General features: G+C 55.0%; 58 protein-coding genes (2 of these 58 cut by a window edge). 40 read left to right on the plus strand and 18 right to left on the minus strand.

Annotation, left to right across the window (positions count from 1 at the left end):
* Both ACOTXI_RS18205 and ACOTXI_RS18210 read right to left on the minus strand, forming a co-directional pair.
* Window positions 1-965, minus strand: partial view of an HlyD family secretion protein gene (locus tag ACOTXI_RS18205; protein ID WP_008502730.1) — the 5' portion only. Its footprint begins 172 nt before the window's first position; only the first 965 of its 1,137 coding nucleotides appear in the window; it begins with the start codon at window positions 963-965; its stop codon lies off the left edge, out of view.
* Between the two features lie 2 nt (window positions 966-967).
* A complete protein-coding gene (locus tag ACOTXI_RS18210; RefSeq protein WP_008502729.1) occupies window positions 968-1,324 on the minus strand; it encodes a DUF3302 domain-containing protein in 357 nt (118 codons plus the stop codon).
* Window positions 1,325-1,982: 658 nt separating this feature from the next.
* Here ACOTXI_RS18210 and ACOTXI_RS18215 point away from each other — a divergent pair.
* From ACOTXI_RS18215 to trmL, 9 genes are all read left to right on the plus strand, one after another.
* Window positions 1,983-3,890: a PTS mannitol transporter subunit IICBA gene (locus ACOTXI_RS18215; protein WP_021242437.1), complete on the plus strand. Its 1,908-nt coding sequence runs from the start codon at window positions 1,983-1,985 to the stop codon at window positions 3,888-3,890.
* An 85-nt stretch (window positions 3,891-3,975) separates the two neighbouring features.
* Window positions 3,976-5,139, plus strand: a complete 1,164-nt coding sequence (mtlD, locus tag ACOTXI_RS18220; protein ID WP_084831969.1) for a mannitol-1-phosphate 5-dehydrogenase — start codon at window positions 3,976-3,978, stop codon at window positions 5,137-5,139.
* A complete protein-coding gene (gene mtlR, locus ACOTXI_RS18225) occupies window positions 5,136-5,726 on the plus strand; it encodes a mannitol operon repressor MtlR (protein WP_045907898.1) in 591 nt (196 codons plus the stop codon). The genes mtlD and mtlR overlap by 4 nt, the downstream gene beginning before the upstream one ends.
* Window positions 5,727-5,784: 58 nt before the next feature.
* A complete protein-coding gene (locus ACOTXI_RS18230) occupies window positions 5,785-6,147 on the plus strand; it encodes a YibL family ribosome-associated protein (protein ID WP_008502724.1) in 363 nt (120 codons plus the stop codon).
* Window positions 6,148-6,418: 271 nt separating this feature from the next.
* Window positions 6,419-8,074 (plus strand): L-lactate permease, encoded by a 1,656-nt coding sequence (gene lldP / locus ACOTXI_RS18235; protein WP_058653900.1) that lies wholly within the window; start codon window positions 6,419-6,421, stop codon window positions 8,072-8,074.
* Window positions 8,071-8,844, plus strand: a complete 774-nt coding sequence (lldR, locus tag ACOTXI_RS18240) for a transcriptional regulator LldR (RefSeq protein ID WP_032654503.1) — start codon at window positions 8,071-8,073, stop codon at window positions 8,842-8,844. The genes lldP and lldR overlap by 4 nt, the downstream gene beginning before the upstream one ends.
* A complete protein-coding gene (lldD, locus tag ACOTXI_RS18245; RefSeq protein ID WP_008502721.1) occupies window positions 8,841-10,028 on the plus strand; it encodes a quinone-dependent L-lactate dehydrogenase in 1,188 nt (395 codons plus the stop codon). Before lldR ends, lldD begins: the two co-directional genes overlap by 4 nt.
* 182 nt (window positions 10,029-10,210) lie before the next feature.
* Window positions 10,211-11,551, plus strand: coding sequence for an MFS transporter (locus tag ACOTXI_RS18250; protein WP_008502720.1), 1,341 nt, complete (start codon window positions 10,211-10,213; stop codon window positions 11,549-11,551).
* Between the two features lie 45 nt (window positions 11,552-11,596).
* Complete coding sequence (gene trmL, locus ACOTXI_RS18255) at window positions 11,597-12,070, plus strand: tRNA (uridine(34)/cytosine(34)/5-carboxymethylaminomethyluridine(34)-2'-O)-methyltransferase TrmL (RefSeq protein WP_008502719.1); 474 nt, start codon at window positions 11,597-11,599, stop codon at window positions 12,068-12,070.
* Here the strand turns inward: trmL and cysE are convergent.
* From cysE to ACOTXI_RS18280, 5 genes are all read right to left on the minus strand, one after another.
* A complete protein-coding gene (gene cysE, locus ACOTXI_RS18260) occupies window positions 12,067-12,888 on the minus strand; it encodes a serine O-acetyltransferase (protein WP_008502718.1) in 822 nt (273 codons plus the stop codon). The two genes, trmL and cysE, sit on opposite strands and share 4 nt — an antisense overlap.
* Before the next feature lie 74 nt (window positions 12,889-12,962).
* Window positions 12,963-13,982, minus strand: a complete 1,020-nt coding sequence (gpsA, locus tag ACOTXI_RS18265) for an NAD(P)H-dependent glycerol-3-phosphate dehydrogenase (RefSeq protein WP_421633951.1) — start codon at window positions 13,980-13,982, stop codon at window positions 12,963-12,965.
* Window positions 13,982-14,449, minus strand: coding sequence for a protein-export chaperone SecB (gene secB / locus ACOTXI_RS18270; protein WP_008502716.1), 468 nt, complete (start codon window positions 14,447-14,449; stop codon window positions 13,982-13,984). The genes gpsA and secB overlap by 1 nt, the downstream gene beginning before the upstream one ends.
* Window positions 14,450-14,481: 32 nt before the next feature.
* A complete protein-coding gene (gene grxC, locus ACOTXI_RS18275) occupies window positions 14,482-14,733 on the minus strand; it encodes a glutaredoxin 3 (protein WP_008502715.1) in 252 nt (83 codons plus the stop codon).
* An 11-nt stretch (window positions 14,734-14,744) separates the two neighbouring features.
* Window positions 14,745-15,176: a rhodanese-like domain-containing protein gene (locus ACOTXI_RS18280; RefSeq protein WP_008502714.1), complete on the minus strand. Its 432-nt coding sequence runs from the start codon at window positions 15,174-15,176 to the stop codon at window positions 14,745-14,747.
* A 247-nt stretch (window positions 15,177-15,423) separates the two neighbouring features.
* Between ACOTXI_RS18280 and gpmM the strand changes: the two genes are divergently transcribed.
* Genes gpmM through ACOTXI_RS18295 form a run of 3 tightly spaced genes read left to right on the plus strand, consistent with a single transcriptional unit; the run spans window position 15,424 to window position 19,197 of the window.
* Window positions 15,424-16,968 carry a 2,3-bisphosphoglycerate-independent phosphoglycerate mutase gene (gene gpmM / locus ACOTXI_RS18285; RefSeq protein ID WP_008502713.1) on the plus strand — a complete coding sequence of 515 codons (1,545 nt, stop codon included), beginning with the start codon at window positions 15,424-15,426 and terminating at the stop codon, window positions 16,966-16,968.
* 33 nt (window positions 16,969-17,001) lie between these two features.
* Window positions 17,002-18,261, plus strand: a complete 1,260-nt coding sequence (envC, locus tag ACOTXI_RS18290; protein WP_025910576.1) for a murein hydrolase activator EnvC — start codon at window positions 17,002-17,004, stop codon at window positions 18,259-18,261.
* 3 nt (window positions 18,262-18,264) lie between these two features.
* Window positions 18,265-19,197 carry a divergent polysaccharide deacetylase family protein gene (locus ACOTXI_RS18295; RefSeq protein WP_008502711.1) on the plus strand — a complete coding sequence of 311 codons (933 nt, stop codon included), beginning with the start codon at window positions 18,265-18,267 and terminating at the stop codon, window positions 19,195-19,197.
* 3 nt (window positions 19,198-19,200) lie between these two features.
* Here the strand turns inward: ACOTXI_RS18295 and ACOTXI_RS18300 are convergent, their stop codons facing one another.
* From ACOTXI_RS18300 to kbl, 3 genes are all read right to left on the minus strand, one after another.
* Window positions 19,201-20,001 carry a glycosyltransferase family 2 protein gene (locus ACOTXI_RS18300; RefSeq protein ID WP_008502710.1) on the minus strand — a complete coding sequence of 267 codons (801 nt, stop codon included), beginning with the start codon at window positions 19,999-20,001 and terminating at the stop codon, window positions 19,201-19,203.
* Window positions 20,002-20,142: 141 nt separating this feature from the next.
* Window positions 20,143-21,168: an L-threonine 3-dehydrogenase gene (tdh, locus tag ACOTXI_RS18305; protein WP_021242426.1), complete on the minus strand. Its 1,026-nt coding sequence runs from the start codon at window positions 21,166-21,168 to the stop codon at window positions 20,143-20,145.
* Between the two features lie 9 nt (window positions 21,169-21,177).
* A complete protein-coding gene (gene kbl / locus ACOTXI_RS18310; RefSeq protein ID WP_008502708.1) occupies window positions 21,178-22,374 on the minus strand; it encodes a glycine C-acetyltransferase in 1,197 nt (398 codons plus the stop codon).
* A gap of 215 nt (window positions 22,375-22,589) precedes the next feature.
* Between kbl and rfaD the strand changes: the two genes are divergently transcribed.
* From rfaD to ACOTXI_RS18335, 5 genes are read left to right on the plus strand one after another with little or no spacing between them, the layout of a single operon-like run.
* Window positions 22,590-23,522, plus strand: coding sequence for an ADP-glyceromanno-heptose 6-epimerase (rfaD, locus tag ACOTXI_RS18315; protein ID WP_058653899.1), 933 nt, complete (start codon window positions 22,590-22,592; stop codon window positions 23,520-23,522).
* 2 nt (window positions 23,523-23,524) lie between these two features.
* Window positions 23,525-24,571, plus strand: a complete 1,047-nt coding sequence (gene rfaF, locus ACOTXI_RS18320) for an ADP-heptose--LPS heptosyltransferase RfaF (RefSeq protein WP_058653898.1) — start codon at window positions 23,525-23,527, stop codon at window positions 24,569-24,571.
* A 3-nt stretch (window positions 24,572-24,574) separates the two neighbouring features.
* Window positions 24,575-25,561, plus strand: a complete 987-nt coding sequence (rfaC, locus tag ACOTXI_RS18325) for a lipopolysaccharide heptosyltransferase RfaC (RefSeq protein ID WP_058653897.1) — start codon at window positions 24,575-24,577, stop codon at window positions 25,559-25,561.
* Entirely contained in the window at window positions 25,554-26,663 is a 1,110-nt protein-coding gene (gene rfaQ, locus ACOTXI_RS18330) for a putative lipopolysaccharide heptosyltransferase III (RefSeq protein ID WP_058653896.1), read from the plus strand. Before rfaC ends, rfaQ begins: the two co-directional genes overlap by 8 nt.
* On the plus strand, window positions 26,660-27,769 hold the full coding sequence (locus tag ACOTXI_RS18335; RefSeq protein WP_023345200.1) for a glycosyltransferase family 4 protein: 1,110 nt from the start codon (window positions 26,660-26,662) through the stop codon (window positions 27,767-27,769). Before rfaQ ends, ACOTXI_RS18335 begins: the two co-directional genes overlap by 4 nt.
* Here the strand turns inward: ACOTXI_RS18335 and ACOTXI_RS18340 are convergent.
* Window positions 27,748-28,851 (minus strand): glycosyltransferase family 4 protein, encoded by a 1,104-nt coding sequence (locus tag ACOTXI_RS18340; protein ID WP_058653895.1) that lies wholly within the window; start codon window positions 28,849-28,851, stop codon window positions 27,748-27,750. The genes ACOTXI_RS18335 and ACOTXI_RS18340 overlap by 22 nt on opposite strands.
* Before the next feature lie 230 nt (window positions 28,852-29,081).
* On the opposite strand from ACOTXI_RS18340, the gene ACOTXI_RS18345 reads away from it, so the two are divergent.
* The 7 genes from ACOTXI_RS18345 (at window position 29,082) to coaD (ending at window position 36,898) form a co-directional block, all read left to right on the plus strand.
* Window positions 29,082-30,452 carry an O-antigen ligase family protein gene (locus ACOTXI_RS18345; RefSeq protein ID WP_008502701.1) on the plus strand — a complete coding sequence of 457 codons (1,371 nt, stop codon included), beginning with the start codon at window positions 29,082-29,084 and terminating at the stop codon, window positions 30,450-30,452.
* 145 nt (window positions 30,453-30,597) lie between these two features.
* Window positions 30,598-31,581 (plus strand): glycosyltransferase, encoded by a 984-nt coding sequence (locus tag ACOTXI_RS18350; RefSeq protein WP_008502700.1) that lies wholly within the window; start codon window positions 30,598-30,600, stop codon window positions 31,579-31,581.
* 8 nt (window positions 31,582-31,589) lie between these two features.
* Window positions 31,590-32,561, plus strand: coding sequence for a hypothetical protein (locus ACOTXI_RS18355; RefSeq protein WP_008502699.1), 972 nt, complete (start codon window positions 31,590-31,592; stop codon window positions 32,559-32,561).
* A gap of 18 nt (window positions 32,562-32,579) precedes the next feature.
* Window positions 32,580-34,214 (plus strand): sulfatase-like hydrolase/transferase, encoded by a 1,635-nt coding sequence (locus ACOTXI_RS18360; protein ID WP_058653894.1) that lies wholly within the window; start codon window positions 32,580-32,582, stop codon window positions 34,212-34,214.
* Window positions 34,215-34,370: 156 nt separating this feature from the next.
* Window positions 34,371-35,645, plus strand: a complete 1,275-nt coding sequence (gene waaA, locus ACOTXI_RS18365) for a lipid IV(A) 3-deoxy-D-manno-octulosonic acid transferase (RefSeq protein WP_058653893.1) — start codon at window positions 34,371-34,373, stop codon at window positions 35,643-35,645.
* The gene (locus ACOTXI_RS18370; RefSeq protein WP_008502696.1) at window positions 35,645-36,415 is read left to right on the plus strand and encodes a glycosyltransferase family 2 protein; all 771 of its coding nucleotides are present in this window, start codon (window positions 35,645-35,647) and stop codon (window positions 36,413-36,415) included. Before waaA ends, ACOTXI_RS18370 begins: the two co-directional genes overlap by 1 nt.
* A gap of 3 nt (window positions 36,416-36,418) precedes the next feature.
* Window positions 36,419-36,898 (plus strand): pantetheine-phosphate adenylyltransferase, encoded by a 480-nt coding sequence (gene coaD / locus ACOTXI_RS18375; protein ID WP_008502695.1) that lies wholly within the window; start codon window positions 36,419-36,421, stop codon window positions 36,896-36,898.
* 2 nt (window positions 36,899-36,900) lie between these two features.
* On the opposite strand, the gene mutM is transcribed toward coaD, so the two are convergent.
* From mutM to radC, 4 genes are all read right to left on the minus strand, one after another.
* Window positions 36,901-37,710 (minus strand): bifunctional DNA-formamidopyrimidine glycosylase/DNA-(apurinic or apyrimidinic site) lyase, encoded by an 810-nt coding sequence (gene mutM / locus ACOTXI_RS18380; protein WP_008502694.1) that lies wholly within the window; start codon window positions 37,708-37,710, stop codon window positions 36,901-36,903.
* 72 nt (window positions 37,711-37,782) lie between these two features.
* The gene (gene rpmG / locus ACOTXI_RS18385) at window positions 37,783-37,950 is read right to left on the minus strand and encodes a 50S ribosomal protein L33 (RefSeq protein WP_003024094.1); all 168 of its coding nucleotides are present in this window, start codon (window positions 37,948-37,950) and stop codon (window positions 37,783-37,785) included.
* Between the two features lie 22 nt (window positions 37,951-37,972).
* Complete coding sequence (rpmB, locus tag ACOTXI_RS18390; protein WP_002436699.1) at window positions 37,973-38,209, minus strand: 50S ribosomal protein L28; 237 nt, start codon at window positions 38,207-38,209, stop codon at window positions 37,973-37,975.
* Between the two features lie 218 nt (window positions 38,210-38,427).
* Window positions 38,428-39,096: a RadC family protein gene (radC, locus tag ACOTXI_RS18395; protein WP_008502693.1), complete on the minus strand. Its 669-nt coding sequence runs from the start codon at window positions 39,094-39,096 to the stop codon at window positions 38,428-38,430.
* A gap of 172 nt (window positions 39,097-39,268) precedes the next feature.
* Here radC and coaBC point away from each other — a divergent pair, with 172 nt between their 5' ends.
* From coaBC to slmA, 3 genes are all read left to right on the plus strand, one after another.
* A complete protein-coding gene (coaBC, locus tag ACOTXI_RS18400; protein WP_087855332.1) occupies window positions 39,269-40,480 on the plus strand; it encodes a bifunctional phosphopantothenoylcysteine decarboxylase/phosphopantothenate--cysteine ligase CoaBC in 1,212 nt (403 codons plus the stop codon).
* A complete protein-coding gene (dut, locus tag ACOTXI_RS18405; RefSeq protein ID WP_008502691.1) occupies window positions 40,458-40,916 on the plus strand; it encodes a dUTP diphosphatase in 459 nt (152 codons plus the stop codon). The genes coaBC and dut overlap by 23 nt, the downstream gene beginning before the upstream one ends.
* A 120-nt stretch (window positions 40,917-41,036) precedes the next feature.
* A complete protein-coding gene (gene slmA, locus ACOTXI_RS18410; RefSeq protein WP_008502690.1) occupies window positions 41,037-41,633 on the plus strand; it encodes a nucleoid occlusion factor SlmA in 597 nt (198 codons plus the stop codon).
* An 82-nt stretch (window positions 41,634-41,715) separates the two neighbouring features.
* On the opposite strand, the gene pyrE is transcribed toward slmA, so the two are convergent.
* Window positions 41,716-42,357, minus strand: coding sequence for an orotate phosphoribosyltransferase (gene pyrE / locus ACOTXI_RS18415; protein WP_008502689.1), 642 nt, complete (start codon window positions 42,355-42,357; stop codon window positions 41,716-41,718).
* A gap of 67 nt (window positions 42,358-42,424) precedes the next feature.
* On the minus strand, window positions 42,425-43,141 hold the full coding sequence (gene rph, locus ACOTXI_RS18420; protein WP_008502688.1) for a ribonuclease PH: 717 nt from the start codon (window positions 43,139-43,141) through the stop codon (window positions 42,425-42,427).
* Window positions 43,142-43,266: 125 nt separating this feature from the next.
* On the opposite strand from rph, the gene ACOTXI_RS18425 reads away from it, so the two are divergent.
* The 11 genes from ACOTXI_RS18425 (at window position 43,267) to ACOTXI_RS18475 (ending at window position 53,258) form a co-directional block, all read left to right on the plus strand.
* Entirely contained in the window at window positions 43,267-44,130 is an 864-nt protein-coding gene (locus ACOTXI_RS18425) for a YicC/YloC family endoribonuclease (protein WP_008502687.1), read from the plus strand.
* Window positions 44,131-44,306: 176 nt separating this feature from the next.
* Window positions 44,307-45,566, plus strand: a complete 1,260-nt coding sequence (locus tag ACOTXI_RS18430; protein ID WP_421633952.1) for a tyrosine-type recombinase/integrase — start codon at window positions 44,307-44,309, stop codon at window positions 45,564-45,566.
* Between the two features lie 187 nt (window positions 45,567-45,753).
* Window positions 45,754-46,380: a hypothetical protein gene (locus tag ACOTXI_RS18435; protein WP_241468276.1), complete on the plus strand. Its 627-nt coding sequence runs from the start codon at window positions 45,754-45,756 to the stop codon at window positions 46,378-46,380.
* 79 nt (window positions 46,381-46,459) lie between these two features.
* On the plus strand, window positions 46,460-46,639 hold the full coding sequence (locus tag ACOTXI_RS18440; protein WP_181548974.1) for a helix-turn-helix transcriptional regulator: 180 nt from the start codon (window positions 46,460-46,462) through the stop codon (window positions 46,637-46,639).
* A 15-nt stretch (window positions 46,640-46,654) separates the two neighbouring features.
* Window positions 46,655-47,131, plus strand: a complete 477-nt coding sequence (locus ACOTXI_RS18445; protein ID WP_421633953.1) for a primase-helicase zinc-binding domain-containing protein — start codon at window positions 46,655-46,657, stop codon at window positions 47,129-47,131.
* A gap of 56 nt (window positions 47,132-47,187) precedes the next feature.
* The gene (locus ACOTXI_RS18450; protein WP_421633954.1) at window positions 47,188-48,624 is read left to right on the plus strand and encodes a DNA primase family protein; all 1,437 of its coding nucleotides are present in this window, start codon (window positions 47,188-47,190) and stop codon (window positions 48,622-48,624) included.
* A gap of 789 nt (window positions 48,625-49,413) precedes the next feature.
* Entirely contained in the window at window positions 49,414-49,899 is a 486-nt protein-coding gene (locus ACOTXI_RS18455; RefSeq protein WP_421633955.1) for a hypothetical protein, read from the plus strand.
* Window positions 49,896-50,102, plus strand: a complete 207-nt coding sequence (locus tag ACOTXI_RS18460; protein ID WP_219324932.1) for a hypothetical protein — start codon at window positions 49,896-49,898, stop codon at window positions 50,100-50,102. Before ACOTXI_RS18455 ends, ACOTXI_RS18460 begins: the two co-directional genes overlap by 4 nt.
* Window positions 50,103-50,221: 119 nt before the next feature.
* Complete coding sequence (locus ACOTXI_RS18465; protein ID WP_316442221.1) at window positions 50,222-50,503, plus strand: hypothetical protein; 282 nt, start codon at window positions 50,222-50,224, stop codon at window positions 50,501-50,503.
* A gap of 371 nt (window positions 50,504-50,874) precedes the next feature.
* Window positions 50,875-51,492: a trimeric intracellular cation channel family protein gene (locus ACOTXI_RS18470; protein WP_008502677.1), complete on the plus strand. Its 618-nt coding sequence runs from the start codon at window positions 50,875-50,877 to the stop codon at window positions 51,490-51,492.
* 113 nt (window positions 51,493-51,605) lie between these two features.
* Window positions 51,606-53,258, plus strand: coding sequence for a phosphoethanolamine transferase (locus ACOTXI_RS18475; protein WP_008502676.1), 1,653 nt, complete (start codon window positions 51,606-51,608; stop codon window positions 53,256-53,258).
* On the opposite strand, the gene ligB is transcribed toward ACOTXI_RS18475, so the two are convergent.
* Entirely contained in the window at window positions 53,255-54,925 is a 1,671-nt protein-coding gene (ligB, locus tag ACOTXI_RS18480; protein ID WP_058653891.1) for an NAD-dependent DNA ligase LigB, read from the minus strand. The genes ACOTXI_RS18475 and ligB overlap by 4 nt on opposite strands.
* Window positions 54,926-55,176: 251 nt before the next feature.
* Between ligB and gmk the strand changes: the two genes are divergently transcribed.
* Together gmk and rpoZ are read left to right on the plus strand one after the other, a co-directional pair.
* Window positions 55,177-55,800, plus strand: a complete 624-nt coding sequence (gmk, locus tag ACOTXI_RS18485; RefSeq protein WP_008502674.1) for a guanylate kinase — start codon at window positions 55,177-55,179, stop codon at window positions 55,798-55,800.
* A gap of 54 nt (window positions 55,801-55,854) precedes the next feature.
* Window positions 55,855-56,069, plus strand: partial view of a DNA-directed RNA polymerase subunit omega gene (gene rpoZ, locus ACOTXI_RS18490; protein ID WP_000135058.1) — the 5' portion only. Its footprint extends 61 nt past the window's final position; only the first 215 of its 276 coding nucleotides appear in the window; it begins with the start codon at window positions 55,855-55,857; its stop codon lies off the right edge, out of view.

A 56,069-nucleotide genomic window follows, 5' to 3' on the forward strand; every position in this document is an offset into this window, starting at 1 on the left:
TCCGTGCCCGGCGTGACCGTCAGAGACTGGAGCGCACCCTGCGCCTGATAGGTTCCCCCCGGCACCACCGGCAGAATTGCGGTGAGCTTCCCGGAGAATACCTGGCCCGGCAGGGCGTTAAACACCACTTCCGCTTCATCGCCCGGTTTCAGACGCAGCAGCGAGTTCTGGCGGAACTGGGCCACAATCTGACGCTTCTGTTCAGGAATGAAGACCATCACCGGACGCAGAGGCAGCGCGGCGGCATAGGTCCCCGGACGGATCAGCACCTGGGTGATGTAACCATCGCTCGGCGCACGCACTACGGTCTGGTCCAGGTTATATTTGGCTTCGGCAAGCTGGGCACGTAACGAAGCAATCTGTGACTGCTCGCCGTTCACCATGCTGTCTAACTGGCTTTGGATCTGCACCTGTTCAGCCACGGAGCCTTTCACCAGCGCATCCTGTGCCAGATAGTTCTGCCGCGCGTTGTCGATATCGCTTTCAGAGAACGGATTCACCTTCGCCTGGCTGCCTTTCAGGTAGCGCTGATAATCTTTATAGAGGCGATCGCGTTCAGCGGAGACGCGCGTGGTATTGGCAACGGCTTCCGCCAGCTGCGCCTTCAGATTATCGATATTGTGCGTCGCGGTCACCAGGTCGGCCTGAAGTCTGTCGACCCGCGCCTGATAGCGGCCTGGATCCAGTTTAAATAACACTTCGCCTTTTTTAATTAGCTGGTTATTTTTATCCGTGACTTCACTGACCACACCGGTCACCTGCGGCGTGATTGGAATAGAAATAACCGCTTTTTGCGCCGTAAAGGTATACGGATGGTTATAGTTCATTAACAGAATAAGTCCGGCAACAATAAATACGCCGCCTAATGTTGCGGTGGCAAGCGTCCACTGGTTGACCGGAATACGGAATATTTTAAAAATGGCCCAGGCAAATGCCACGTAGGTCAAAATAATCAACAGATCCATGATTAGCGCTCCAGCGTGTTCTTATCAGCAGTGGGCTGTACTGCAGCCAGCTTTTGTTCGAGTTCCGCCACGCGTTTGGCCAGCGCATCCATGCCCGGAACTTCATCAGGCTTTGTGATGTGGTTCTGCATGCCCCAGCCGCGATCTTCGCGGTACAGCGTGGCCCAAATCCACAGGAATGGCCAGATGGCATGGAGTGTAAACAGGCTAATCCAGCCTGCCGTATGAATGGCATCGGCATGCGGATGGTTACGCTTTTTGGCCATATTATAAGGAATATCATGGATGGCGATGATTCCGTAAAAGAGAACCAGAAATACAAAAATCAATACGCCCAGCGCAAAATAGTTGAGAAACATATTCTCCTCACTTAAACAACGTCAACTCATTAAATTAATAAAACGGTACGCAACCTAATTAATTTTTTTATAAACACGGGGATGTGCTTACTATTTCCGAGCCGGGGAGTATGAGTTTTTATAATATCTCCATGCAAGTTTATAAGCGTGTCAAAATATATCCTGAATAATAATAGACTTAACCTTACAATATGAGCGTAATCCACCTTTTAACTTTTCGCCATACCACACATCAAAAGTGGTTTTTTAGCTTATCGTGTCGTGCCATATCATCCTGGCGCTGAAACGCGAAGCAGAGTTTGCCGCCGATCACAGCCGGAGAAATCTGCATAAAAATATTTTGTGAAATCAGTCACAATCCAGAAACAAACTCGTCATGACAAAACGTGACGGTAATCACACAAAGGGGTGGATTTTGCTTTTTTTCTCGCCATCGTATTTTTTTTGCCCACTTATTTTGTGATTGAGATCACTTCATTGACATCCCTACCCCCTGCCTTTACGTGACACGCATCACATAAATTTTCCCTGTCTGGACAGTTGAACGATTCAGTGCCAGATTTCACAGCATCAGAACAGGGCCCGGCTACCTCTGCCGCCTCATTAACAATAAACCTCGGGCCATAAGCCTAAGCGTAAACAGAAGAAGGGGTGTTTTATGTCATCCGATTTCAAGATCAAAGTTCAAAGCTTTGGTCGTTTCCTCAGCAACATGGTGATGCCAAATATCGGCGCGTTTATCGCGTGGGGTATCATCACTGCATTGTTCATTCCGACAGGGTGGTTGCCTAACGAAACGCTGGCGAAACTTGTTGGCCCAATGATTACCTATCTCCTGCCGCTGCTCATCGGTTTCACCGGGGGTCGTCTGGTGGGCGGTGACCGTGGTGGCGTCGTGGGTGCCATCACAACCATGGGTGTTATCGTCGGTGCGGATATGCCGATGTTCCTCGGTGCGATGATTGCCGGTCCTCTGGGCGGTTGGGCGATTAAGAAATTCGACGTCTGGGTTGATGGTAAGATCAAATCCGGCTTCGAAATGCTGGTGAACAACTTCTCTGCGGGCATCATCGGGATGATCCTCGCCATTCTGGCGTTCCTCGGCATTGGCCCTGCGGTTGAAGTGCTGTCTAAAGTTCTGGCGGCAGGCGTAAACTTCATGGTGGCGCATGAGATGCTGCCGCTGGCGTCGATCTTCGTTGAACCGGCGAAAATCCTGTTCCTTAACAACGCCATCAACCACGGTATCTTCTCGCCGCTGGGTATTCAGCAGTCACACGATCTCGGCAAGTCCATCTTCTTCCTGATTGAAGCCAACCCGGGTCCGGGTATGGGCGTACTGCTGGCGTACATCTTCTTTGGCCGTGGCAGCGCAAAACAGTCTGCTGGCGGTGCGGCGATCATCCACTTCCTGGGCGGTATCCACGAAATTTACTTCCCATACGTGCTGATGAACCCACGTCTGATCCTGGCCGTTATCCTCGGCGGTATGACCGGCGTGTTCACGCTGAGCGTGCTGGGCGGCGGTCTGGTTTCTCCGGCCTCTCCGGGTTCTATCCTGGCGGTACTGGCGATGACGCCAAAAGGCGCTTATTTCGCGAACCTCGCAGCTATCTTTGCGGCAATGGCCGTCTCCTTCGTGGTCTCTTCTATCCTGCTGAAAACCAGCAAGGTGAAAGAAGATGATGACATCGAAGCCGCAACCCGTCGTATGCACGACATGAAAGCCGAATCCAAAGGCGCAACGCCACTGGCAGCAGGTGATGTTTCTAACGACCTGAGCCACGTGCGTAAAATCATCGTTGCCTGTGATGCCGGTATGGGTTCCAGCGCAATGGGTGCAGGCGTGCTGCGTAAGAAAGTGCAGGATGCAGGCCTGACCAACATCTCCGTGACCAACAGCGCCATTAACAGCCTGCCGCCGGATGTTGACCTGGTGATCACGCACCGCGATCTGACCGAACGCGCCATGCGTCAGGTACCACAGGCACAGCACATTTCGCTGACCAACTTCCTCGACAGCGGCCTGTACACCAGCCTGACCGAACGTCTGGTTGCCGCGCAGCGTCACGAAGACAACGAAGTGAAAGTGCGCTCCAGCCTGCAGGACAGCTTTGACGAGAGCAACGCCCACCTGTTTAAGCTGGGTGCGGAAAACATCTTCCTCGGTCGTACCGCGGCCACCAAAGAAGACGCGATTCGCTTTGCCGGTGAGCAGCTGGTGAAAGGCGGCTACGTTCAGCCTGAATATGTCGACGCGATGCTGGAACGCGAAAAACTGACGCCAACCTATCTGGGCGAATCCATCGCGGTGCCGCACGGTACGGTTGAAGCGAAAGATCGCGTCCTGAAAACCGGCGTCGTATTCTGTCAGTACCCGCAGGGCGTTCGCTTCGGTGAAGAAGAAGATGACATCGCCCGTCTGGTAATTGGTATCGCCGCTCGCAACAACGAGCACATTCAGGTGATTACCAGCCTGACCAACGCGCTGGATGACGAAACGGTTATTGAGCGCCTGGCGAACACCACCAGCGTTGAAGAAGTTCTGGCTCTGCTTAACAAATAACGGTACTCCTCCCTCTCCCCCCGGGGAGAGGGCTAGGGTGAGGGGAAAACGTTCCTCACCCCAGCCCTCTCGGGTAAAAACATTGATGAAGGTTAACACTATGAAAGCATTACATTTTGGCGCAGGTAATATCGGTCGTGGTTTTATCGGTAAACTGCTGGCAGACGCGGGCATTACCCTGACATTCGCCGATGTGAATCAGGTCGTCCTGGATGCCCTGAATGCCCGTCATAGCTATCAGGTCCATGTGGTGGGCGAAAACGAGCAGGTTGAGACAGTATCTGGCGTCAACGCGGTCAGCAGCATCGGCGACGACGTTATTGACCTTATCGCCAGCGTCGATCTGGTCACCACCGCCGTGGGCCCGGTTGTGCTTGAGCGCATCGCCCCTGCGGTCGCGAAAGGCCTGGCAAAACGTAAAGCGCAGGGTATCGACACCCCGCTGAACATCATCGCCTGTGAAAACATGGTGCGCGGCACCACGCAGCTGAAAGGCTACGTTCTCAACGCTGTGGCAGATGAAGACAAAGCCTGGGTGGAAGCGCACGTCGGTTTTGTGGATTCCGCCGTTGACCGTATCGTCCCGCCGTCCGAATCCGCGACCCACGATCCGCTGGAAGTGACCGTAGAAACCTTCAGCGAGTGGATCGTTGATAAAACCCAGTTTAAAGGCGACTTGCCTACTATTCCGGGAATGGAATTAACCGATAACCTGATGGCATTTGTCGAACGCAAACTCTTCACGCTGAACACCGGGCATGCTATAACCGCGTACCTCGGAAAATTGGCCGGTCATCAGACCATTCGTGATGCGATCCTCGATGAGAAGATCCGCGCGGTGGTAAAAGGGGCAATGGAAGAGAGCGGCGCGGTGCTGATCAAACGCTACGGTTTTGATGCTGAGAAACACGCAGCATACATCCAGAAAATCCTCGGTCGCTTTGAAAACCCGTATCTGAAAGATGACGTTGAGCGCGTGGGCCGTCAGCCGCTGCGTAAGCTGAGCGCGGGCGACCGCCTGATTAAGCCGCTGCTGGGCACGCTGGAATACGGTCTGCCGCACGCCAACCTGGTGAAAGGAATTGCCGCCGCGATGCACTACCGCAGCGAGCAGGACCCGCAGGCGCAGGAACTGGCTCAGCTGATTGATACCCAGGGCGCGCAGGCTGCGCTGGCGCAGATTTCCGGTCTGGACGCCAACAGCGACGTGGTTGTGGAGGCGGTTAACGCATACAACGCAACCAAATGATGCACAATGCGGCGCAGGTTAGCCTGCGCCCGGATAACAGATTGTCAGATATGCAGGCAATAATGGAACAAACCCAGGCCTTTGAAAATCGTGTGCTTGAGCGTCTGAATGCTGGCAAAACCGTACGAAGTTTCCTGATTGCCGCCGTCGAGCTGTTAACCGAGGCGGTGAATATCCTGGTGCTTCAGGTGTTTCGCAAAGACGACTACGCGGTAAAATATGCTGTAGAACCGTTACTGGACGGAGACGGACCGCTGGGCGATTTATCCGTGCGTCTGAAGCTGATTTATGGTCTTGGCGTGCTGAACCGACAAGAGTATGAAGATGCGGAGCTGCTAATGGCGCTGCGCGAAGAGCTCAACCATGACGGTAACGAATACACCTTTACCGACGATGAGATCCTGGGGCCGTTCGGCGAGCTGCACTGCGTCACCGCGCTCCCTCCGGCACCGCAGTTTGATAACAGCGACCCGGAGCTCTACGCGATGCAAAAGCTGCGTTATCAACAGGTTGTCCGTTCTACGATGGTCCTTTCCCTGACTGAGCTGATTTCCCGAATCAGCTTAAAAAAAGCGTTTCAGAAGTAAGCCTGCTCACATTGGTGTATCCTTCCCTGTAAATTCCCCGTTTTCAGAGTTATTTGTCATGAAAGAAGTCGAAAAGAACGAAATTAAACGCCTGAGCGACCGCCTGGATCTCATCCGCCATCAGATGGCGGGCCTGTCGCTGGTCGACTCCGCCGAGAAGTACGCAGAGCTTGAGAAAGAGACCGCGAAGCTGGAAGCGGAGATCGAGCGCCTGCGCGAGGTCAAAGGCCAGAAGCTGAGCAAAGAAGCGCAGAAGCTGATGAACATGCCGCACCGCCGTGCGATCACCAAAAAAGAGCAGGCCGACATGGGCAAGCTGAAGAAAAGCGTCCGTGGTCTGGTGGTGGTTCACCCGATGACCGAGCTTGGCCGCGAAATGGGCCTGAAAGAGATGACGGGTTTTTGTAAGACGGCGTTCTGATTTCATGCCGGGTGGCGCTGCGCTTACCCGGCCTACTCTTTTCCCCTTCGCGTAAATTGGTCCAACCAATAGCGCAATCAATCCTCCCCCGGTTCACAATTCCATTATTTCCGCTCACAAAACCATTGCTAACTCATAACATCTGGTTAACCATTCATTGTCATTAACCCTACAACACAACATTGGCAGGACCACTTTTACACAGACTGTGACGCTGAGATGAGCGGAGACTCACCCGCAGCGCAGGCTGTCTGGTCCCCAGGAGACCTGCATGAGCCTCTGGCAACAAAACTACGACCCGGCCGGAAATATCTGGCTATCGAGCCTGATCGCATCGCTGCCGATCCTGTTCTTCTTCTTTGCGCTGATTAAGCTCAAGCTGAAGGGCTACCTTGCCGCGACGTACACCGTCGCCATCGCCCTGATGGTGGCGCTGTTCTTCTACAAGATGCCGGTCGATCGCGCACTGGCCTCCGTCGTCTACGGTTTCTTCTACGGCCTGTGGCCGATTGCGTGGATCATCATCGCGGCGGTCTTCGTCTATAAAATCTCGGTGAAAACCGGGCAGTTCGACATCATCCGCTCGTCGATTCTCTCCATCACGCCGGACCAGCGCCTGCAGATGCTGATTGTCGGCTTCTCCTTCGGGGCGTTTCTGGAAGGCGCGGCAGGCTTTGGCGCACCGGTGGCGATCACCGCCGCGCTGCTGGTGGGGCTGGGCTTTAACCCGCTGTATGCCGCGGGCCTGTGCCTGATTGTGAACACCGCGCCGGTGGCGTTTGGCGCGATGGGTATTCCGATTCTGGTCGCGGGCCAGGTGACCGGTCTGGACAGCTTTGAGATCGGCCAGATGGTTGGCCGCCAGCTGCCGTTCCTGACCATTATCGTCCTCTTCTGGATCATGGCGATTATGGACGGCTGGCGCGGCGTGAAGGAGACCTGGCCTGCGGTGATGGTGGCGGGCGGTTCATTCGCGATTGCCCAGTACCTCAGCTCGAACTTCCTTGGCCCGGAGCTGCCGGACATCATCTCTTCGCTGGTGTCGCTGGTCTGCCTGACGCTGTTCCTGAAACGCTGGCAGCCGATCCGTATTTTCCGCTTCGCCGACATGGGTGCTTCGCAGGTCGATCAAACGCTGGCCCGCACCGGCTACACCGCAGGCCAGGTGATCCGCGCCTGGTCGCCGTTCCTGTTCCTGACCGCCACGGTTACGCTGTGGAGCATCCCGCCGTTTAAAGCTCTGTTCGCCCCGGGCGGCGCGCTGTACGACATGGTCATTAACGTTTCGGTGCCGTTCCTCGACAAGATGGTCGCCCGTATGCCGCCGGTGGTGCACGCCGCCACGCCGTATGCCGCGGTCTATAAATTCGACTGGTTCTCCGCCACCGGGACCGCCATCCTGTTTGCCGCTATTCTTTCCGTGGTGTGGCTGCGCATGAAGCCTGCGGCTGCGGTACAGACCTTTGCGGCGACCGTTAAAGAGCTGATGCTGCCGATCTACTCCATCGGCATGGTGCTGGCGTTCGCGTTTATCTCGAACTACTCCGGCCTGTCATCAACGCTGGCACTGGCGCTGGCCCATACCAGCCACGCCTTCACCTTCTTCTCGCCGTTCCTCGGCTGGCTGGGGGTGTTCCTGACCGGTTCCGATACCTCGTCTAACGCCCTGTTTGCCGCACTGCAGGCAACGGCGGCCCAGCAGATTGGCGTGTCGGACGTCCTGCTGGTGGCCGCGAACACGACGGGCGGCGTGACCGGGAAAATGATCTCCCCGCAGTCCATTGCCATTGCCTGTGCGGCGGTGGGACTGGTCGGTAAAGAGTCGGATCTGTTCCGCTTTACCGTGAAACACAGCCTGATATTCACCTGCATGGTCGGAGTGATCACCACCCTGCAGGCCTATGTCTTAACCTGGATGATCCCATGATAGTGATGCCCAGACGCCTGTCCGACGAGATTGCCTCTCGCGTGCGGGCGCTGATTGAAGAACAACAGCTGGAAGCGGGCATGAAGTTGCCCGCCGAACGCCAGCTCGCCGCCCAGCTTGGCGTGTCGCGCAACTCACTGCGCGAGGCGCTGGCGACGCTGGTCAGCGAAGGGGTGCTGGTAAGCCGTCGCGGCGGCGGCACCTTTGTACGCTGGCAGCATGACGACTGGTCCGAGCAAAACATCGTTCAGCCGCTGAAAACGCTGATGGAGAACGACCCGGACTACAGCTTCGACATCCTTGAAGCGCGTCACGCCATCGAAACCAGTACCGCCTGGCACGCGGCCATGCGGGCAACCGAGGCCGACAAAGAGAAACTCATCGCCTGCTTTGAGGCCACGCAAAGCAGCGACCCGGATATCGCCTCCCAGGCGGACGTGCGCTTTCACCTGGCGATTGCCGAGGCGTCGCACAACGTGGTGCTGCTCCAGACCATGCGCGGGTTCTTCGACCTGCTGCAATCCTCCGTGAAGCAGAGCCGCCAGCGGATGTATCTGGTTCCGCCGGTGTTTGCCCAGCTGACCGAACAACACGAGGCGGTGCTCAACGCCATTCTGGCCGGCGATGCCGAGGCCGCACGCAAAGCGATGATGGCGCATCTCGGTTTCGTGCACACCACGATTAAACGATTCGATGAAGACCAGGCCCGACAGGCGCGTATTACCCGTCTGCCTGGCGACAGTGATATTTCCAGGGAGAACAAAGCATGATTATTTCAGCAGCCAGTGACTATCGCGCCGCGGCGCAGCGCATTTTGCCCCCGTTCCTGTTCCACTACATTGACGGCGGGGCGTATGCCGAATACACCCTGCGCCGCAACGTGGAAGACCTGTCGGAGGTGGCGCTGCGCCAGCGCGTGCTGAAGAATATGTCTGACCTCAGCCTTGAGACGAAACTGTTCAACGAAACGCTCTCCATGCCGGTCGCGCTCGCACCTGTCGGCTTATGCGGCATGTACGCCCGCCGTGGTGAAGTGCAGGCCGCCGCCGCGGCGGATGCCAAAGGCATTCCGTTTACCCTCTCTACCGTCTCGGTCTGCCCGATTGAAGAGGTCGCCCCGACCATCAAGCGCCCGATGTGGTTCCAGCTGTACGTCCTGCGGGATCGCGGCTTTATGCGTAACGCGCTGGAGCGCGCCAAAGCGGCGGGCTGCTCCACGCTGGTCTTTACCGTTGATATGCCGACCCCCGGCGCGCGCTATCGTGACGCCCACTCCGGCATGAGCGGCCCGAACGCTGCGCTCCGTCGTTACTGGCAGGCGGTAACGCATCCACAGTGGGCGTGGGACGTCGGCCTGAACGGTCGTCCACACGATCTGGGGAATATCTCGGCGTATCTGGGTAAACCCACCGGGCTGGAGGATTACATCGGCTGGCTGGCAAACAACTTCGATCCGTCCATCTCCTGGAAAGACCTGGAGTGGATCCGCGAATTCTGGGATGGCCCGATGGTGATCAAGGGGATCCTCGACCCGGAAGATGCCCGCGATGCGGTCCGCTTTGGCGCAGACGGGATTGTGGTTTCTAACCACGGCGGCCGCCAGCTCGACGGGGTGCTCTCCTCCGCCCGCGCCCTGCCGGCCATTGCCGATGCGGTGAAAGGCGATATTGCCATCCTGGCCGACAGCGGGATCCGCAACGGGCTGGACGTGGTGCGCATGATTGCACTGGGTGCCGACAGCGTGCTGCTGGGGCGCGCGTATCTGTACGCCCTGGCGACCGCGGGCCAGGCGGGCGTGGCGAATCTGCTTAACCTGATCGAAAAAGAGATGAAGGTAGCGATGACGCTGACCGGTGCAAAAACGATTAGCGAAATCAGCAGGGATTCTCTGGTTCAGGAGTTAAGCAAATTACCGGCAGCGCTGGCTCCGCTTGCTCAGGGAAACGCGGCCTGAATTACCCCACGTTAACATCTCTTCTCATGCGTCCGATCTCCCCCTCGGGCGCTTTTTTATGCCAAAAATAACATCCAGATAACATATTGGATAAGAAAATTTGACATCTACCTGTCGCCCGCAATTGTATAGACAAGCAAAGACAAGAACACAAAAACAACATCACATCAGAGGGGGAGCGTATGACCTATTCAGGTAAGGTGGATATTCAGCAGGTGATCGACGACAGCCGCTTTTCAGGGTTTCACTGGCTGCTCATTGTGCTGGGCTTTCTGGTTCTGGCGATCGATGGCTTTGATACGGCGGCAATGGGCTACATCGCGCCCACGCTGTCGGCAGAATGGGGGATCCATAAGCAGGATCTGGGGCCGGTGCTGAGCGCGGCGCTGCTGGGGCTGTCGTTGGGCGCGCTGATCGCCGGTCCGGTATCGGACCGGATGGGACGCAAGCGCGTGCTGGTCTTCTCCTGCCTGTTCTTCGGCCTCGCGAGCCTGGGGACGGCCTGGGCGCAAAGCCTGAATACCCTGACGCTGTGGCGCTTCCTGACCGGCCTGGGGCTCGGTGCCGCCATGCCGAACGCCATTACGCTGATCTCCGAGTTTGCCCCCCAGCGCTGTCGCGCGATGGCGATCAATACCATGTACTGCGGCTTCCCTCTGGGTGCGGCGGGCGGCGGCGCGATCTCGTCCTGGCTGATTCCCCACCACGGCTGGCGAAGCGTGCTGCTGACCGGCGCAATTGCGCCGCTGGTTTTAACGCTGCTGCTGGCGCTGCTTTTACCGGAGTCGGTGAAGTTTCTGGTGCAGCGCGGGAAAGACATCATGCAGGTCCGCCGTATCGCCAGCCGGTTCTCGCGCAGCACGCTGGAGGGCGTCACGGGCTTTTTCCTGGCGGAGGAGAAGGTCGCGTCGAAAAAAGGGAGCGTGTCGCAGCTGTTTTCCATGCCCTGGCTACCCGGCACCCTGATGCTGTGGGTGACCTATTTTATGGGGCTGGTGATTTACTACGTCCTGCTGAGCTGGATGCCGACGCTGATGCAGGGGATGGGCTATGCGCTGGCGGAATCCGCATGGCTGACTTCGCTGTTCACCTTCGGCGGTACCGCAGGCATTCTGCTCGCAGGCTGGATGATGGACCGCTGGGAAGCGCACAGGGTGGTCGCGGGCGGGTTTATCCTGACGATGGGCCTTATTCTGTTACTGGGCATTGAGCATAACCATATCGCCCTGTTTGGCGGGCTGATCTTCCTGATGGGGATCGCGATGAACGGTGCGCAGTCGGGCATGCAGACCCTGGCCGCCACCTTTTATCCCACCGAGTGCCGCGCGACGGGCATCGCCTGGATGCAGGGCATCGGCCGCTTTGGCGGCGTGGCGGGAACCATGACCAGCGCCCAGCTTCTTTCCATGCAGTGGCAGGCGGACAGTATTTTAATGATCCTCAGCGTGCCCGCCCTGCTGGCCGCGGCGGCAACCGTCTACAAAATGCTGTACAGCCGCTCGCAGGAACCCGGCGTCGCGTAGTTCCTCTCTTTTCTGCTATCCTGCCCCCGCAATTAAGGGGGCAGCATGCTTAACATCGTTTTATTCGAACCAGAAATTCCGCCGAATACCGGCAATATTATCCGCCTGTGTGCCAACACCGGTTTTCGTCTGCACATTATTGAGCCGATGGGCTTTACGTGGGACGACAAACGCCTGCGTCGCGCAGGGCTGGATTATCATGAATTTACCGCCGTTATTCGCCACCACGATTACGCCGCGTTTCTGGAAGCAGAGCAGCCGGAGCGCATGTTCGCCCTGACCACCAAAGGCACGCCAGCGCACAGCGCCGTAAGCTATCAGGCAGGTGACTATCTGATGTTTGGCCCGGAAACCCGCGGCCTGCCGGCCACGATCCTGGATGCCCTGCCCGCTGAGCAGAAAATCCGTATTCCGATGATGCCGGACAGCCGCAGCATGAACCTGTCGAACGCGGTGTCGGTGGTGGTGTATGAAGCATGGCGCCAGCTGGGATATCCGGGCGCCATTCTCAGAAGTTAAATGCCGTCACCATACTCGAAGGTATGGTGAATGCCGTTGAAGTGCTGATCCATATCCATGGACGGCTTATCGCTGTCTGGCTTACCGACGATGCGCGCCGGTACGCCAGCGGCGGTGGTGTGCGGCGGCACCGGCTGGAGCACCACGGAGCCTGCGCCGATCTTCGCGCCGCGCCCGACTTCGATATTGCCGAGGATTTTGGCACCCGCGCCAATCATCACCCCTTCACGAATTTTCGGATGGCGATCGCCGCTGGTTTTACCGGTACCGCCCAGGGTAACCGACTGCAGGATCGAGACGTCATCTTCAATGACCGCCGTTTCACCGACAACAATGCCGGTGGCATGGTCGAGCATGATCCCGCGGCCAATCTTCGCGGCCGGGTGAATATCCACCTGGAAGGTTACGGAAACCTGGTTTTGCAGGAAAATAGCCAGCGCGCGGCGGCCTTCATTCCATAACCAGTGGCCGATGCGGTAAGCCTGCAGGGCGTGGAAGCCTTTCAGGTACAGCAGCGGCGTAGAATATTTGTCGACGGCAGGGTCACGGGTGCGCACGGCCTGGATATCGCAGGCGGCAGAGGCGATCATTTCCGGGTCAGCGGCGTAAGCCTCTTCCACCACCTCACGAATCGCAATCGCGGGCATGATCGAGGACGCCAGCTTGTTGGCGAGCATATAGCTCAGCGCGCTGCCGAGGTTTTCGTGCTTGAGTAGCGTTGCGTGGTAGAAACTGGCCAGCATAGGCTCACAGTCGGCCAGCGCCCGGGCTTCGGCTTTAATGTTATTCCAGACGATATCCAGTTCTTCACACGGCATTGCTTACTCCAGACGATAGTTAATGACCAGCCAGTTCTGCGCTGGCTGGGTCATTCAGGTGACAACGGTTCCGACTAGTTACTGCTGCGCTCGTCCTTGCGCGCACGACCTAATAAGGTCAATGCTGCCTCGCGCGCATTTTTTCCGCAATACAATACCTGATAAATTTCCTCGGTTATTGGCATTTCGACACCGAAACGGTGCGCCAACTCGCGGACTTCTTTGGTATTGCGGTAGCCTTCCACCACCTGGCCAATCTTCTCCTGCGCGTCTTTCACATCGCTGCCCTGTCCGAGCATCATGCCAAAGCGGCGGTTACGAGACTGGTTGTCGGTACAGGTCAGCACCAGATCGCCCAGGCCAGCCATCCCCATAAAGGTGGCCGGATCGGCACCCAGCGCTTCGCCCAGGCGGGACATCTCGGTCAGACCGCGGGTGATCAGCGCCGTACGGGCGTTGGCACCAAAACCAATGCCGTCGGACATCCCGGCGCCAATCGCAATCACGTTCTTCACCGCGCCGCCCAGCTGCACGCCGATAAAATCGGGGTTGCTGTAAACGCGGAAGCTCTTGCCGCAGTGCAGCAACTGCTGGAGATCGTCGGAGAAGGCCCGATCGGTGGAGGCCAGTGAAATCGCCGTCGGCAGGCCAGCGGCCAGCTCTTTGGCAAAGGTCGGGCCGGAGATGACCGCCAGCGGGATCGCATCACCCAGCGCTTCGCGGGCAACGTCCTGCAGCAGGCGTCCGGTTTCGGCTTCCAGTCCTTTCGTCGCCCAGACAACGCGCGCATCCGGGCGCATCAGCGGCTTAATCTGACGCAGCACTTCGCCAAAGACATGGCTCGGAACCACAATCAGAATGTTGCGGCTGGCCGCCAGGGCGGTCGCAAGGTCGCTTTCAAGGTGCAGGGTGTCAGGGAACGGAACGTCCGGGAGAAACGCCACGTTACAGCGGTCGCGCTGTAGCGTCGCGATATGTTTTGGGTCGTGGCCCCACAGGACCACATCGTGACCATTTCTTGCCAGCGTGATGGCAAGAGCGGTGCCGTATGAGCCGGCACCGATCACAGTCATTGACGCATTAACAGTGCTCATCAGGCATCCTGATGTTGTTCAGCACCTTCGCCAGCCTGCTGCTGCAGATAGTTCATGAACAGCGCATCAAAGTTAACTGGCGCAAGGTTCAGTTGCGGGAATGTACCGCGAGAAACCAGGCTGGTGATGCATTCACGTGCATACGGGAACAGAATGTTCGGGCAGTACGCACCCAGGCAATGCGCCATCTGGTTGCCTTCGATACCGCCGATGGAGAAGATACCGCCCTGCTGTACTTCACACAGGAAAGCAGTCTCTTCGCCCAGAGAAGCGGTCACGGTCACACGCAGTACGACTTCATACACGTCATCAGCCAGTTGGGTTGATGCGGTATCCAGATCAAGTTTAACCTCTGGCTGCCAGTCTTTCTGGAAAACGTGCGGCGCATTTGGCGCTTCAAAAGAGACATCTTTGGTGTAGATGCGCTGGATCTGGAAAATCATTTCATTATTGCTTTGTTCTGACATGGAAATACCCTTTTTAATTGTCCTAAAGTCTCTTAGCTCAGCAGCGGATCGAGTCCACCACGGGCATCGAGCGCATACAAGTCATCACAGCCGCCAATGTGCTGCGCATCAATAAAAATCTGTGGAACCGTCGTACGACCACTACGTTGGATCATCTCTTCGCGTTTAATCGCGTCACCGTCAATCGGCAGTTCCTGGAACGTGACGCCTTTGCTGTTCAGCAGCGCTTTCGCACGGTGGCAGAACGGGCACGTCGCTTTGGTGTAGATCTCAATATGGGCCATGACTGAACTCCTTATTTACCGCGTACCAAAGGAAGATTTTCCCCGCTCCAGCCGGAAATGCCTTCTTTCAGCACAGATACGTTTTCGAAGCCTGCTTTATGTAGCAGGCTGGCGGATTCCTGCGCCTGCATGCCGGTACCGTCAACAACGATAATCGGCTGGGCTTTATGCTTCTCAAGCTCGCCCACGTTGTTCGCTTTGATTTCAGCAGGCAGCAGGTTAATCGCACCTGCAATGTGCCCTTTGCGGAAATCGTCACGCTGACGCAGATCGACCACGACAGCATCTTCTTTGTTAATCAGACGCGTCGCTTCACCACGGGTGATAACCTTAATCTTAGACGTCAGGCTCTTAAATGTGGTGAACAGCACAGCAGCCAGCAGGCCAATCCACGCGATGCTCAGAACCGGATGGCGGCTAACGAATTGCATAATTTCTTGCATGGAGGGTAACTACTCCCGACTTAGTGATTAAAAAAACCAGGACAGGAGTATACCTGTGCGTTCTGGCAAATACAGCCAGCGACCCTAACCTAATCCATTTTCTGCGGCATGCCACCTAAAAAAATGCCTCAAAATGGTCTGGCGAGTACCTTGCCCCTGCGCTTTCTTTGATCTTCTGCGGCTATTTGATCGATTCAGCTGTAGTAAAATTACGCAAATTTTGACTCTTGAGCATGAGGTTGTCGCAATGTCGGTTTCTAAAAAACCTATGGTACTGGTGATTCTGGATGGCTATGGCTACCGTGAAGACAGCCAGGATAACGCTATTTTCAACGCCAAAACCCCGGTCATGGATGCCCTGTGGGCAAAACGTCCGCATACGCTGATTGACGCGTCTGGCCTGGAAGTGGGCCTGCCGGACCGCCAGATGGGCAACTCCGAAGTCGGTCATGTTAACCTGGGCGCCGGGCGTATCGTGTATCAGGACCTGACGCGTCTGGACGTTGAAATCAAAGAACGCACCTTCTTCTCCAACCCAACGTTGTGTGGCGCGGTTGATAAAGCCGTTGCTGCTGGCAAGGCCGTTCACATCATGGGTCTGCTCTCTGCTGGCGGCGTTCACAGCCACGAAGATCACATCATGGCAATGGTTGAACTGGCCGCTGAGCGCGGTGCGGAAAAAATCTATCTGCACGCCTTCCTGGACGGTCGCGACACGCCACCACGCAGTGCGGAAGGCTCCCTGAAAGCCTTCGAAGACAAATTCGCCGCGCTGGGTAAAGGCCGCGTGACCTCCATCATTGGTCGTTACTACGCCATGGACCGCGACAACCGCTGGGATCGCGTTGAACAGGCCTATGACCTGCTGACCCTGGCAAAAGGGGAATTCCAGTTTGCGACCGCCGTTGAAGCGCTGGAAGCGGCTTATGCACGCGATGAAAACGACGAATTCGTGAAAGCGTCCGTGATTCGCGCCGAAGGCCAGGCCGATGCCGCCATGGAAGATGGCGACGCGCTGATCTTCATGAACTTCCGCGCTGACCGCGCGCGCGAAATCACCCGTGCGTTCGTCAACAGCGATTTCGACGGTTTTGCCCGTAAGAAAGTAGTAAACATCGACTTCATCCAGCTGACCGAATACGCGGCAGACATCAAAGCGCCGTGCGCATACCCACCGGCCTCGCTGGCAAACACCTTCGGTGAGTGGATGGCGAAGAATGACAAAACGCAGCTGCGTATTTCCGAAACGGAAAAATACGCGCACGTGACCTTCTTCTTTAACGGTGGCGTTGAAGAGCCGTTCAAAGGCGAAGAACGTATTCTGATCAACTCCCCGAAAGTCGCCACCTACGATCTGCAGCCAGAAATGAGCTCTGCAGAATTGACTGAAAAATTGGTTGCGGCCATCGAGAGCGGCAAATACGACACCATCATCTGTAACTACCCGAACGGCGACATGGTCGGTCATACCGGGGTGATGGAAGCGGCAGTGAAAGCGGTTGAAGCGCTGGACCACTGCGTTGAGCAGGTGGCGAAAGCGGTTGAATCCGTTGGCGGCCAGCTGCTGATCACCGCGGATCACGGTAACGCTGAACAGATGCGCGACCCGGCGACCGGACAGGCGCACACCGCCCACACCAACCTGCCGGTTCCGCTGATTTATGTGGGTGATAAATCAGTGAAAGCCGTAGAAGGCGGCAAGCTTTCTGACATCGCGCCAACCATGTTGTCGCTGATGGGGATGCCGATCCCTGAAGAGATGACTGGTAAGCCGCTGTTCATCGTGGAATAATCGCTCCCCATGAGGGGAAAGGCGATTTTTTCAATCACATGGGTCGTGAAGCCGCTTAGGTTATCAGTCAGACCTCTGTTTTACGCCAGCGCACTCAGCGCTGGCGTATTGCTGTGCGCCGCATCCGCCCACGCGGATGACCGCGACCAGCTGAAATCCATTCAGGCCGATATCGCCGCCAAAGAGCGTGCGGTACGCCAACAGCAGCAACAGCGCGCCGCCCTGCTCGCCCAGCTTAAGCAGCAGGAAGAGGCCATCTCCGCTGCCACACGTAAACTCCGTGAAACGCAAAACACCCTTGCCCAGTTGAATAAGCAGATCGACGAGATGAACGCGTCGATTGCCAAACTGGAGCGCCAGCGCGATGCGCAGGAGCGCAACCTTGCCGCACAGCTTGATGCCGCATTCCGCCAGGGTGAACATACCGGGCTCCAGCTGATCCTCAGCGGCGAAGAGAGCCAGCGCGGCCAGCGCCTGCAGGCCTACTTTGGCTATCTGAACCAGGCGCGTCAGGAGACGATCGCGCAGCTGAAGCAGACGCGCGAAGAGGTTTCCACGCAAAAAGCCGAGCTGGAAGAGAAGCAGAGCCAGCAGCAGACGCTGCTCTACGATCAGCAGGCCCAGCAGGCAAAGCTTGAGCAGGCACGCAACGAGCGTAAGAAAACCCTGGCCGGTCTCGAGTCCTCGATTCAGGAAGGTCAGAGCCAGCTGAGCGAAATGCGCGCCAACGAATCCAAACTGCGCAACAGCATCGCCCGTGCGGAAGCCGCAGCGAAAGCGCGCGCCGAAAAAGAGGCTCGCGAGGCGCAGGCCGTTCGTGACAAGCAGCAGGAAGCGTCCCGCAAAGGGACCACCTACAAGCCAAGCGAAAGCGAACGTTCCCTGATGTCGCGTACCGGCGGCCTCGGCTCTCCTCGCGGTCAGGCTTTCTGGCCCGTTCGCGGTTCAATTCTGCATCGCTATGGCGAACAGCTGCAGGGTGAGCTACGTTGGAAAGGGATCGTTATCGGTGCGTCTGAAGGTAGCGAAGTGAAAGCCATCGCCGATGGCCGCGTGATTCTGGCCGACTGGCTGCAGGGTTACGGGCTTGTGGTAGTGGTCGAGCACGGTAAAGGCGACATGAGTCTTTACGGCTACAACCAGAGCGCGCTGGTCAGCGTCGGCACGCAGGTGCGCGCTGGCCAACCCATCGCCCTTGTGGGCAGCAGTGGCGGTCAGGGCCGCCCGTCACTCTATTTCGAAATTCGTCGTCAGGGTCAGGCGGTCAATCCACAGCCGTGGTTGGGAAGATAAGTTTTGCTTCAATTTCGTCGAATCGTTTTCTCCGTCGTCAGCGCGCTGGCGCTGGCTGCACCGGTATACGCCGGTAAGCTCGCTATCGTGATTGATGACTTCGGTTATCGCCCACATTATGAAAACCAGGTGCTGGCGATGCCGTCGGCCATCTCCGTTGCCGTCCTGCCGAATGCCCCCCACGCGCGTGAGATGGCGACCAAAGCCCACAGCAGCGGGCATCAGGTTCTCATCCACCTGCCTATGGCCCCGCTCAGCAAGCAGCCGCTGGAAAAAGATACCCTGCGCCCGGATATGAGCAGCGAGGAGATCGAGCGCATCATCCGCGACGCCTACAACAAGGTGCCGTATGCCGTAGGGCTGAACAACCATATGGGCAGCGCGATGACGTCGAGCCTGTACGGGATGCTCAAAGTGATGCAGGCGCTGGAGCGTTACAATCTCTACTTCCTCGACAGTATGACCATCGGCAACAGCCAGGCGATGCGCGCCGCTCAGGGAACGGGCGTAAAGGTGATTAAGCGCAAGGTGTTCCTGGATGATACCCAGAACGAAGCCGATATTCGCGTGCAGTTTAATCGCGCGGTACAGCTGGCCCGCCGCAATGGTTCGGCCATTGCCATCGGTCACCCCCACCCATCTACCGTCCGCGTCCTGCAGCAAATGCTGCCGACCTTACCTTCCGATATCACGCTGGTGCGCCCGAGCGATCTGCTGAATGAGCCGCAGGTGGATACCTCTACGCCGAATTCTGCGCAGCCCACCCCGACGGCGCCGCGTAATCCGTTCCGCGGCGTGAAGCGCTGCGTAGCGAAGCAGCCGCTAGAACCGGTCTACGCGACCCGCTTCTTCTCCGTCATCGGAGACAGCATCAGTAACAGTACGTTGGTGAAATACGTCCAGCAGCAGTGGCAGGGATGGGGTAAGAAAGCCTGACGCTTATTTCGCAATCTGAGAGTCCGTCTGCTCATTCGCAACGGGCTCTTTTTTCTCCTGATGCTGATACCAGGATTTGAAATATTTCAAAAAGCTGTAGGCTGTGGCATACAGACCCGTCACGACCCCAACCTTGCCCTGACGCCAGGCTCCGCTGAACAGATACCATTTGAAGAACGCCCCGATGGCGCTGATGATGCCGCGTCCGATCGAAGGCCGAGCCGGCTGGTACTTCACCAGCCGGGTGGTGTAGCTGTTAAGCTTATTGAACACTTCATGCAGGTTATAAAACGTGTCGTGACGCACCCGCCCCGGCATTTTCACGGCGACAATCTTACCTTCAACTTTGTCATCTACGGGTCGTTGGTTGAAGCGAGCCTGGGTACGATTGAAGAGCCGCACCGGGAAATCAGGCGAGGAAACAGGATAGATTGTACGCACCTCCTCGCCCAGCACGTGCCAGTAGCGGGCGATACGCCAGGCGCGATCGGCGGAAGGTTCATCCCCGGCTTTCAGGGTCAGAATAAAGTCGACCGTTTCCGCGTCCAGGATCTCGTCGCTATCCATACATAGCACCCAGTCATTGCTCGCCAGATCGATCGCATGGTTCATCTGCACGCCATGCATAGCATAGGGGTGATGATGAAGGGAGAGGCCGTACTCGCGGCAAATAGAAAGGGTGGCATCCGTACTGCCGGAATCCAGAACGACAATTTCATCTGCCACCGTCAGCAGCGGAGGAATCACCTCGCGCAGCAAACGCGCAGAATTACAGGTCAATAAACAAACGGTAAGCTTGAACATAGGCTCTGTAAAGTAAACGGATCGTCAACAAACTTTATAAGTGTGCGGGTAAAAAAGCGAAGGAAAAATCGAAATAATCTGATTGCGGATGTAAGAAACGTGAAGAGGCCGTAAAAAAAGCGCCCGAAGGCGCTTTCGCAGTTAATCCCAGCTCAGAATCACTTTCCCTGACTGGCCGGAACGCATCGCGTCGAAGCCCTGCTGGAACTCATCGATGGAGAAACGGTGAGTAATAATCGGGGACAGATCCAGACCGGACTGGATCAGCGCCGCCATCTTGTACCAGGTCTCAAACATCTCACGACCATAGATGCCCTTGATGAACAGCCCCTTGAAGATCACTTTGTTCCAGTCGATGGACATATCTGACGGCGGGATACCCAGCATCGCGATACGGCCACCGTGGTTCATGGTGTCGAGCATGGTGCGGAACGCCGGTGGCGCACCGGACATCTCCAGACCCACGTCAAAGCCCTCGGTCATGCCCAGCTCTTCCATCACGTCGGTCAGGCTCTCTTTCGAGACATCCACTGCGCGGGTGACGCCCATTTTGCGCGCCAGCGACAGGCGGTATTCGTTTACGTCGGTGATCACGACGTTGCGCGCACCTACATGCTTCGCCACGGCTGCCGCCATAATGCCGATGGGGCCCGCGCCGGAGACCAGCACGTCTTCACCGACCAGATCGAAGGAGAGCGCCGTGTGCACGGCGTTACCGAACGGATCGAAAATGGAGGCCAGATCGTCAGAAATATTGTCCGGGATTTTGAAGGCGTTAAAGGCCGGGATCACCAGATATTCCGCGAAGCAGCCCGGACGGTTCACGCCCACGCCGATGGTATTGCGGCACAGGTGCGTACGCCCGCCGCGGCAGTTACGGCAGTGGCCGCAGGTAATGTGACCTTCACCGGAGACGCGGTCGCCGATTTTGAAGCCTTTCACTTCCTGGCCGATACCCACCACTTCACCGACATATTCGTGACCGACAACCATCGGTACAGGAATGGTTTTCTGCGACCACTGGTCCCAGTTGTAGATGTGAACGTCAGTACCGCAGATAGCCGTTTTACGAATTTTGATCAGCAGATCGTTATGACCGACTTCCGGTTCCGGCACGTCGGTCATCCAAATCCCTTCTTCCGCTTTCAGTTTGGATAACGCTTTCATCACACGTCCTCAGGCAATGACGCCCAGCTGTTTACCGATGCGGGTAAAGGCTTCCACCGCACGTTCAATTTGTTCAGGCGTATGCGCCGCAGACATCTGGGTGCGGATACGCGCCTGACCTTTTGGCACCACCGGGAAGAAGAACCCGGTGACGTAAATCCCTTCTTTCTGCAGTTCGCGGGCAAAGTTCTGCGCCACGACCGCATCACCCAGCATCACCGGAATGATCGCGTGGTCAGCACCGGCCAGGGTGAACCCTGCTGCGCTCATTTTTTCACGGAACAGACGCGCGTTGGACCACAGATGGTCGCGCAGTTCAGCGCCGGACTCCACCATCTCCAGCACTTTGATGGAGGCGGCAACAATCGCCGGTGCCAGGGAGTTGGAGAACAGATACGGACGCGAGCGCTGGCGCAGCCACTCCACCACCTCTTTACGCGCAGCGGTATAGCCGCCGGATGCGCCGCCGAGCGCTTTGCCCAGCGTGCCGGTGATGATGTCCACGCGGCCCATTACGTCGCAGTATTCGTGGGAGCCGCGGCCGTTTTCGCCGACAAAACCGACCGCGTGAGAGTCATCGACCATCACCAGCGCGTCGTATTTATCCGCCAGGTCACACACGCCCTTCAGGTTGGCGATCACGCCGTCCATGGAGAATACGCCGTCGGTGGCGATCAGCACATGGCGAGCGCCCGCTTCACGGGCCTCTTTCAGGCGCGCTTCCAGCTCAACCATGTCGTTGTTGGCGTAGCGAAAACGCTTCGCTTTACACAAGCGTACGCCGTCGATGATGGAGGCGTGGTTCAGGGCGTCGGAGATAATCGCATCTTCTGCGCCGAGCAGAGTCTCGAACAGGCCGCCGTTGGCGTCGAAGCAGGAGGAGTAGAGAATCGCGTCTTCCATTCCGAGGAAGTTCGCCAGCTTTTGCTCAAGCTGCTTGTGGCTGTCCTGGGTACCGCAGATAAAGCGTACTGAGGCCATACCAAAACCGTGGGTATCCATGCCGTTTTTTGCCGCGGCAATCAGCTCAGGGTGATTCGCAAGACCTAAGTAGTTGTTCGCACAAAAGTTGATCACATGGCTGCCGTCGGCAACGGTGATGTCCGCCTGCTGTGCAGACGTGATAATACGCTCTTCCTTGAACAACCCTTCCGCACGTGCGGTCTCAAGGTCGCTGTTTAACTGTTTGTAAAAATCACCACGCATTGCAATTCTCCAGACTCGGCAAATTTCGGGACATATTACCCAAACCTATAGTTCATGACGAGATGACACGTCATCTCTTGTCGTTTTTGCAGCATAAATCACGTGTACCCTTGCGCTATGTCGGTGAATGGCTGAAGGGCAGCCATACTAATGATATGATAGAGACATTAGCGTCCGGGATTGTCCCCGGGCTCCACACTTCAAAGGTTACAGTTATGATCATCGTTACCGGCGGCGCAGGCTTTATCGGCAGCAATATTGTTAAGGCTCTCAATGACAAAGGCATCACCGACATCCTGGTGGTTGACAACCTGAAAGACGGCACCAAGTTCGTTAACCTGGTGGATCTGAACATCGCTGACTACATGGATAAAGAAGACTTCCTTATCCAGATTATGGCGGGCGAAGAGTTCGGCGAAATCGAAGCCATCTTCCACGAAGGTGCGTGTTCTTCCACCACCGAGTGGGACGGCAAGTACATGATGGACAACAACTATCAGTACTCCAAAGAGATCCTGCACTACTGCCTGGAGCGTGAAATTCCGTTCCTGTATGCCTCTTCTGCCGCCACCTACGGCGGGCGCACCTCGGACTTCATCGAGTCCCGCGAATATGAGCAGCCGCTGAACGTCTACGGCTACTCCAAATTCCTGTTCGACGAATATGTGCGTCAGGTTCTGCCAGAAGCGAACTCGCAGATCGTCGGCTTCCGTTACTTCAACGTCTACGGACCGCGCGAAGGCCACAAAGGCAGCATGGCGAGCGTGGCGTTCCACCTGAACACCCAGCTGAATAACGGTGAAAGTCCAAAACTGTTCGAAGGCAGCGACGGCTTTAAGCGCGACTTCGTTTACGTGGGCGACGTGGCGGCCGTAAACCTGTGGTTCTGGGAAAACGGCGTGTCCGGCATCTTCAACCTGGGTACCGGCCGCGCAGAGTCCTTCCAGGCGGTGGCTGACGCCACGCTGGCGTACCACAAAAAAGGCAGCATCGAGTACATTCCGTTCCCGGACAAGCTGAAAGGCCGCTATCAGGCGTTCACCCAGGCTGACCTGACTAACCTGCGCGCAGCGGGTTATAACAAACCGTTCAAAACCGTTGCCGAAGGCGTAACGGAGTATATGGCCTGGCTGAACCGCGACGCGTAAGTATGAAGATTCTGGTGATCGGCCCGTCATGGGTGGGCGACATGATGATGTCGCAAAGTCTCTATCGCACGCTCAAGGCGCGCTATCCCCAGGCGATAATCGACGTGATGGCACCCGCGTGGTGCCGTCCGCTGTTATCGCGTATGCCGGAAGTGAATGAAGCGATCCCGATGCCGCTCGGCCACGGGGCGCTGGAAATTGGCGAACGCCGCAAGCTCGGCCATAGCCTGCGCGAGAAGCAGTATGACCGCGCGTATGTTCTGCCCAACTCCTTTAAATCTGCCCTGGTGCCCTTCTTTGCGGGCATTCCGCATCGCACCGGCTGGCGCGGCGAAATGCGCTACGGCCTGCTGAACGATGCGCGCGTGCTGGATAAAGCGGCCTGGCCATTAATGGTGGAGCGCTACGTGGCGCTGGCCTATGACAAAGGCGTGATGCGCAGCGCGAAAGACCTGCCGCAGCCGCTGCTCTGGCCCCAGCTTCAGGTTAACGACGGTGAAAAATCCCAGACCTGCAGCGCGTTTGGCCTTTCGGCTGAACGTCCGATGATTGGCTTCTGCCCTGGCGCCGAGTTCGGCCCGGCAAAACGCTGGCCGCACTACCACTATGCAGAGCTGGCGAAACAGTTGATCGACGAAGGCTACCAGATTGTCCTGTTCGGTTCGGCAAAAGACCACGAGGCGGGCAACGAAATTCTCGCGACGCTCAGTAATGAACAGCAGGCCTGGTGCCGCAACCTGGCGGGAGAAACGCAGCTTGAGCAGGCGGTTATCCTGATTGCTGCCTGCCACGCTGTGGTTACCAACGATTCAGGCCTGATGCACGTCGCTGCTGCGCTCAACCGTCCGCTGGTGGCGCTGTATGGGCCAAGCAGCCCGGACTTTACGCCTCCGCTTTCCCATAAAGCGCGCGTTATTCGCCTGATCACCGGCTACCACAAGGTGCGCAAAGGCGATGCCGCTGAAGGTTATCATCAGAGCCTGATCGACATTACCCCGCAGCGCGTTCTTGAAGAGCTTAACGAACTGCTGTTGAGCGAAGAAGGATAACGAATGCGGGTACTGATCGTTAAAACCTCCTCAATGGGTGATGTTCTGCACACGCTGCCGTCGCTGACGGACGCCATGCAGGCCGTACCGGGCATTCGTTTTGACTGGGTGGTGGAAGAGGGCTTCGCGCAGATCCCCACCTGGCATGAAGCGGTTGACCGCGTGATCCCGGTGGCGATTCGCCGCTGGCGGAAAGCGTGGTTCTCCGCGCCGATTAAAGCCGAACGCAAAGCCTTCCGCGAGGCGGTACAGGCGCAGCGTTATGATGCCATCATCGACGCGCAGGGGCTGGTCAAAAGCGCCGCGCTGGTGACGCGACTGGCGCGCGGCGTAAAGCACGGCATGGACTGGCAAACCGCCCGCGAACCGCTGGCGAGCCTGTTCTATAACCACCGCCACCACATCGCGAAGCAGCAGCACGCGGTGGAACGTATCCGCGAGCTATTTGCAAAGAGTCTTGGCTATGCAAAGCCGGAAACGCAGGGCGATTACGCCATTTCGCAGCATTTTTTGCACGGTTCGCAACAAACAGACGCCCCCTACCTGATTTTCCTTCATGCAACGACCCGCGACGACAAGCACTGGCCGGAAGCGCACTGGCGCGAACTGATCGGCCTGCTGGCAAGTGCGGGACTGCGTATCAAACTCCCGTGGGGTGCACCGCACGAAGAGGCGCGGGCCAAACGCCTGGCGGCAGGGTTTGATTATGTGGACGTTCTGCCGCGCATGAAGCTGGATGGCGTCGCTCAGGCGCTGGCAGGCGCTACGGCTGTGGTCTCCGTGGATACGGGACTCAGCCACCTGACGGCGGCGCTGGACCGTCCTAATATTACGCTTTACGGCCCAACGGACCCGGGCCTGATCGGCGGCTATGGAAAAAATCAATATATCTGCCGCCCGGAACACTCATCGCAGCTGAGCGATCTCAGCGCCGCTGCGGTATTTGCGCAATTAGAGCCTTTGCTGGCAGCAGAGAGAGCCTATGTCTGATTTTTTCTCAGCGGAGCGCCCGCCAAAGCGCGTGCTGATTATTAAGCTTCGTCACCACGGTGACGTTTTGCTTACCTCGCCGGTTTTTACCGTGCTGAAAAAGAACTGGCCGAACGTGGAAGTCGATGCGCTGGTTTATGACGATACCCAGGCGATGCTGACCAGCCACCCGCATATCGACCAGGTGCACACTATTGGGCGCAACTGGCGCAAGAAGGGCTGGTTTGAACAATTCCGCCTCTACCGCGCCCTGCTGAACACCCTGAAAGGCCGTCAGTATGACGTGCTGATTAACCTGACCGAACACTGGCACGGCGCGCGCCTGGCGCGTCGCCTGAAACCGCGCGTCTCCGTCGGCTTTAAGCCGGATAAGCGCGGGGGCCTTGCGCGTCGCCGCTGGGTGAAATCGTTCACCACGCTCTATCCGGCGATTCAGGACAACAGCCGTCATATGGTGGAGGTTAATCTGGATGCCCTGCGCCGGATCGGCATTCATCCGCAGTCCGACGAAGACAAACATACGCTTTTTGTGCCCGGTGACGCGGCAGAAGCCTCTGTGGCCGAAAAACTGGCCGGGTTTGGGCTCACGAGTAAATCCTACATTCTGGTTCACCCGACCTCGCGCTGGATGTTTAAGGCCTGGGATATCAAAAAGCTGGCAGCGACCATTGATAACCTGGCGGCGCGCGGCCTGCCGATCGTCCTCTCCGCCGCGCCGTCAAAAGAAGAGAAGGCCTATATGGACGCGCTGCGCGCAGCCCTCACCCAGCCGGTCTTTGATTTAAGCGGTCAGCTGAACCTGAAAGAGCTGGGTGCGCTCATGAAGCACGCCCGGGTGTACTTCGGCGTGGATTCCATGCCAATGCATCTTGCGAGCGCCGTCGGTACGCCAACCGTCGCCATCTTTGGCCCTACCGGCGCCATCAAATGGGCGCCGTGGGGGGTAAATTATCGTGTAATCGTGGCCGGGTTTACCTGCCAGCCGTGCGGCAAAGCGGGCTGCGGAGACAGCGGTGTCTCTGACTGCATCACGGCCATCACCCCACAGCACGTGCTGAGCGCCATCGATACGATGCTCTTAGAAACGGAAACCCCTGCATGAAGCTGGCGATTGTCCGACAGACCTACAACCCCAACGGTGGCGCAGAGCGTTTTGTCTCGCGTGCGCTGAACGTGCTGGCGCAGGATACCTCGCTTGATGTCACGCTGATTGCCCGCCAGTGGGAGGATGCCGCAGGCTGGAAAACGCTGACGGTCAATCCGCCGTTTCGCAATCGCATCGCGCGTGAATCCGGTTTTGCCCTCGAAGCCGCCGCGCATTTTGCGCAGTTTGATATTGTGCAAAGCCACGAACGCATACCGGGAGCCACCATCTTCCGGGCGGGCGACGGTGTTCACGCCACCTGGCTTGAGCAATATGGTCGCATTCTGTCGCCGCTGGCGCGCTGGGCGCAATCTCTGAGCCGCTATCACCGCTACATTCTGCAGGCCGAGGCGCAGATGTTTACCCATCCGCAGCTGCGCAAGGTGATCTGTAATTCGAAGATGGTGCGCGATGATATCGCGCGGCGCTTCGGGCTGCCGGACGACAAGCTGACGGTGATCTACAACGGCGTGGACACCGTTCAGTTTAGCCCTGAGGTCCGCGCCCTTTCGCAGCGTGATGCCCTGGGCATTCCTCCTGACGCACCGGTGCTGGCGTATGTTGGGTCAGGCTTCAGCCGTAAAGGCGTCGCCACCGCGCTGCGCGCCATTGTGGCGCATCCTGACGTCTGGCTGCTGATTGCCGGCCGCGATAAACATGCGCGGAAGTTCGAAAAGCTGGCGCAGGCGCTGGGGATTTCCTCACGAGTGAAGTTCCTGGGCCCCGTTGCCAACGTGCGTGAAGTCTATGGCACGGCGGATGCCCTTATCCTGCCGACGCTCTACGATCCCTTCCCGAACGTGTGCGTGGAAGCGCTGGCCTGTGGTTTGCCGCTGCTTACCAGCCACGGCTGCGGCGCGGCGGAGTGGATAACCGAGGGTCAAAACGGCTGGGTGCGCGATGCGCTGGACAGCGAAGGCTACCAGCAGGCCATCTCGCTGTGGCTGAAAGGCCGTGAACAGGGTGTCGATTACTCCGCCGCTGCGCGTGCAACCGCCGAGCCCTTCACCCTGGACAGAATGGCGAAAGAGCTACAGGCGCTTTATCGCGATTTGCTGCGCTGAGCGGCATCGGAGAAGACTTTCTCCATCGCGTCCAGCATACATTCGCGGGTAAAGTGCGTGCTCAGGTAGTCATATCCCTGTTGCGCGAGCGTCTCGCGAAGGGCTGAGTCGTCATAGAGTTTCATTATGGCATCGTGCAGCGCGTTTTCGTCGCGCTGCACGACCAGCACTCCCGTCTGCCCGTTAATCACCGCATCTCCCGTTCCACCTGCATCCGTCGCAATGGTGGCAATACGGGTGGCTAACGATTGCAGCACGCCCTGTGGAACACCTTCCATATCGTGCGAAGGGCTGAGCGCAATATCAAAGGCCGGGAACCAGCGTTCCGGATCGGATTGATGTCCCGCCATGACCACGCGCTGCTGTAACCCCAGGGCGGTGATTTCCTGTTCCAGCGTCGCTTTGTGCGGACCTTCGCCGACAATCGCCAGCTTGATGTGTGGATTGGCGATTTTCGCCAGGGCGCGCAGCAGTACGCTATGGCCTTTGTTCGGGCGCAAATGCGATACCACGCCCAGCCAGAAATCGTCCTGCGACAAACCACAATGAACCCGGGCCTGGTGCTTATCTCCCGGATGGAAACGCTGCGTATCGACACCGCTTGGCACCGACGTACTCTGAGACATCGGCACGCCAATATTTGCCACCTGATGGCGCAGCGCCTCGCCGGTGGTCACGATATGCGCGCAGGCCGTGCGGAAGAGCCAGCGGGTCGTCCAGTTGTTGCGCGGTACGCCGGACGCATGACGGGTTCTCACCAGTGGTACAGGGTTGGACAGCGTCAGATTCGCCAGCGCCACCAGCCAGGTATCGGCAGAGTTATGGCTGTTGATGACGTCAATCGAGTGACGGTTATCCTTCATCCAGCGACGCAGCACCTGCAGGTTTTTAAGGTTCTTACGCTTCAACGGCATCGTGACCACCGTCAGACCGGCATTGCGTGCCAGCGCGTGGAGCGGCGCAGTTTCCGGACAAAGGAGAGTCACCTGATGGCCACGCTGAATCATCCCAAGCGATTCGTTGATAATGCGCAGAGGCTGCCCGCCTTTGCCGCCGTCTGCTTCAGTGTGAACAATATGCATATATTTCCTGTCGTTTAGCTGAAACCGCTGTCCAGGCCGCCGATTATATACGTGGGTATTACGATAATGCACAGGCGGATTAATCTTGCTTACAAACATTGTCCTTCTGTAGTAATGGCTTCTGTGGTAATTTTCTCAGGCTTTTATTCCACTCAAAATCAGTGGAATCTGCATATGGCATTGTTAACTAACCGGTATTAACGCCGAGATCCTTTACCAGTACCAAAATTATGACAAATACTCGTAACATCCTGACAGGTCTTTTAGTACTGTCTGTACTGGCTTTATGTTTTATCTGGCCAATCCCAAACGATCAGCTACCTTTTCATCGTAATGGACTGATTTATCCTAATATTGTGGTGGCGCTCGGTCTTTTCTTTAGCTCTTCAGTGGCGAGAAAAGCGCTGGACTTAAACAAAATTAAGTTCGTGCTTATTGTGCTGTGGGCATTAACCTTCTTTATCCTGATTAACGGCTTTTTTGTCGCGCCAGATATTAAAGAAATGGTGTCGACCTGGGATGGACAGTGGTTACGTCCGGTATTGCTTTTCTGTGCGGGCCTGGTGTTATTACCGGTGATTCAGGAGCGCTTCCCCTCTTTATCGGCAGCCCGGCTCTTTACTCTCGTCGTCCTTTTTTTCTGGGGCGTCGTCTGTATCCACCTCCTTGATACCGTCTGGCTTTACTGGCGAGACGGCGTGATCCACTGGGGCGAAACGCGGATTGTTTATAACCGCACGCGCATGAGCTTCCAGGTCAATATGATCACCGGTTTCCTGCTCGCCGAACTGCTTACGCGCGGCCTGCTTCATCAGCGTTTCTTACGCCTGAAGACACCGTTCCTCGCCTTTATGCTGCTGTGTAACCTTGTATGCACGGCGTTAGTCGATACCCGCTGGGGAACGATCGGCCTGGTCGGCAGCCTGTTCTCCACCTTCCTACTGCTCAGCCTGCACAGTATGCGTCGCAGCCGGGTGCTGCTCACCGGTGGCATCCTTCTGGGCATTATTATCGCTTCTGCGCTTCTGGGCTATGCCTCCTGGAAAACCGATCCGCGCTGGCAAAATCTGGAAGATGATGCGGTAACAGGCTGGAACGCGCCTTTCACCAGTTTTTGCTATAACAGAACAGACGGAACTGTACCGACTAACGATCTCGGTCGTCCAATGGATCACTCCAACGGCTGTCGTGCCAGCTTCTTCCATCAGGGCTGGAAACTGGTGGGTGAACACCCTGCGGGAATGGGGCCTCGCAAAGAGGCCTTCCGCTATGTGCTGCGTCGCGACACGCAGGACAATCGCATTAACATTCCGCACAGCCACTACGGCCTGATTGAGTTTGGTATCCAGAACGGCATCGCGGGCATTGCAGGCTGGCTGATTCTGCTGGCAGGCTGCTGGTACATCGGCTGGCGCGAGTTCCGCCATGGCAATATGATGGCGGGCATGTTCCTGCTGCTGTTTACGGTTGGTTTCTTCTCCCGCACCATGGTTGACCACAATCTGAAAGATCACTACCTGGAACAATATATGCTGTTAACCGGGTTGCTTGTGGGAATGTGCGCGTTACGGCCCGCTAAACGAACAGAAACAACCTCCTGATTGCGTATACATAGCGCCGTTGACAATACGCATCGGCGCAACGTTACCTATCAGAACTCTTTTGCCTGCCGGCTGTCGAAAAGCCATTGCACGTTGCTGTATCGCTCGTTAGCCGCATCTCACCGCGTTAAATTACGGAGTAAGCATGTCTGGAACGCCTCAATTAAGCCTCGTTGTCGCCGTCTATAATGGCGAGAATTTCCTGAGCGCTTTTTTTGACAGCATAAAGAAACAGAATCTGCACAGCCTGGAACTTGTTATCGTTAATGACGGCTCAACTGACGGCTCCGCAGATATCATCGCCCGCTACGCCAGTGAATTCAGTCATTTTAATGTCATCGACCAGCCTAATGGGGGTGTCTCTGCGGCCCGTAATACCGGTCTGGCCGCAGCAACGGGCGATTACATCGCGTTTCCGGATATTGATGACGTTATCTATCCGGGTATGTATCCGCGCCTGCTTGAGATTGCACTCGCCGGGCAGTTGGACGTCGCGACCTGCAACGGTACCTACATTTATGACGACGGACGCCCGTCGAAGAAGATCTTCCCTTCAGATAAACTTGCGTCAACCGACGTGCTGGACGGCCCGACCTGGCTGCAGATGGCGCTCGAATCGCGCAAGTTCCTGCACGTGACGTGGCTGAACATCTATCGCCACGCCTTTATCAAAGAGCAGGGCTTCAGCTTTGAACAGGGTCTGCGCCATCAGGACATCCCCTGGACTACGGAAGTGCTGCTCACCGCCAGACGCGTGCAGTATATTGATGAGACCTATTACGACTACCTGATCCACTCCGCTTCCGTTTCCCATACGCCAGGCACGGACGACACGCGCATGCGCTCTTCGCGCCATTATATGAAGATTCTGGAGATGCTGGACGCCATCAACAAACGCTATCCGGAACAGGTGAAACGCGTGCCCGCCTGCCGCTGGCAAATCGCCAAAGAGGGTCTGGGGATCCTGCATAGCATTAATAACATTGAAGATATAGCCAAAAAACGCGAGATCACCCGTGAGCTTTTCGATCGCGGTATCTGGAATCTGATTTGGCAAAATGCGCGCGGCTTCCGCCAACGGTGGCGTCTGGGACGTCGCTACTTCCGTCTTAAAAAACTCGTCAAATGAGTGGAATTATGAGCAAGCTTAAACTGCATGTTGTTTCCCGCCCTGAGTTTATCGCGACGAATTTTGCCGATTTTCAGGAACTGATTGATCAGAAAATCAATCCGGATGATATTCCGCATCGTTTTTACTGTGGGGGAAGAGGCGTCTGGACATTTCAGACGATGCTCAGCCTTAACTATTACTATAACGGTCAGATTGAATGCTCATGGGGCACTGAGTGCCGCCCGGACGCAATTAATCTGATGCACAACGATCACTATGGTTCCCGCGTAAAACCCTGGGTCGGCGTGACCGTTGTTGCTCGTGCCGATCGTCCGCCGGTTATCGGCGCGGATTACGTCGTCGAACAAAACCCTGAAGTTGCTAACATCCCAGGGCGTATCTTTATTCCTAACTGGCCACAGCCGGGCGTAAAACCACGCGAACGCACCGACGAGACAATCAAAACCGTCGCATTCTTCGGCCGTGTAGACAGTTTCCCGGACGAATACCGCGAAGGGAATTTTAAGCAACGTCTTGCCGAACAAGGTATTGAGCTCCGCATCTCGTTCGATAACTGGACAAACTACCAGGACGTGGACGTGTGCATCAGCTTCCGCAAATCACACGATCATAAACTGGCGCGTAAGCCTGCCAGTAAGCTCATTAACAACTGGCTGGGGAAAACGGTGATGGTCTGCGATGACGAGCCGTCTTATCGCGCGATCCGCGAAAGCGAGCTGGACTACCTGATCGCCAAAAACCCTGATGAAGCCTTCAATGCCATCATGCGTCTTAAAAACTCCCCTGAACTGTATCGTCAGATGCGCGAACAGGGTGAAAAACGCCTACAGGTCTATTCCCGCGAAGCGGTCGCTGCACGCTGGTATGCCCTGTTTGAGGATATTTGGCGAAAAGGATTGCACAATCGTCCTACGGTAGTTCGCGCACTGCGCTTTGGCTTTGGTAAAGCCATTCGCCCGCTGACTAAAAAGTTCTGATCGGAATAGAGTCCTTCCATGTTCAAAACAACGACACACTCTTCGTTCACCCCGCGCAGCAATCTGTTGCGCACCCTGGGGTTGACGCTGGCATTCCTGCTGCTGTTCTCGCTTTCAGAAATCATCATTCTGCTGAAAGATCACGTCTACCAGCCGAAATCCGGTGATATCTCGCTGTATCTGATCATTTCCCTGCTTGCCGCAGCCAGCGCGCGTTTCTTCCTGACTCGCCTGCTGCTGACCGTCACGTTTATCGTTCAGATTTCGGAAGCGGTGTACTACCAGTTCTACGGTCAGTTCTATGGCCCGAGCGAAGTCTGGCTGGCGTTCGTGGAAACGAAAGACATTGCCAGCGGGATCACCGACAGCCTGGGTTCACTGGGCATCTACTTCGCCATCATGATTGTGGCGGTCGTGTTTGCGCTGGTCTTTGCGCGTCGTCTGGCGCCGCTTTGGCACAAATGGATTGCGCTTCCTTGCCTGCTTGCGATTGTCGTGATGTTTGTCGGTCAGTTCTACAAAGCGATCGACGGGCAGATGTACAAGTTCAACCCGGACCTGCGCCACTCCCTGCTGCGTAACGGCCTGTCTGCGATGAGCTTCAGCGCCATACGCCTGATCCCGGAAGCGATGTCAGGCGAAAACCAGAATCTGACCCACTACGATCCCTACCAGGTCAAACCTGTTAAGGATACGCGCGCGGGTAAATATTCGATTATTCTGGCGATAGGTGAAAGCCTTAATCCGCACCACGTCAGCGCTCTGGGCTACGAACGCGATACCACGCCCGAGCTGAAAGCACTGCTCCAGCAGTATCAAGGTACGGGCCGCCTGATTGTCTCCAACGCCGTGTCCACCCGCGTGGCCATCCCGATGCTGGTGAATAATCTGCGCGAGCCGGATAACTACGGGGCCTATAAATCGAAATCCACCAATATCTTCGCCAACGCGAAGAAACAGGGTTATCAGACCGCCTTTATCTCCGCCCAGGGGCTGGAAGGGCTGAGCAACTGGATTGGCATCCATGATATCGATCTGTGGGAAGATACCCAGATCCGCCCGGCACCAGATGTCGGCGCAGACGTTGTTCTGACGCCATCCGTTGAGAAAGCAACCCTGGACTGGAACAAACCGTTCCTGATGGTGCTCAACAGCCGCGCGCCACATATCCCGTACGAGCGTAATATTCCGCAGGGCTTCGCGAAATTCTCTACGCCGCGTCTGAGTGATGATGTGGCGCAGAAGAAAAATGAGTATGACGATGCGGTCCGCCTGTATGACAAAGAACTCGCGTCCGCGATTCGCACTGCGCTGGCAAAATCCAAACTGCCGGTGCTGGTGTTTATCACCTCCGATCACGGTGAACGCGTGGGCGATAACGGTCTGTTTGGCCACTCGGTTGTTGAAATGCCAATTGCTCAGGTACCGTTCCTCTACTTCAGCAACGATCCGGCTTACGCCATGAAGGAGATCAGCCCGCAGGTACCTCTCAACCATTACCAGGTGGCAACGCTCATCAACAAGATGCTGGGCTACGACGTCAGCAATCCGAATCAAAAAGATGACAGCTTCTTTATCACTGGCGGTGATATTCGCGGGCTTTCGGAGCGCGTAACCTACCATCTGAATGCCCTCCCCGAAGCGGAGCGCTAAACGGTTAGACATGAAACGGGCAAGAAATTGCCCGTTTTTTTTCAGGCGAATGAGCGTAACGCAGGCAAATGGGTATCTTAAAACACCAAAGAGATAGCTTTAGACGGCTCAAATGCTTAGAATTTGCCCGCCGAAACTAAAAAAACGGATAATCGCTTGGAATTGTTGTATACCGCCCTGCTCTACATTATTCAGCCACTGGTGTGGCTGAGACTGTTGCTTCGTAGCCGGAAAGCGCCTGCGTATCGTAAACGCTGGGCTGAACGCTATGGCTTCTGCCGCAATAAAGTCGCACCGGACGGTATTTTGCTGCATTCCGTTTCTGTCGGTGAAACGCTGGCGGCGATTCCGCTGGTTCGCGCCCTGCGTCACCGCTACCCGTCGCTGCCGATTACCGTCACGACGATGACGCCAACCGGCTCGGAGCGCGCGTTATCCGCTTTCGGCAAAGATGTTCATCACGTCTATCTCCCTTACGATCTCCCCTGCGCCATGAATCGTTTCCTGAATACCGTTCGCCCGAAGCTGGTGATCGTGATGGAAACCGAGCTGTGGCCAAACATGATTTCCGCCCTGCATGCCCGTAAAATTCCGCTGGTGATTGCCAACGCGCGCCTGTCAGAGCGCTCGGCGAAAGGTTACGGCAAGCTGGGTAAATTTATGCGCCGCCTGCTGAGCAAAATCACCCTGATTGCCGCGCAGAATGAAGAAGATGCGGCACGCTTTATCTCTCTGGGCTTGAAGCGCAACCAGCTTGCAGTGACGGGTAGCCTGAAATTTGATATTTCGGTTACCCCTGAACTCGCCGCCCGCGCGATCACGCTTCGCCGCCAGTGGGCCCCGCGTCGTCAGGTCTGGATTGCGACCAGTACCCATGACGGTGAAGAAGAGATCATCCTGCAGGCGCACTGCAAGCTGCTGGAAAGCTTCCCTGATTTACTGCTAATCCTCGTGCCCCGCCATCCGGAACGTTTTAAAGATGCCCGTGAAATGGTGCAAAAAGGCGGTTTCAGCTTCACGCTGCGCAGCAGCGGGGAGATCCCGTCTGGCAGCACCCAGGTGGTGATTGGCGATACGATGGGCGAACTGATGCTGCTCTACGGCATTGCTGACCTCGCGTTTGTCGGCGGCAGCCTGGTGGAGCGCGGCGGCCATAACCCGCTCGAGCCGGCAGCCCACGCGATTCCAGTGCTGATGGGGCCGCACACATTTAACTTCAAAGATATCTGCGCAAAATTACAGCAGGCCGATGGTTTAATTACCGTGACCGATGCGGACTCCGTAGTTAAAGAGGTCTCAACCCTTCTGACTGACGAAGATTATCGCCTGTGGTACGGGCGACATGCGGTCGAAGTGCTGCACCAGAACCAGGGTGCCCTGATCCGTCTGCTGCAGCTTCTGCAACCTTACCTGCCCCAGCGGAGCCACTGATGTCAACGCGTCTGTCGGTCGTGATGATCGCCAAAAACGCCGCCGACCTGCTTCCGGACTGCCTGGCGTCGGTAGCCTGGGCTGATGAGATAGTCATTCTTGATTCCGGAAGTACGGACAACACGGTGGACGTTGCCCGGGCAGCGGGCGCAAAAGTCTTTATCGATACTGACTGGCAAGGCTATGGCATCCAGCGCCAGCGCGCGCAGGGGTTTGCCACCGGAGATTATGTCCTGATGCTCGATACTGACGAGCGCATCACGCCGGAGCTTCAGCAGGCCATTCAGGCGGTGCTTTCCTCACCTCAACCTGGTGCTGTATACAGCATTGCCCGCCGCAACTACTTCCTTGGCCGTTTTATGCGCCACAGCGGCTGGTATCCTGACCGCGTGACGCGCCTTTACGAGCGCGAGCGCTATCAGTACAACGACAATCTGGTGCATGAATCCCTGAGCTGCGACAACGCCCAGGTCATCCCCCTGACGGGCGATTTGCTGCACCTGACCTGCCGCGATTTCGCGAGCTTCCAGCGTAAACAGCTCAACTATGCCACGGCTTGGGCGCAGGAGCGTCACCAGCGCGGCAAGAAGGCCTCACTGACCGGTATCTTTACCCACACGCTGGGCGCGTTCCTGAAAACGCTCCTGCTGCGTGGTGGCGTTCTGGACGGTAAGCAGGGCTGGTTACTCGCGGTAGTGAATGCCCAGTATACTTTCAACAAATACACCGAGCTGTGGGCGCTCTGCCGCGGCTACTCAGAGAAAACGTGAGCCATGAGCACAAAAGCGATTTATCCGGGTACCTTCGATCCGATCACCAACGGTCATCTTGATATCATCACCCGTGCGGCGTGCATGTTTGACAAGGTCATCCTGGCCATTGCCGCGAGCCCCAGCAAAAAGCCGATGTTTGACCTCCACGAGCGCGTGCAGCTTGCCACCGATGCCATTTCGCACCTGCCGAATGTTGAGGTGGTCGGGTTTAGTGACCTGATGGCTAACTTCGCCCGGGCCCAGCAGGCGAACATTCTGATCCGCGGTTTACGCGCGGTGGCAGACTTCGAATATGAGATGCAGCTGGCGCACATGAACCGCCACCTGATGCCGGAGCTGGAGAGCGTGTTCCTGATGCCCTCCAAAGAGTGGTCGTTTATCTCGTCCACGCTGGTGAAAGAGGTGGCGCGCCATCACGGGGACGTTACCCATTTCCTGCCGGTTAACGTCCACCAGGCGTTGATGGAAAAGCTAAAGTAGCCCTATTTCTGGCACTGACGGCAGTAGAACGTGGCGCGCTGGGCGTGCTTCGTGGCAATAATGGGTGTGCCGCAGACTCTGCACGGTTCGCCCTTACGGCCATACACCTGCAGTTCCTGGGCAAAATAGCCCGGCTTGCCGTCACTTTGCAGGAAGTCCTTCAGCGTTGTCCCCCCCTGCTCAATCGAGCGCAGCAATACGGCTTTAATCACCCGGACCAGCAGCTCGCACTCCTGCGCCGACAGCGACGAGGCCAGCCGATCGGGGTGGATCCCGGCCGCAAACAGCGATTCGCTGGCGTAGATATTCCCCACGCCGACCACCAGCTTGTTATCCATCAGCCAGGGCTTAATCGGGCTTTTCTTCTTCGCGCACTTCGCCTTGAGGTATTCCGCGTTAAACGCGTCTGAGAGCGGCTCCGGGCCCAGATGCGCCAGCACGTTATGCCCTTCCAGCTCCTTCGTCCACAGCCACGCGCCAAAGCGCCGTGGATCGGTGTAACGCAGCACTTTGCCGTTGCTCATCACCAGATCCACGTGGTCGTGCTTTTCCGCAGGCAGTTCTTCGGTAAGAACGCGCAGGCTCCCGGACATCCCCAGGTGGATAATGATCCAGCCGTCGGGCAGCTCCAGCAGCAGGTATTTCGCGCGGCGCTGCACGCTAAGGACGGGTTTATCGCTCAGGGCATGGATCTCATCGGACACCGGCCAGCGCAGACGCCCGTTACGGACAACCGCGTGAAGAATCGTCGCGCCGACCAGATGGGGCTCAATGCCGCGACGGCTGGTTTCTACCTCAGGTAATTCAGGCATGGTTCCTCCGTTGAGATACAGAATGCAAAAAACCCCGCAGTTGCGGGGTTTTTCGATACAAGGAGACTAAAATTATTTGATTTTAGCTTCTTTGTACAGTACGTGCTGGCGTACAACTGGATCGAATTTTTTCAGTTCCAGTTTTTCCGGCTTAGTACGTTTGTTCTTCGTGGTGGTGTAGAAGTGACCTGTACCAGCAGAAGAAACCAGCTTGATTTTCTCGCGAATACCTTTAGCCATGATTTATTTCCTCTTTAAGTACTTAGTACTTTTCGCCACGGGCACGCAGTTCAGACAGAACTGTATCGATGCCTTTCTTATCGATTACACGCATACCTTTAGCAGATACGCGCAGGGTGACAAAACGCTTCTCGCTCTCAACCCAGAAACGGTGAGAGTGCAGGTTCGGCAGGAAACGGCGTTTAGTCGCGTTCAGTGCGTGGGAACGGTTGTTACCGGTCACCGGACGCTTGCCAGTAACTTGGCAGACTCGGGACATGTCTATTCTCCAAAAATCAAATTAGCTCGAGCTTCGTATGGGGTATCGGCGCCTCGTCAGGCTTTACAGCCCGGTCATCGCATAGTTCTAAGTGAACTCTCGATTGCCAGGCCCAAATGCCAAACCCGAGATTCTCAAAGGTGGCGTAGTATACGCTGACTCGGCGGTGTGCTCAAGTCCCGAACAGACAAAGATCCCGATGGATCGCGAGAAATAGCCTAAATCCAGCCATGTTCTGCAAAAGAAATGTACTCTCCGCGGCCAATTATCAGATGGTCCAGCACACGAATGTCCATGAATTGACAGCATTTGATAATGCGCTCGGTGATTTCTTTGTCCGCTCTGCTCGGTTCTGCACAGCCTGAGGGGTGATTATGCGCGAGGATCACGCCCGCTGCATTCACTTTTATCGCTTCCCGCACAATTTCTCGCGGATGCACCTCAACGTGGCTTAACGTGCCGGCAAAGAGGCAGCTATGTTTCAGTACCCGGTTTCTGTTATCGACAAAGATCACCATAAAGATCTCGCGCTCGATATCGGTTAACTGGCTTTGCAGATATTCACGCGTCATCGCTGGCGTCAGGATCGGATCGTCCTTCTCCATGCGGACATTGTAAAAACGGCGGGCAAGTTCAGCAATGGCCCGCAACTGGGCATATTTCGCCACACCGATCCCTTCTACGTGCTTAAACTGCGCCAGTTCGGCGGTCAGCAAACCGTGCAGAGAACCGAAATGTACGATCAGCTCTTTTGCCAGCGTAAATACCGTTTTACCGGGCGTTCCGGTACGTAAAAAGAGCGCCAGCAGTTCATCATCTTTTAACAGGGTGACGTCATAGCGCAGCAGTTTTTCGCGCGGCAGCAGCGGCTCATCCTCTTCTTCCATGCTCTTTCTCCCTTTTTTAACCGCATGCTGCCACAGGCCAGTCAGGCACTCGACGACCACGTTGCGTTCTTGCGTAGCGCCTCGCAAAGTGGTCGAAGGACAAAATCACCCCGTTTTGGGGATTGTGATAAAATGCCCGCTCTCTGGTGAACCCCAACAGGAAAGAATCATGATGAGCCTGGCCGGTAAAAAAATCGTTCTTGGCGTGAGCGGCGGTATTGCTGCCTACAAAGCGCCGGAGCTGGTGCGTCGTCTGCGCGAGCGCGGGGCAGATGTACGGGTCGCGATAACCGAAGGCGGTAAAGCCTTTATCACTCCTCTGAGCCTGCAGGCCGTTTCAGGATACCCGGTATCTGACAGCCTGCTCGATCCGGCCGCCGAAGCCGCGATGGGCCATATTGAGCTTGGGAAATGGGCAGACCTGGTTATCCTCGCGCCCGCCACGGCTGATTTAATCGCCCGGGTAGCGACCGGTATGGCAAACGACCTGGTCTCCACCATTTGTCTGGCCACACCTGCGCCTGTTGCCGTCGTGCCTGCCATGAACCAGCAGATGTACCGTAACGCGGCTACGCAGCACAATCTTGAGACCCTAGCCTCACGCGGCCTGCTTATCTGGGGTCCGGACAGCGGTAGCCAGGCCTGCGGCGATGTTGGCCCGGGCCGCATGCTTGATCCGCTGACGATTGTTGATATGGCCGCGGCCCACTTTTCGCCTGTCAACGATCTGCAACATCTCAACATCATGATAACCGCGGGCCCCACGCGCGAGCCGCTGGATCCGGTGCGCTACATCACCAACCACAGTTCCGGCAAAATGGGCTTTGCGATTGCCGCCGCCGCCGCGAAGCGCGGTGCGAACGTCACGCTGGTGAGCGGCCCGGTCTCTCTACCTACGCCTGCGTGTGTGAAGCGAATTGACGTTACCACCGCGCTGGAGATGGAAGCCGCCGTGCAGGCACATGCGCAAAGCCAGCAGATTTTTATCGGCTGTGCGGCCGTTGCAGACTATCGTGCTGAGACGATCGCCGAGGCTAAAATTAAAAAGCAAGGCGATGAATTAACACTAAAAATGGTGAAAAACCCGGACATTGTTGCCGGTGTCGCCGCACTAAAAAGCCACCGGCCATACGTTGTTGGGTTTGCCGCAGAAACGAATAATGTGGAAGAATATGCCCGGCAAAAACGTACCCGCAAAAACCTCGATTTGATTTGCGCGAACGACGTATCGCTGGCCACACAAGGATTTAACAGCGACAGCAACGCACTGCACCTTTTCTGGCAGGATGGAGATAAAGTCTTACCGCTTGAGCGCAAGGAACTCCTGGGCCAACATTTACTCGACGAGATCGTTACCCGTTATGATGAAAAAAATCGACGTTAAGATTCTGGACCCGCGTGTTGGCGAGCAATTCCCGCTGCCAACCTATGCCACCTCCGGCTCTGCCGGTCTTGACCTGCGCGCCTGTCTCGATGACGCCGTAGAACTGGCTCCGGGTGCCACGACCCTGGTTCCGACTGGCCTGGCGATTCACATTGCTGACCCGTCGCTGGCAGCGGTTATCCTGCCGCGTTCTGGCCTGGGCCATAAGCACGGCGTTGTGCTGGGTAACCTGGTGGGCCTGATCGACTCCGACTATCAGGGTCAACTGATGGTCTCCGTCTGGAACCGTGGTCAGGACAGCTTCACCATTGAACCGGGCGAGCGTATCGCACAGATGGTCTTTGTACCGGTGGTACAGGCAGAATTTAACCTGGTGGCAGACTTTGACGCCACCGACCGTGGCGAAGGCGGCTTCGGCCATTCCGGGCGCAAATAACGGCCCGACAAACACGTATCTCACAGCGTCATAATGCAATAACAAACCGCAAACGTCCGTTTGCGGTCGCTGTGTGGATGCCAGCCTGGCAAGTGCTTATTTTCAGGGGTATTTTGTAACATGGCAGAAAAACAAACCGCGAAAAGGAATCGTCGCGAAGAAATACTTCAATCTCTGGCTCTGATGCTTGAATCCAGCGATGGCAGTCAACGCATCACCACCGCTAAACTGGCCGCCTCCGTAGGCGTGTCTGAGGCGGCGCTGTACCGTCATTTTCCGAGCAAGACCCGGATGTTCGACAGTCTGATCGAGTTTATTGAAGACAGCCTGATCACGCGCATCAACCTGATTCTGAAAGACGAAAAAGACACTACCGCGCGTCTGCGTCTGATAGTGCTGTTAATCCTGGGCTTCGGTGAACGCAATCCGGGCTTAACCCGTATCCTGACCGGCCACGCGCTGATGTTTGAGCAGGACAGACTCCAGGGCCGCATTAACCAGCTTTTCGAACGCATTGAAGCGCAGCTGCGCCAGGTGCTGCGCGAGAAGAAAATGCGTGAGGGTGAAGGATACAGCATTGATGAAACGCTGCTGGCGAGCCAGATTCTGGCGTTTTGTGAAGGGATGCTTTCCCGCTTCGTGCGCAGCGAGTTCAAATACCGTCCAACGGACGATTTTGACGCCCGCTGGCCGTTAGTCGCAGCACAATTACAGTAACGCCATCGCCGGATGGGGGCTTCGCCTTATCCGGCCTACGAACGGGTAGGCCCGGTAAGCACAACGCCACCGGGCAATGCACTTAAACCCCGAACGCTTCGCGATACGCTTTTACCGCTGCCAGATGGTCCGCCATCTCAGGCTTCTCTTCCAGATACGCAATCAGATCTTTCAGGGTGATTATTGACGTCACAGTGCAGTTGTAATCCCGCTCCACTTCCTGAATGGCGGAAATTTCTCCGCGACCACGCTCCTGACGATCCAGCGAAATCAACACGCCAGCCAGCGTTGCACCGTTGGCCTGGATAATCTCCATTGATTCGCGGATCGCCGTGCCCGCGGTGATCACATCGTCCACCAGCATGACGCGGCCCTGCAGCGCGCTGCCGACCAGATTCCCGCCTTCACCGTGGGTTTTGGCTTCTTTGCGGTTAAAGCAGTACGGCACGTCGCGATCATGATGTTCCGCCAGCGCCACCGCGGTAGTGGTCGCAATCGGAATGCCCTTATAGGCCGGGCCAAACAGCAGGTCAAAATCAATCCCGGAATCCACCAGCGCTTCGGCATAGAAACGGCCTAACAGTGCCAGATCGCGCCCGGTATTAAACAGCCCGGCGTTGAAGAAATAAGGACTTTTACGCCCGGATTTCAGCGTAAATTCGCCAAACTTAAGTACCTGCTTGTTAAGCGCAAACTCAATAAACTGGCGCTGATACGATTTCATGGATTAGCTCCTTTGGTTTTTCTGTCTTACAGGCAAAAAAAAGGCGACTCATTGGTCGCCTTTAAAATCAATTTTCTAACGCCGCTTTCTGCGTCGTGACAATGGATTCGATTCCCCCTCGGGCCAACGCCAGCAGGGAGAGAAGCTCTTCGTGGGTGAACGGCTCGCCTTCTGCCGTGCCCTGCACCTCAATGATGCGACCGTCTTCGGTCATCACCACGTTCATGTCTGTCTCTGCAGCGGAATCTTCAACGTATTCCAGATCGCAAAGCGCTTCACCGTTAACGATGCCTACGGAGACCGCCGCAACCATGCCTTTCATTGGATTGGTTTTCAGCTTACCGACTGCAACCAGCTTGTTCAGAGCATCTGCCAGCGCTACACAGGCGCCGGTAATAGAGGCCGTACGCGTGCCACCATCGGCCTGAATCACGTCGCAGTCCAGGGTAATCGTGAATTCGCCGAGGGTTTTCAGATCAACGGCGGCGCGCAGCGCACGCGCGATCAGACGCTGAATTTCCATGGTACGACCGCCCTGCTTACCCTTCGCCGCTTCACGGGCGTTACGGGTATGGGTCGCGCGCGGCAGCATGCCGTACTCGGCGGTGATCCAGCCCTGGCCCTGACCTTTCAGGAAGCGCGGAACGCCTTCTTCGATGGATGCGGTACACAGCACTTTGGTGTCACCAAACTCAACCAGCACGGAGCCTTCAGCGTGTTTTGTATAGTTACGGGTCAGGGTGACGGGACGCACCTGATTGGCGCTACGACCTGATGGACGCATGATGGATTCTCCGGCTTGAAACGAATGTGGCTGCGCATTATACGGATAAAGGACGCTTATTCCTATCCTGAGAAGCCCCCGAAAGCTATAATCCCCCCATCTCTCCTTTAAAAACGGGAATGTCTATGATCCGCAGTATGACCGCCTACGCCCGGCGTGAAATCAAGGGTAGCTGGGGTAGCGCTACATGGGAAATGCGCTCGGTAAACCAGCGTTACCTGGAAACGTATTTCCGTATGCCGGAGCAGTTCCGCAGCCTTGAGCCTGTTGTTCGCGAGCGTATCCGTACGCGTCTGACGCGCGGTAAAGTGGAATGTAACCTGCGCTTTGAGCCTGATGCCAGCGCACAGGGCGAGCTGATCCTCAACGAAAAACTGGCGAAACAGCTCGTGAATGCGGCGAACTGGGTCAAAATGCAGAGCGATGAAGGCGAAATCAACCCGGTTGATATTCTGCGCTGGCCTGGCGTCATGGCCGCCGGTGAGCAGGATCTGGACGCGATTGCCGCTGAAATTCTGGCCGCCCTCGACGGCACGCTGGATGACTTTATCGTTGCCCGCGAAACCGAAGGTCAGGCGCTGAAAGCGATGATTGAGCAGCGCCTTGAAGGCGTGAGTGCGGAAGTGGCAAAGGTTCGCACCCATATGCCGGAAGTGCTGCAGTGGCAGCGCGAGCGCCTGGTCGCCAAACTGGAAGAGGCAGAAGTTCAGCTGGAAAACACCCGTCTGGAACAAGAGCTGGTGCTGATGGCGCAACGTATTGATGTCGCTGAAGAGCTGGACCGTCTGGAAGCGCACGTTAAAGAGACCTACAACATTCTGAAGAAAAAGGAAGCGGTAGGCCGCCGTCTGGACTTTATGATGCAGGAGTTCAACCGTGAGTCGAACACTCTTGCGTCTAAGTCGATCAATGCGGAAGTAACGAATTCAGCGATTGAGTTGAAAGTACTGATTGAGCAAATGCGCGAGCAGATCCAGAACATTGAGTAGGATATCATTCCATATCAAGTAGACTCACCAACCAGAAGAAGCCCGCTAACCACGGGCTTTTTTAATGTCACAAAGTTGCAGTTAGTATCATAAAAGCGCATATTTCTTGTGTACCCGCATGTACCCTTTTCATGAGGTGGCATTTTTCAATTTAGGTACATAACCAAAGGTGAGATATGGGCAACCTGACAGACATCCAGATAAAAGCGTGGATAAAGGCCGGAACAAGGTTCGAGGGTAAATCGGACGGCAATGGCTTATATCTGCGCTACAGGGAAACAGACACAACTCCAACATGGCGTTTCCGCTATCGCATTGTCGGTAAGCCGCGCGTTATGACCGTTGGTAAGTATGGCGTTGTCTCATTGGCAGAAGCCCGGGAGACTGTCAGAGCTTTAGCCGCTCGTGTCGCACTAGGTTATGACGTAGCCGGAGAGAAGCAGGAGCGAAAAGCCGCATTAAAAGCCCAGTTGGAAGCCGACCAGCATGACAAAACAGTGTCCGAAGTAGCTGAAGACTATTTTAAGAAGAAAGTACTGGGTACATGGAAACACCCCGACATCCTCCGCCGTCGCCTGGCGAAAGACATTAATCCTCGCATAGGTCAGAAAAAGGTTAAGGACGTCAAACCCCGAGATATTGATGCCTTGCTTCAGGCCATCTTAAAACGTGGTGCGCCATCCGTTGCTAATGACGTCCTGCGATGGGTACGCCGTATCTTTGATCATGCCATAAAGCTAGGGATGATTGAGGTTAACCCCGCTGCTGCCTTTGATACGAGCGATGCGGGCGGCAAAGAAACATCACGCGAACGGTGGTTAACCAGACCGGAGCTGGTTCAATTCTTTGAAGCAATGCGAATGGCGAAAGGCTTCAGCCGTGAGAACGAGTTAACGCTGAAGCTGCTGCTTGTCACTTGCGTGAGAAAGATGGAGCTATGCGCCGCACGCTGGAGCGAGTTCGATTTAGCCAATGGCATTTGGTACTTACCGGGCGAACGCACAAAGACAGGCGACGGGATTGATATCCCACTACCAAAGCAGGCCATCGAATGGCTTGAAGAATTGCGCCTTCTTTCCTGTAACAGCAAATGGGTATTACCTGCGCGAAAACAACAGCACCGCATGATCCCCCACATTCAGGAAAGCACCCTGCCCGTTGCGCTGGCGAAGGTTAAGCAGGCAATGCCGGGCGTACCTAACTTCACCGTTCACGATATGCGCCGTACCGCCAGAACCCACTTAGGAGCGCTGGGCGTTGATCCTATCGTTGCCGAACGTTGCCTTAATCACCGCATTAAAGGCGTCGAAGGCATCTACAACCGTCACCAATATTTAAACGAACGGCGGGAAGCGCTGGCCATGCTGGGCAACCTGATGGAAGCGCTTGAACGGGGCGAAGAGTACAACGTTACACCACTGAGGCAAGCCAGATAGATTTTCAATATTGTTTTTTTGCTTGTCCCATCTGTCCCGCTTGTCCCGTTTTGTAAAGACTCAATAAATACAGCTGGTTACAAGAATGGTTATGGGACAAAACCGGGACAAAAGACGGGACAGGACGGGACAAAAACCTGTCTCAACACTGATGGGTAGTACAAATAACAGACGTGTAGGGTGAATAATGAGCAATTTACAAAACCAAATGGGGTTATCTGATGAAGCGCTGGCTAGTTACTTAAGGCAAGCGAAGGAGAATGAGTTAGAGATAGTGAGGCTAAATGCTCACATTGAGACTCTAAATAACGCGCTATCAGGAAATACAGAATCTGCCCTCGCAGAACTATCCAGAGAAAATGCTCAATTGCGGCATTCATTGAGACTCGCGGAGATGAACGCCAATTTTGTTAGTAGTCATTACGGTCAGGTGATTGAAACACGCCGCCAAGATATTCAAGCGGCAGGAGGAATCATCAATGCTATTCATGACGGCAAAGAAAAGGTTCGAAAAGCAAGATCAAGGGGAGGCGAGACAAGCAAAAAACTAAGCTCTGCAGCTCTCCTCATTAAACGATATCTAGACGATATTGAAGAAGGCAAGCATAGATACCCAAAAAAGAAGATAGCAGATGACTTTATAAATTGGGTAAAAAAAACGCAACACAATCCCCGCATCAAGATTAGTGGTACAGGTAAGGTTGAAATAGTTGTTGATGACATGCCCGCTTTCTCGCTGAAAAAAGACTCGATAAGAAAGGCAATAACGAGGGAAATAGAAAAAGAAAAAAAAATTGATGAGGACGGACAATAACTAACTTATCCGGCAAGCAGGGTTGGCATTCTTAGCGCTACGGGAGATATCTCGTGACACTAACAAACATAGGTGCCTCATGATTAATCGTTACATTAGACCCAAAAATCTAGCTGAAGAGCTGGGGATCTCAATGCCTAGTTTATGGCGCTGGGTTAAAGCTGGAAAGATGCCGAAGCCGGTGAAACTATCCCCCAGAGTGGCGGCATTCTCAACTGCGGAAATCAACTCATGGCTGGCGGCGAAAAGTGCAGATTAATGGAGGTGGTGAGTTATGAGCTTAATCGCTGAGATTCAAACAGCAGCTGCCGGACGGTGGCCAGCAATACTGAACACAATCGGAATCAACGTACCCGATAAGCAACATCATATACCCTGCCCGGTATGCGGCGGTAAAGACCGATTCCACTGGAAAAATGATGTTCAAGGTACTTGCTATTGTCGGGGGTGCGGAAAGTGGAGGGATGGAGTTCAGCTAGCTCGAGATTGTGGGGCCTCTGTTTCTCAGATCGCCAATGCCGCTGGAATAAACACAACGCGCCACGCGCCGCTAGGCAGGCGAAAGGTCAGCTTGCCACCACACACAACTGCGTTACTGGCTGGGAAGCAGAAATTAAGGGAGCAGGGTTCAGAATGGATAAAAGTGCAGCTGGACTGTCAGGAGGCAGCAATTTTATGGCACGAATATGAAAAAAACGGCAGGCCCCTTGAAGTGACCCGCCGCCTTTATGGACTACATAGACAACTTTAATTCTTTGAGCTTCCCGGTTGCCCCCGGGAAGCAAAACAACAAGGGACATAATCACCATGTCAGAGAATACTGTAACTCACCTACCGCTCAAGTCAACCATGAAAGAACCGGTGTCCGGTGCGCCAGCACGGGCAGCTAATTATGATTCTATGCCGCTGGCAAAGATGCAACCCGGCGAACGCATCGCCGCGTTTGTTGCAAAGACTGGCCGTTATTCACTTCATCGGGCAAGTGATACCTTGTACCGTTTTGATGGTGCTATCTGGCGGGCAATCAGCGATTCCGCAGTTAAAAGCGATCTGGCTGATTTTTATGGGGGCGGAGGATTCCAACCAGGTGCCAGCGTATTTGAGAGCGACGCGCGAGCGCTGAAGATATATTCATCGACCAAACAATCTCCAGAGATGGCGGAACCAAAAGCCGGGGTAATCGCCTTTGCCAACGGCGTTTACTCAATCATAGACGGTTCATTTTCCAGCCATTGTGCGGAAAACTGGCTACGGTCACACAACGGTATTGACTACTCCACCTCCACCGAAGGCGAAACGCTAAGCGGCAACGCACCAAACTTTAGCGCATGGCTGGAGCACAATAGCGGCGGCGATGAAGCGAAGGCCAAGCGGATACTGGCGGCTCTGTATATGGTTCTGACTCATCGCTACGAATGGCAGCTATACGTTGAGGTAACTGGCAAAGGTGGTAGCGGTAAGAGCGTGTTTATGTCACTTTGCAGGCTGTTATCTGGCGAGGAAGGTTCAAAGGCAACCACCTTACACGCGCTACGCGATTCAAAGGCGCTCGAAACGCTTATTGATTCAAAACTCATCACCATGAGTGATCAGCCCGCATATAGCGGCGACTGCGCAAATTTAAAGGCCATTACTGGTGGCGACTCCATTTTCATTAACCCCAAATATAAAAAAGGGTTCGATGCGAAAATTAACGCCGTTGTAGTCGTGGCTAACAACGAACCTGCTGTATTTACTGAGCATAATGGGGGCATCTCCCGCCGCCGGGTACTGTTTAAGTTTGGTGAACCGGTAGAAAGACCTGACCCTGAGTTTATGGCGAAGATAAAAACTGAATTGCCAGTAATTGTTCGTCATTTGATTAAAGAGCTGAACGATGGAGCAGCAAGGCAGCTTCTCATTGAGCAGCGGGACTCGCACGAATCATTCGAGGCAAAGGCTGAGACGAGTAGCATTTACTCCTTCGTTAAACACCTGGACCCACTGCCAGCGCCTACAGGTATGCGCATGGGTGGTAAGCCTGCAACAACAAATGAGGAGCGCCCACGAGAATACCTCTATCATGCGTATCAAGCATTTATGCAGTACAACGGGTTCCAGAATCCACTTTCGGTACTGAAGTTCAGGCAGGCGGTTATTGCGATAATGAAAGAGCGTGGACATGAATTTGCTGAGAAAAAGGGAGCTGTAGGAGTTCGCTATAATGTATATCTGGCAGAATCGGCCGACGAATGGCTGCCTTAACCCGCATGTAACATACAAGACAAAGGGCGCTAATAAGCGCCTTTTTTATTTTCAGCGACAATCTCAAATATTTGTTTTTTTTGCAAAAGTCCATCACCTCCATCACCAATCAATATTATTAAATATATATCAACAACTTAGCATATGATGGACTTCATAAAAATCCGTCACAAGTCCGTCATAAGTCCATCACTCAGAGACCCGATATTGACGCAGTTTTGATGAGCTTGCATAAGTCCGTCACAAGTCCGTCATTATTTATCTTATTGATTTAAATGTTTTTTTAATAAATAAATGACGGAGTGACGGACATGATGGACTTTTCAGGAAAAACTAGATTTTGAATATTTGAGCCTAAAAAATGGACACCCTTGCGCTACGCGCCGCTAGGCAGGGAAAGTGATTTTCATAACATATATTTAACAATCGCATTCCCATTCGGAACCAGCGGGCCGGAATGATCCTGATACAGGCGTTCAGCATGGAGTGAGAATCAACGTTTTTTGATGCCCTACTGACCCCAGATTAATCTTTGGTCGGTAGCGGGAAGCCTTCATCGTGTTGGCTTTTGATATGTTACTGACGTCAGATTAATCGTCGCTCGATAGAGAAAGCCTTCGTTCTGGTCAGGGTAATGTCAGGGTGATGCTTACATTTTATGACTATTTTAGTTAGCAATAGTTAGCAGTCTACTAAAATCAAAACTTCTCAAAGTTAATTCCTGAAACGAAAAAGCCCCCACATTTCTGTAGGGGCCGTTTCGTCATTCTGCGCTTGATGGTCGGAAGGATGGCCGACAAATATATACTATCTCTTTATGTACTCATGAACCAGTACGATAGTACAATAAGCCGTCAATTCTTCAAAATGATGGTGATAGCGATGAACGAAGTAGATTCAATTCTGGCCGAGCAGAAAAGAGCCGCAGAACAACGCCGCCAAGCTGATGAGTGTAAGCGCCATCCATCCGGCCTGTATGCCGTTGGTGATGGCTGGTATGTAAAGCAAATCGAATACTCTCACTCGCCGCTGGGATTCAGTAAGGTGGTTCTGGTAAGCCCTGATGATGTTTGTGTGAGATATCAGCGCCAATATGGCAAAGCACTCACCACTGCCAAATTGAAGGAATGGAGCAGGGACGGGAACTTCCCGTTGCCGCGCTCTATTAATGGCGTTATCGGTTGGGAATCGAATGTTGTGACCAATGGCCTGAATGAACTGAGCAAAGCAGCCGGTCGCGGCTTTACCTGTATCACTCGAGGATTCGCACGATGAGCAAAGAATCTGTAATCGCGGCATTGAAAAAAGCGCGTGAAGCGCGTGAAGGCAATATCTTTGGCGGTACTGGTCAGGCCGAATTTAACAAAAATTTTTACGCTGGCCGCGTCACCAAAACAGATGGGGTCAGCAAAACCGACAGTAACGAGCCGATGAACCAAAAGGCATTTAATGCCCGGTTCTATGCGGGGAAATCATGACTGAGGCATATGCGCTCTGTGTGATGCTGTACTGCTACCTGATGCTTATCTGCCCGTAACCTTCCCTCACTGCCAAGCGCCGCCGAAAGGCGGTTTCTTTTGACCTGATGGAGCCTGTCATGCTGAATGTGAACCGCTTGCCCAACAGCACCCGCCTACAGATTGCCGCCGCTATTGCTGAAGAGGTTTACGCGCTGGATCTGGATGATGAGGCGCTAATACATGAGCTACGGCGGTATGGCTTTACCCAGGCATGGGCTGAGGCGGCGACTTATCGCTTTATGACGACAGCATTTGAAATCGCAGATCCACGGCGCGAACGTAAAACAAAAATGCCAGCGCCTACCTCTCACCCCGAATGGGTTTTTGTTGATAATGTTTTAATGAAGATCACGGCGTGACTTACACAAAATTACAATTGGTCATAAATCACACAATAAAAATTGTAATCCCTGTAAATTCATGTACCCCGATGTGTACAAAAACAAAATCATTAAAACAAAAAACCGTTAAATATCAATATACATAACCCATTACTCAATATTCAGATCCAGAATATTGAGTAATGCCTTATCGGGTGGTGTCGACGGCACCACCCATTATTATTTCTAATCCATTCCGGCACCTGATTTTGCGCGTCACCGCCTTTCATCAAGCTTATTCAACATCATTTGATAAAAATTTATAGGGGAAACGGAGTCGCCTTAGAAAAACTCAATCGTGATCTTGCGCACAAATCGCTAACCTCCCCCGCGTTTACACCGGAGGAAATATGCTGCTTCACATCCTTTATCTCATTGGCATCACCGCAGAAGCCATGACCGGCGCACTTGCTGCCGGACGTCGCCGTATGGACACCTTCGGCGTGATCATTATTGCTACAGCGACCGCGCTGGGCGGCGGCTCGGTACGCGATATTCTGCTGGGACATTATCCGCTTGGCTGGGTCAAACACCCCGAGTACGTCATTATCGTGGCGACAGCTGCCGTGTTAACCACCATAGTGGCGCCCGTCATGCCCCATCTTCGCCGCCTGTTTTTAGTCCTTGACGCTTTAGGTCTGGTGGTTTTCTCGATTATCGGAGCACAAATCGCGCTCGATATGGGGGAAGGACCTGTTATCGCTACCATTGCCGCCGTGGTCACGGGCGTATTCGGCGGTGTGCTGCGCGATATGTTCTGCAAGCGCATTCCACTGGTTTTCCAGAAAGAGCTTTACGCCGGAATATCCTTTGCGTCTGCCGTTCTGTATATTGCTTTACAACATTATGTTTCGAGCCATGATGTTGTGGTCATTGCCACGTTATTATTTGGCTTTACGGCTCGCTTGCTGGCACTGCGCTTAAAGCTGGGATTGCCTGTTTTTCATTACACGCAGGACACCCATTGAATTCTCAACAAAACCACAACAAAGTAGTAAAAAGCACTTTTTGTTATCTCATATAACCGGGCCAAACGCGATAAACTGTCGCATCTTTGTCCCCATAAACTTGCGTTAAAACAATGTCCTTTGCCAAAACGTCAGCCCTGATTATTAATAAAAAACTCAGCAGCCATTTTTTAATTTTGCTGCTCGTTTCCGTGCTGATTCAGTTATGGCCAGTATTTTTAACGCAACCTGCACGATTCGCAGTGCGCATTGCGATTTGTAATGCGCTTTTACTGGTTTGCGCCGCAGCGATCTTTCGCTCGCTTCCCGGCAAGATCCTCGCATTTTTTTTAACCGCCCTGCTCACGTTAAATTTTGCGATTGCTTACAGTACCTGGAGCGTCTACCAGAGCGAATTTAACACGGTATTCGCGATGAGTATTCTCGGCACTCACGTAGCCGAAGCGAAAAGCATGTCAGGTTTATACCTGCACTGTTTACCAGCCGCGTTTGCTTACTTTATTGTCACCTGGTTCGCAATCAAAGCAGCTAGCGAGCATGTTTCTTCCCGCGTCAAAACTATCGGCTTCGTTCTGCTTGCCGTTTATTTTGGCTGGTATTCGACGGCAAATTGGCTAAAAAAACGCCACGACCTTGAAGTTTATTATCCGCTAAGCTCCCGGATTTTAACCAATACGCCATTTTACACCGGCGCAGAGTTCATTATTGCCCATCGCGATAACGCGCTGGCGGAGAAAATTAGCCAGCACAGCGTCAATTATCCTGCGTTGCAGTATCATGAAACGGGCATCGAAAACTATGTTGTTATCGTGGGTGAATCCGCACGTCGCAGCAATATGAAGCTCTACGGTTTTCACCAGGATACCACGCCAGTGGAATCCTTGCTGGCGAAGGACTCCCTCATTTTTAGCAATGCTATTGCCCCTGCGTCAGCCACCGTGCTTTCCGTGCCGATGATATTAAGTAAAGCTGATCCAGACCACTTCACCACCGATAAGCTTGCTGACAATATCGTTAGCGTCGCTAAAAAAACGGGCTATCACACCGAATGGATTAGCGCCCAGGGTAATACAGGCAAGAGCAATAACTATATTGTGGCGATTGCTTCTATTAGCCATAAAGCCCAGTGGATTGACACCCGTTATGACACCGAACTTTTACCTGCCCTGGATGAGGCGCTTAAAGCACCCGGCAGGAAGTTAATTTTCCTGCATATCAACGGCAGTCATGAGATGGCCTGCGATCGGTATCCGCCATCCGCAAATATTCTGCATACCGGCAACAAGTATGAAGATTGCTACAATAATGCGATTCTGTTTACCGACTACTTCATTGGCGAAGTAGCTAAGCGTCTGCAGGGCAGCGCATCCTCTCTGCTCTATTTTTCAGACCATGGGCTGGAAAAAAACCCGCAGCTGAACTCCATCTATATGCATGGCTCACGCAACCCAAGCAAAGAGGCTTACCAGGTCCCCCAGTTTATCTGGTATAGCCAGCAAGCCCTGAATGCTCAAAAAAGATCGGTGGGGTGGGTGCATGAAGCGTGGCCCACAGCAAGCAATTATGAGTTGATGTTGACGTGGCTTGGAATCACAACGGGTGTTGATCAATGCAGCTCGGTGCTTGCGGCGTGCTATCAGGCTCCCACACTTATCCCGGTAATTGATGGCGGCCGCCACATCTATGACTACGATCAGCTCCGCGAAACCTTCAGTTCGCCAGACAGACATACCCCCTGGCGCAAAGCTAAAGCAAGCTCGCTCTAAAATCCAGGCAGGCCCTGCTTGCCTAACCAGGATGCCAGCCCGGCAACGCCAGGGTCGTGGATGAAGGCAACAATTTGTCGCGCCTTCCTCTCTCCCGTTCCCGGCAGGCTTTGCCAGTCCTTTGCGTTACGTTCGCTCAACGTCTGCCACGTTACGTTCCCCATCGCCTTCAGCGAAGCCTGTGTCAGCGGAACACCCAATGCCATGAGCCAGCGAATAAATGGCTTCTCGCGCACCAGATTAAATCGATGCCAGAGCGCCAGCCCGCGCGCGGAGGAAAAGCCAGGCGTAGCCTGCATTTGCGCCTGCGTTAATAACAGCCACGAAAAGAGGTGTTCAAAATGATGTGCCTGCCAGAGGGTGCGCCAGCCTGACTCGCCTAATCCTTCAATATCAAGCACCTGCTTTGAGCTGAGCCAGGTCAGTCGGGCAAAGAACTGTTCCATACATTCCGGAGAAGCATAGAAACAGCTCAGCGCATGATAACGCGAGGCTGGAGGCTCGGGTTTATGTCTGTCCGTCCCGCGCCAGACCACCTTATCAAACCGGGGAATACCCTGCCCGGCCAGGCTGACCTGTATCTGATCCCCTGAGGCAATATCCAGCCTCTGCCAGCGCTCCACCGAGCCCAGACTCACCCGCCGTACCTGTTTATCGTCCAGTTGCACAGGTTCCAGTGTGGCTACAACGGACATTTTGCCCGTTCGCCCCACGGAAAAATGAATATCACTCACCTCGGCCACCTGGGCTGCAGGCGCATATTTCCACGCAACCAGCCAGTTGCCTTCGCCCGGTAACCAGCCTTCCCCTGCGGGCGCATCCTCCGAACGCACCACAATGCCATCCGTGGCAAAGGGTAATCCGGTTACGTGCCAGGCAGCGCGCTGTTTCTCGACGGCATCAACAGAATCGGCGGGTAGTGTATACCGTGCCGACAGCGTAAAACCGGCCTGAGACAGTTCAGCTAAAGATGTCTGCATATCTTTCGGCCCATCCGGCCAGGCCCAGATGAACACGCCGATCTTGCTCAAAACTGAGTTATCCTTTTGCCGCATCATCGCCCCCGCCACCTTTGCGCGAGCGTTCATCCCGCCCATCTGCCGCTGAATGTGATTGTCGCTTAGCCAGAAAAGCTCGCCCTGTAAGACGCTGTTCGCGAGCTTGCCGGTGAGCTTTTGCGGAATAGTCGGGATCAAACGCACCTTCCCGGTCCAGTCTTCCCCTTTCAGGCCATCACCACGACTGATGGCCTGGGTTAACGTTCCGTCACGATAGACCAGCGTTACCGCCACACCGTCAACTTTGGGCTGCATCCACAGATGCTGTCGCGCACGCATCCACTGTCTCAGCTCCTCTTTGCTGGCCACTTTATGTACGCCCGTATGGGCAACAGGATGTTTTACGCTTCCCACCAGCGCAGGGAGTTTCTCCTCTGAAGGCTCACTGCCAAAACAGTGCTGCCACTGCATTAAGCGCCCGTTAAGCTGGTCGTAAACTTCGTCGTTGACCTCGCTCACGCCCTGCTTCCAGTAAGCGTCATCCCAGCGTTTGATTTGCGCGCTTAACGACGCCATCTCTTTCTCAGCTTTTGCCTGCGACCACACCGGGCACACCGCCGCGCCATAGCCACTCCACAAGAGCATTAACCCGCTTATCCATCGCCACATTGCTACTCCTCCTTTGTGTTGCAGGAGGTATATCCCGATGCCTGAAACAACGCTAACGGCAACGATTCACAATGCGAGACGCTATCCGGTATTTCTTTGGATTGCTGAAAACCCCAGATAAAACCTGAAAACGGCACGCAAAATTCAATAATCCAGGGGAAAAAGTGTGACAAAGACTACGTCACACGGCAGTGACGTGTATAATAAGCCCGTATGTAGGACTTCTTCGTTAACACATACAAAAGACTCTCATGGCTCAAGGCACGCTGTATATTGTTTCTGCCCCTAGTGGCGCGGGTAAATCCAGCCTTATTCAGGCACTGTTAAAAACCCAACCGTTGTATGACACACAGGTTTCTGTTTCTCACACCACGCGTCAACCGCGTCCGGGTGAAGTGCACGGCGAACACTATTTCTTTGTGGATCACGATGAGTTCAGAGCGATGATCGGCAGAGACGCGTTTCTTGAACATGCGGAAGTATTCGGTAATTACTACGGTACCTCGCGTGAAACCATTGAGCAGGTTCTGGCCACGGGCGTGAATGTGTTCCTGGATATCGACTGGCAGGGTGCACAGCAAATTCGCAAGAAAATGCCTGACTCGCGCAGTATCTTTATTTTACCGCCATCGAAAGATGAGCTGGATCGCCGCCTGCGTGGCCGCGGTCAGGACAGCGAAGAAGTCATCGCAAAGCGTATGGAACAGGCTGTTGCAGAAATGAGCCATTACGCGGAATATGATTACCTTATTGTGAATGATGATTTTGATGCCGCACTGAGCGATCTCAAAACCATTCTTCGTGCAGAACGTCTGCGTATGAGCCGCCAGAAGCAGCGACATGACGCATTAATCACCAAACTGTTGGCAGACTGAACCCACTTTCAGTATCATGCCCAGTCATTTCTTCACCTGTGGAGCATTTTAAGTATGGCACGCGTAACTGTTCAGGACGCTGTAGAGAAAATTGGTAACCGTTTTGACCTGGTGCTGGTCGCCGCGCGTCGCGCTCGTCAGATGCAGGTAGGCGGTAAAGATCCGCTGGTACCGGAAGAAAACGATAAAACCACCGTTATTGCACTTCGCGAAATCGAAGAAGGTCTGATCAACAACCAGATCCTCGACGTGCGTGAGCGCCAGGAGCA

The organism is Enterobacter cloacae complex sp. BZL2005 (assembly GCF_049238885.1).
GTDB classification, from domain to species: Bacteria; Pseudomonadota; Gammaproteobacteria; order Enterobacterales; family Enterobacteriaceae; genus Enterobacter; species Enterobacter roggenkampii.

What these genes read in the sequence shown, in the direction of transcription:
- ACOTXI_RS18210 (WP_008502729.1), bottom strand. Translation starts at nt 1,324, where the DNA reads ATGTTTCTCAACTATTTTGCGCTGGGCGTATTGATTTTTGTATTTCTG.
- ACOTXI_RS18215 (WP_021242437.1), top strand. Translation starts at nt 1,983, where the DNA reads ATGTCATCCGATTTCAAGATCAAAGTTCAAAGCTTTGGTCGTTTCCTC.
- mtlD (WP_084831969.1), top strand. Translation starts at nt 3,976, where the DNA reads ATGAAGGTTAACACTATGAAAGCATTACATTTTGGCGCAGGTAATATC.
- mtlR (WP_045907898.1), top strand. Translation starts at nt 5,136, where the DNA reads ATGATGCACAATGCGGCGCAGGTTAGCCTGCGCCCGGATAACAGATTG.
- ACOTXI_RS18230 (WP_008502724.1), top strand. Translation starts at nt 5,785, where the DNA reads ATGAAAGAAGTCGAAAAGAACGAAATTAAACGCCTGAGCGACCGCCTG.
- lldP (WP_058653900.1), top strand. Translation starts at nt 6,419, where the DNA reads ATGAGCCTCTGGCAACAAAACTACGACCCGGCCGGAAATATCTGGCTA.
- lldR (WP_032654503.1), top strand. Translation starts at nt 8,071, where the DNA reads ATGATAGTGATGCCCAGACGCCTGTCCGACGAGATTGCCTCTCGCGTG.
- lldD (WP_008502721.1), top strand. Translation starts at nt 8,841, where the DNA reads ATGATTATTTCAGCAGCCAGTGACTATCGCGCCGCGGCGCAGCGCATT.
- ACOTXI_RS18250 (WP_008502720.1), top strand. Translation starts at nt 10,211, where the DNA reads ATGACCTATTCAGGTAAGGTGGATATTCAGCAGGTGATCGACGACAGC.
- trmL (WP_008502719.1), top strand. Translation starts at nt 11,597, where the DNA reads ATGCTTAACATCGTTTTATTCGAACCAGAAATTCCGCCGAATACCGGC.
- cysE (WP_008502718.1), bottom strand. Translation starts at nt 12,888, where the DNA reads ATGCCGTGTGAAGAACTGGATATCGTCTGGAATAACATTAAAGCCGAA.
- gpsA (WP_421633951.1), bottom strand. Translation starts at nt 13,982, where the DNA reads ATGAGCACTGTTAATGCGTCAATGACTGTGATCGGTGCCGGCTCATAC.
- secB (WP_008502716.1), bottom strand. Translation starts at nt 14,449, where the DNA reads ATGTCAGAACAAAGCAATAATGAAATGATTTTCCAGATCCAGCGCATC.
- grxC (WP_008502715.1), bottom strand. Translation starts at nt 14,733, where the DNA reads ATGGCCCATATTGAGATCTACACCAAAGCGACGTGCCCGTTCTGCCAC.
- ACOTXI_RS18280 (WP_008502714.1), bottom strand. Translation starts at nt 15,176, where the DNA reads ATGCAAGAAATTATGCAATTCGTTAGCCGCCATCCGGTTCTGAGCATC.
- gpmM (WP_008502713.1), top strand. Translation starts at nt 15,424, where the DNA reads ATGTCGGTTTCTAAAAAACCTATGGTACTGGTGATTCTGGATGGCTAT.
- ACOTXI_RS18300 (WP_008502710.1), bottom strand. Translation starts at nt 20,001, where the DNA reads ATGTTCAAGCTTACCGTTTGTTTATTGACCTGTAATTCTGCGCGTTTG.
- tdh (WP_021242426.1), bottom strand. Translation starts at nt 21,168, where the DNA reads ATGAAAGCGTTATCCAAACTGAAAGCGGAAGAAGGGATTTGGATGACC.
- kbl (WP_008502708.1), bottom strand. Translation starts at nt 22,374, where the DNA reads ATGCGTGGTGATTTTTACAAACAGTTAAACAGCGACCTTGAGACCGCA.
- rfaD (WP_058653899.1), top strand. Translation starts at nt 22,590, where the DNA reads ATGATCATCGTTACCGGCGGCGCAGGCTTTATCGGCAGCAATATTGTT.
- rfaF (WP_058653898.1), top strand. Translation starts at nt 23,525, where the DNA reads ATGAAGATTCTGGTGATCGGCCCGTCATGGGTGGGCGACATGATGATG.
- rfaC (WP_058653897.1), top strand. Translation starts at nt 24,575, where the DNA reads ATGCGGGTACTGATCGTTAAAACCTCCTCAATGGGTGATGTTCTGCAC.
- rfaQ (WP_058653896.1), top strand. Translation starts at nt 25,554, where the DNA reads ATGTCTGATTTTTTCTCAGCGGAGCGCCCGCCAAAGCGCGTGCTGATT.
- ACOTXI_RS18335 (WP_023345200.1), top strand. Translation starts at nt 26,660, where the DNA reads ATGAAGCTGGCGATTGTCCGACAGACCTACAACCCCAACGGTGGCGCA.
- ACOTXI_RS18340 (WP_058653895.1), bottom strand. Translation starts at nt 28,851, where the DNA reads ATGCATATTGTTCACACTGAAGCAGACGGCGGCAAAGGCGGGCAGCCT.
- ACOTXI_RS18345 (WP_008502701.1), top strand. Translation starts at nt 29,082, where the DNA reads ATGACAAATACTCGTAACATCCTGACAGGTCTTTTAGTACTGTCTGTA.
- ACOTXI_RS18350 (WP_008502700.1), top strand. Translation starts at nt 30,598, where the DNA reads ATGTCTGGAACGCCTCAATTAAGCCTCGTTGTCGCCGTCTATAATGGC.
- ACOTXI_RS18355 (WP_008502699.1), top strand. Translation starts at nt 31,590, where the DNA reads ATGAGCAAGCTTAAACTGCATGTTGTTTCCCGCCCTGAGTTTATCGCG.
- ACOTXI_RS18360 (WP_058653894.1), top strand. Translation starts at nt 32,580, where the DNA reads ATGTTCAAAACAACGACACACTCTTCGTTCACCCCGCGCAGCAATCTG.
- ACOTXI_RS18370 (WP_008502696.1), top strand. Translation starts at nt 35,645, where the DNA reads ATGTCAACGCGTCTGTCGGTCGTGATGATCGCCAAAAACGCCGCCGAC.
- coaD (WP_008502695.1), top strand. Translation starts at nt 36,419, where the DNA reads ATGAGCACAAAAGCGATTTATCCGGGTACCTTCGATCCGATCACCAAC.
- mutM (WP_008502694.1), bottom strand. Translation starts at nt 37,710, where the DNA reads ATGCCTGAATTACCTGAGGTAGAAACCAGCCGTCGCGGCATTGAGCCC.
- rpmG (WP_003024094.1), bottom strand. Translation starts at nt 37,950, where the DNA reads ATGGCTAAAGGTATTCGCGAGAAAATCAAGCTGGTTTCTTCTGCTGGT.
- rpmB (WP_002436699.1), bottom strand. Translation starts at nt 38,209, where the DNA reads ATGTCCCGAGTCTGCCAAGTTACTGGCAAGCGTCCGGTGACCGGTAAC.
- radC (WP_008502693.1), bottom strand. Translation starts at nt 39,096, where the DNA reads ATGGAAGAAGAGGATGAGCCGCTGCTGCCGCGCGAAAAACTGCTGCGC.
- coaBC (WP_087855332.1), top strand. Translation starts at nt 39,269, where the DNA reads ATGAGCCTGGCCGGTAAAAAAATCGTTCTTGGCGTGAGCGGCGGTATT.
- dut (WP_008502691.1), top strand. Translation starts at nt 40,458, where the DNA reads ATGATGAAAAAAATCGACGTTAAGATTCTGGACCCGCGTGTTGGCGAG.
- slmA (WP_008502690.1), top strand. Translation starts at nt 41,037, where the DNA reads ATGGCAGAAAAACAAACCGCGAAAAGGAATCGTCGCGAAGAAATACTT.
- pyrE (WP_008502689.1), bottom strand. Translation starts at nt 42,357, where the DNA reads ATGAAATCGTATCAGCGCCAGTTTATTGAGTTTGCGCTTAACAAGCAG.
- rph (WP_008502688.1), bottom strand. Translation starts at nt 43,141, where the DNA reads ATGCGTCCATCAGGTCGTAGCGCCAATCAGGTGCGTCCCGTCACCCTG.
- ACOTXI_RS18425 (WP_008502687.1), top strand. Translation starts at nt 43,267, where the DNA reads ATGATCCGCAGTATGACCGCCTACGCCCGGCGTGAAATCAAGGGTAGC.
- ACOTXI_RS18430 (WP_421633952.1), top strand. Translation starts at nt 44,307, where the DNA reads ATGGGCAACCTGACAGACATCCAGATAAAAGCGTGGATAAAGGCCGGA.
- ACOTXI_RS18435 (WP_241468276.1), top strand. Translation starts at nt 45,754, where the DNA reads ATGAGCAATTTACAAAACCAAATGGGGTTATCTGATGAAGCGCTGGCT.
- ACOTXI_RS18440 (WP_181548974.1), top strand. Translation starts at nt 46,460, where the DNA reads ATGATTAATCGTTACATTAGACCCAAAAATCTAGCTGAAGAGCTGGGG.
- ACOTXI_RS18445 (WP_421633953.1), top strand. Translation starts at nt 46,655, where the DNA reads ATGAGCTTAATCGCTGAGATTCAAACAGCAGCTGCCGGACGGTGGCCA.
- ACOTXI_RS18450 (WP_421633954.1), top strand. Translation starts at nt 47,188, where the DNA reads ATGTCAGAGAATACTGTAACTCACCTACCGCTCAAGTCAACCATGAAA.
- ACOTXI_RS18455 (WP_421633955.1), top strand. Translation starts at nt 49,414, where the DNA reads ATGGCCGACAAATATATACTATCTCTTTATGTACTCATGAACCAGTAC.
- ACOTXI_RS18460 (WP_219324932.1), top strand. Translation starts at nt 49,896, where the DNA reads ATGAGCAAAGAATCTGTAATCGCGGCATTGAAAAAAGCGCGTGAAGCG.
- ACOTXI_RS18465 (WP_316442221.1), top strand. Translation starts at nt 50,222, where the DNA reads ATGCTGAATGTGAACCGCTTGCCCAACAGCACCCGCCTACAGATTGCC.
- ACOTXI_RS18470 (WP_008502677.1), top strand. Translation starts at nt 50,875, where the DNA reads ATGCTGCTTCACATCCTTTATCTCATTGGCATCACCGCAGAAGCCATG.
- ACOTXI_RS18475 (WP_008502676.1), top strand. Translation starts at nt 51,606, where the DNA reads ATGTCCTTTGCCAAAACGTCAGCCCTGATTATTAATAAAAAACTCAGC.
- ligB (WP_058653891.1), bottom strand. Translation starts at nt 54,925, where the DNA reads ATGTGGCGATGGATAAGCGGGTTAATGCTCTTGTGGAGTGGCTATGGC.
- gmk (WP_008502674.1), top strand. Translation starts at nt 55,177, where the DNA reads ATGGCTCAAGGCACGCTGTATATTGTTTCTGCCCCTAGTGGCGCGGGT.